General features: G+C 68.3%; 64 protein-coding genes and 2 tRNA genes (2 of these 66 running past the window's edge). 41 read left to right on the top strand and 25 right to left on the bottom strand.

Annotation, left to right across the window (positions count from 1 at the left end):
• The 6 genes in view from WH5701_RS01405 to WH5701_RS01380 are tightly spaced (at most 50 nt apart) and all read left to right on the top strand, a layout consistent with a single transcriptional unit that may run on beyond the window.
• Positions 1 to 424, top strand: the 3' portion of a protein-coding gene (locus WH5701_RS01405; RefSeq protein ID WP_232201756.1) for a hypothetical protein. The gene continues 353 nt to the left of window position 1, outside the view; 424 of the gene's 777 nt are visible here — the last part of the coding sequence; its start codon lies beyond the left edge, outside the window; its stop codon occupies positions 422 to 424.
• Positions 421 to 660 carry a hypothetical protein gene (locus WH5701_RS01400; protein WP_006170100.1) on the top strand — a complete coding sequence of 80 codons (240 nt, stop codon included), beginning with the start codon at positions 421 to 423 and terminating at the stop codon, positions 658 to 660. The genes WH5701_RS01405 and WH5701_RS01400 overlap by 4 nt, the downstream gene beginning before the upstream one ends.
• Positions 650 to 1,303 (top strand): hypothetical protein, encoded by a 654-nt coding sequence (locus WH5701_RS01395; RefSeq protein ID WP_006170099.1) that lies wholly within the window; start codon positions 650 to 652, stop codon positions 1,301 to 1,303. Before WH5701_RS01400 ends, WH5701_RS01395 begins: the two co-directional genes overlap by 11 nt.
• The gene (locus WH5701_RS01390; RefSeq protein WP_037979368.1) at positions 1,303 to 1,587 is read left to right on the top strand and encodes a hypothetical protein; all 285 of its coding nucleotides are present in this window, start codon (positions 1,303 to 1,305) and stop codon (positions 1,585 to 1,587) included. The genes WH5701_RS01395 and WH5701_RS01390 overlap by 1 nt, the downstream gene beginning before the upstream one ends.
• Positions 1,584 to 2,348 (top strand): BRO family protein, encoded by a 765-nt coding sequence (locus tag WH5701_RS01385; RefSeq protein ID WP_006170097.1) that lies wholly within the window; start codon positions 1,584 to 1,586, stop codon positions 2,346 to 2,348. Before WH5701_RS01390 ends, WH5701_RS01385 begins: the two co-directional genes overlap by 4 nt.
• Before the next feature lie 50 nt (positions 2,349 to 2,398).
• Entirely contained in the window at positions 2,399 to 2,605 is a 207-nt protein-coding gene (locus tag WH5701_RS01380; protein ID WP_006170096.1) for an AlpA family transcriptional regulator, read from the top strand.
• On the opposite strand, the gene WH5701_RS01375 is transcribed toward WH5701_RS01380, so the two are convergent.
• From WH5701_RS01375 to hisF, 8 genes are all read right to left on the bottom strand, one after another.
• Positions 2,578 to 3,909 (bottom strand): integrase arm-type DNA-binding domain-containing protein, encoded by a 1,332-nt coding sequence (locus WH5701_RS01375; protein WP_232201755.1) that lies wholly within the window; start codon positions 3,907 to 3,909, stop codon positions 2,578 to 2,580. The two genes, WH5701_RS01380 and WH5701_RS01375, sit on opposite strands and share 28 nt — an antisense overlap.
• A gap of 171 nt (positions 3,910 to 4,080) precedes the next feature.
• Positions 4,081 to 4,165: transfer RNA gene (locus WH5701_RS01370), tRNA-Ser, on the bottom strand.
• Positions 4,166 to 4,241: 76 nt separating this feature from the next.
• Complete coding sequence (locus WH5701_RS01365; protein WP_006170094.1) at positions 4,242 to 6,311, bottom strand: ComEC/Rec2 family competence protein; 2,070 nt, start codon at positions 6,309 to 6,311, stop codon at positions 4,242 to 4,244.
• A gap of 50 nt (positions 6,312 to 6,361) precedes the next feature.
• A complete protein-coding gene (locus WH5701_RS01360) occupies positions 6,362 to 6,541 on the bottom strand; it encodes a hypothetical protein (RefSeq protein WP_006170093.1) in 180 nt (59 codons plus the stop codon).
• Positions 6,538 to 7,416, bottom strand: a complete 879-nt coding sequence (gene glyQ, locus WH5701_RS01355; RefSeq protein WP_037979364.1) for a glycine--tRNA ligase subunit alpha — start codon at positions 7,414 to 7,416, stop codon at positions 6,538 to 6,540. The genes WH5701_RS01360 and glyQ overlap by 4 nt, the downstream gene beginning before the upstream one ends.
• Positions 7,417 to 7,490: 74 nt before the next feature.
• Entirely contained in the window at positions 7,491 to 8,204 is a 714-nt protein-coding gene (ubiE, locus tag WH5701_RS01350) for a bifunctional demethylmenaquinone methyltransferase/2-methoxy-6-polyprenyl-1,4-benzoquinol methylase UbiE (RefSeq protein WP_006170091.1), read from the bottom strand.
• A gap of 24 nt (positions 8,205 to 8,228) precedes the next feature.
• Entirely contained in the window at positions 8,229 to 8,573 is a 345-nt protein-coding gene (locus WH5701_RS01345) for a hypothetical protein (RefSeq protein WP_006170090.1), read from the bottom strand.
• Positions 8,574 to 8,616: 43 nt separating this feature from the next.
• Positions 8,617 to 9,450: an imidazole glycerol phosphate synthase subunit HisF gene (gene hisF / locus WH5701_RS01340; protein ID WP_006170089.1), complete on the bottom strand. Its 834-nt coding sequence runs from the start codon at positions 9,448 to 9,450 to the stop codon at positions 8,617 to 8,619.
• A 45-nt stretch (positions 9,451 to 9,495) separates the two neighbouring features.
• Between hisF and WH5701_RS01335 the strand changes: the two genes are divergently transcribed.
• From WH5701_RS01335 to WH5701_RS01325, 3 genes are read left to right on the top strand one after another with little or no spacing between them, the layout of a single operon-like run.
• The gene (locus WH5701_RS01335; protein ID WP_006170088.1) at positions 9,496 to 9,729 is read left to right on the top strand and encodes a DUF2862 domain-containing protein; all 234 of its coding nucleotides are present in this window, start codon (positions 9,496 to 9,498) and stop codon (positions 9,727 to 9,729) included.
• A gap of 1 nt (position 9,730) precedes the next feature.
• Positions 9,731 to 10,714 (top strand): chlorophyll synthase ChlG, encoded by a 984-nt coding sequence (gene chlG / locus WH5701_RS01330; RefSeq protein ID WP_006170087.1) that lies wholly within the window; start codon positions 9,731 to 9,733, stop codon positions 10,712 to 10,714.
• Positions 10,715 to 10,721: 7 nt separating this feature from the next.
• Positions 10,722 to 12,929: a transglycosylase domain-containing protein gene (locus WH5701_RS01325; RefSeq protein WP_006170086.1), complete on the top strand. Its 2,208-nt coding sequence runs from the start codon at positions 10,722 to 10,724 to the stop codon at positions 12,927 to 12,929.
• Positions 12,930 to 12,951: 22 nt separating this feature from the next.
• On the opposite strand, the gene WH5701_RS01320 is transcribed toward WH5701_RS01325, so the two are convergent.
• Together WH5701_RS01320 and WH5701_RS01315 are read right to left on the bottom strand one after the other, a co-directional pair.
• The gene (locus tag WH5701_RS01320; RefSeq protein ID WP_006170085.1) at positions 12,952 to 14,295 is read right to left on the bottom strand and encodes a 16S rRNA (cytosine(967)-C(5))-methyltransferase; all 1,344 of its coding nucleotides are present in this window, start codon (positions 14,293 to 14,295) and stop codon (positions 12,952 to 12,954) included.
• Positions 14,296 to 14,318: 23 nt separating this feature from the next.
• On the bottom strand, positions 14,319 to 14,657 hold the full coding sequence (locus WH5701_RS01315) for an MGMT family protein (protein ID WP_006170084.1): 339 nt from the start codon (positions 14,655 to 14,657) through the stop codon (positions 14,319 to 14,321).
• Positions 14,658 to 14,790: 133 nt separating this feature from the next.
• On the opposite strand from WH5701_RS01315, the gene WH5701_RS01310 reads away from it, so the two are divergent.
• Positions 14,791 to 15,927 (top strand): S1C family serine protease, encoded by a 1,137-nt coding sequence (locus WH5701_RS01310; RefSeq protein WP_006170082.1) that lies wholly within the window; start codon positions 14,791 to 14,793, stop codon positions 15,925 to 15,927.
• Positions 15,928 to 15,947: 20 nt separating this feature from the next.
• On the top strand, positions 15,948 to 16,637 hold the full coding sequence (gene trmH / locus WH5701_RS01305; RefSeq protein ID WP_006170081.1) for a tRNA (guanosine(18)-2'-O)-methyltransferase TrmH: 690 nt from the start codon (positions 15,948 to 15,950) through the stop codon (positions 16,635 to 16,637).
• A 25-nt stretch (positions 16,638 to 16,662) separates the two neighbouring features.
• Here trmH and WH5701_RS01300 read toward each other — a convergent pair whose 3' ends face one another.
• A complete protein-coding gene (locus WH5701_RS01300) occupies positions 16,663 to 16,923 on the bottom strand; it encodes a hypothetical protein (protein ID WP_006170080.1) in 261 nt (86 codons plus the stop codon).
• 340 nt (positions 16,924 to 17,263) lie between these two features.
• Between WH5701_RS01300 and WH5701_RS18665 the strand changes: the two genes are divergently transcribed.
• Positions 17,264 to 17,734, top strand: coding sequence for a prepilin-type N-terminal cleavage/methylation domain-containing protein (locus tag WH5701_RS18665; RefSeq protein WP_300974495.1), 471 nt, complete (start codon positions 17,264 to 17,266; stop codon positions 17,732 to 17,734).
• 54 nt (positions 17,735 to 17,788) lie between these two features.
• On the opposite strand, the gene WH5701_RS01290 is transcribed toward WH5701_RS18665, so the two are convergent.
• On the bottom strand, positions 17,789 to 18,607 hold the full coding sequence (locus WH5701_RS01290; RefSeq protein ID WP_037979979.1) for an ABC transporter permease: 819 nt from the start codon (positions 18,605 to 18,607) through the stop codon (positions 17,789 to 17,791).
• Positions 18,608 to 18,805: 198 nt separating this feature from the next.
• Between WH5701_RS01290 and WH5701_RS01285 the strand changes: the two genes are divergently transcribed.
• Positions 18,806 to 19,897, top strand: a complete 1,092-nt coding sequence (locus WH5701_RS01285) for an IS630 family transposase (RefSeq protein ID WP_037979344.1) — start codon at positions 18,806 to 18,808, stop codon at positions 19,895 to 19,897.
• Positions 19,898 to 20,380: 483 nt separating this feature from the next.
• Entirely contained in the window at positions 20,381 to 21,082 is a 702-nt protein-coding gene (locus tag WH5701_RS01275) for a response regulator transcription factor (protein ID WP_006170077.1), read from the top strand.
• Here WH5701_RS01275 and WH5701_RS01270 read toward each other — a convergent pair.
• From WH5701_RS01270 to WH5701_RS01245, 6 genes are all read right to left on the bottom strand, one after another.
• The gene (locus WH5701_RS01270; protein ID WP_198005111.1) at positions 21,057 to 22,376 is read right to left on the bottom strand and encodes a sensor histidine kinase KdpD; all 1,320 of its coding nucleotides are present in this window, start codon (positions 22,374 to 22,376) and stop codon (positions 21,057 to 21,059) included. The two genes, WH5701_RS01275 and WH5701_RS01270, sit on opposite strands and share 26 nt — an antisense overlap.
• 853 nt (positions 22,377 to 23,229) lie before the next feature.
• Positions 23,230 to 23,874: a prepilin-type cleavage/methylation domain-containing protein gene (locus WH5701_RS01265; RefSeq protein WP_156776487.1), complete on the bottom strand. Its 645-nt coding sequence runs from the start codon at positions 23,872 to 23,874 to the stop codon at positions 23,230 to 23,232.
• Positions 23,875 to 23,885: 11 nt separating this feature from the next.
• Positions 23,886 to 24,422 (bottom strand): GspH/FimT family protein, encoded by a 537-nt coding sequence (locus tag WH5701_RS01260; protein WP_006170074.1) that lies wholly within the window; start codon positions 24,420 to 24,422, stop codon positions 23,886 to 23,888.
• A complete protein-coding gene (locus WH5701_RS01255) occupies positions 24,419 to 24,811 on the bottom strand; it encodes a hypothetical protein (RefSeq protein WP_006170073.1) in 393 nt (130 codons plus the stop codon). Before WH5701_RS01255 ends, WH5701_RS01260 begins: the two co-directional genes overlap by 4 nt.
• Complete coding sequence (locus tag WH5701_RS15570) at positions 24,808 to 25,338, bottom strand: hypothetical protein (RefSeq protein ID WP_006170072.1); 531 nt, start codon at positions 25,336 to 25,338, stop codon at positions 24,808 to 24,810. The genes WH5701_RS01255 and WH5701_RS15570 overlap by 4 nt, the downstream gene beginning before the upstream one ends.
• A gap of 107 nt (positions 25,339 to 25,445) precedes the next feature.
• A complete protein-coding gene (locus tag WH5701_RS01245; protein WP_006170071.1) occupies positions 25,446 to 26,579 on the bottom strand; it encodes an ATP-binding protein in 1,134 nt (377 codons plus the stop codon).
• A 119-nt stretch (positions 26,580 to 26,698) separates the two neighbouring features.
• Between WH5701_RS01245 and WH5701_RS01240 the strand changes: the two genes are divergently transcribed.
• Positions 26,699 to 26,890 carry a type II toxin-antitoxin system VapB family antitoxin gene (locus tag WH5701_RS01240; protein ID WP_006170070.1) on the top strand — a complete coding sequence of 64 codons (192 nt, stop codon included), beginning with the start codon at positions 26,699 to 26,701 and terminating at the stop codon, positions 26,888 to 26,890.
• Here WH5701_RS01240 and WH5701_RS01235 read toward each other — a convergent pair whose 3' ends face one another.
• Entirely contained in the window at positions 26,891 to 27,280 is a 390-nt protein-coding gene (locus WH5701_RS01235; protein ID WP_037979359.1) for a nucleotidyltransferase domain-containing protein, read from the bottom strand.
• 14 nt (positions 27,281 to 27,294) lie between these two features.
• Positions 27,295 to 27,924: a Uma2 family endonuclease gene (locus tag WH5701_RS01230; RefSeq protein ID WP_006170068.1), complete on the bottom strand. Its 630-nt coding sequence runs from the start codon at positions 27,922 to 27,924 to the stop codon at positions 27,295 to 27,297.
• Positions 27,925 to 28,017: 93 nt separating this feature from the next.
• On the opposite strand from WH5701_RS01230, the gene WH5701_RS01225 reads away from it, so the two are divergent.
• Genes WH5701_RS01225 through WH5701_RS17885 form a run of 3 tightly spaced genes read left to right on the top strand, consistent with a single transcriptional unit; the run spans position 28,018 to position 28,512 of the window.
• Entirely contained in the window at positions 28,018 to 28,212 is a 195-nt protein-coding gene (locus tag WH5701_RS01225) for a type II toxin-antitoxin system VapB family antitoxin (RefSeq protein WP_006170067.1), read from the top strand.
• Between the two features lie 32 nt (positions 28,213 to 28,244).
• Positions 28,245 to 28,382, top strand: coding sequence for a hypothetical protein (locus WH5701_RS17370; protein ID WP_006170066.1), 138 nt, complete (start codon positions 28,245 to 28,247; stop codon positions 28,380 to 28,382).
• Positions 28,372 to 28,512: a hypothetical protein gene (locus WH5701_RS17885; RefSeq protein ID WP_198005110.1), complete on the top strand. Its 141-nt coding sequence runs from the start codon at positions 28,372 to 28,374 to the stop codon at positions 28,510 to 28,512. Before WH5701_RS17370 ends, WH5701_RS17885 begins: the two co-directional genes overlap by 11 nt.
• Here WH5701_RS17885 and lepA read toward each other — a convergent pair.
• Positions 28,484 to 30,292 carry a translation elongation factor 4 gene (lepA, locus tag WH5701_RS01220; RefSeq protein ID WP_006170064.1) on the bottom strand — a complete coding sequence of 603 codons (1,809 nt, stop codon included), beginning with the start codon at positions 30,290 to 30,292 and terminating at the stop codon, positions 28,484 to 28,486. The two genes, WH5701_RS17885 and lepA, sit on opposite strands and share 29 nt — an antisense overlap.
• 216 nt (positions 30,293 to 30,508) lie before the next feature.
• Between lepA and WH5701_RS01215 the strand changes: the two genes are divergently transcribed.
• From WH5701_RS01215 to WH5701_RS01180, 8 genes are all read left to right on the top strand, one after another.
• Positions 30,509 to 30,733: a type II toxin-antitoxin system Phd/YefM family antitoxin gene (locus WH5701_RS01215; RefSeq protein ID WP_037979971.1), complete on the top strand. Its 225-nt coding sequence runs from the start codon at positions 30,509 to 30,511 to the stop codon at positions 30,731 to 30,733.
• A 3-nt stretch (positions 30,734 to 30,736) separates the two neighbouring features.
• The gene (locus WH5701_RS01210) at positions 30,737 to 31,126 is read left to right on the top strand and encodes a type II toxin-antitoxin system VapC family toxin (RefSeq protein ID WP_006170062.1); all 390 of its coding nucleotides are present in this window, start codon (positions 30,737 to 30,739) and stop codon (positions 31,124 to 31,126) included.
• 62 nt (positions 31,127 to 31,188) lie between these two features.
• Positions 31,189 to 31,482 (top strand): NifU family protein, encoded by a 294-nt coding sequence (locus tag WH5701_RS01205; RefSeq protein ID WP_006170061.1) that lies wholly within the window; start codon positions 31,189 to 31,191, stop codon positions 31,480 to 31,482.
• A 65-nt stretch (positions 31,483 to 31,547) separates the two neighbouring features.
• On the top strand, positions 31,548 to 32,840 hold the full coding sequence (gene serS, locus WH5701_RS01200; RefSeq protein WP_006170060.1) for a serine--tRNA ligase: 1,293 nt from the start codon (positions 31,548 to 31,550) through the stop codon (positions 32,838 to 32,840).
• Between the two features lie 57 nt (positions 32,841 to 32,897).
• Positions 32,898 to 33,986: an RIP metalloprotease RseP gene (gene rseP, locus WH5701_RS01195; RefSeq protein ID WP_006170059.1), complete on the top strand. Its 1,089-nt coding sequence runs from the start codon at positions 32,898 to 32,900 to the stop codon at positions 33,984 to 33,986.
• A gap of 1 nt (position 33,987) precedes the next feature.
• Positions 33,988 to 34,674, top strand: a complete 687-nt coding sequence (gene nth, locus WH5701_RS01190; RefSeq protein WP_006170058.1) for an endonuclease III — start codon at positions 33,988 to 33,990, stop codon at positions 34,672 to 34,674.
• A gap of 34 nt (positions 34,675 to 34,708) precedes the next feature.
• A complete protein-coding gene (gene rpsN, locus WH5701_RS01185) occupies positions 34,709 to 35,011 on the top strand; it encodes a 30S ribosomal protein S14 (RefSeq protein WP_006170057.1) in 303 nt (100 codons plus the stop codon).
• 123 nt (positions 35,012 to 35,134) lie between these two features.
• Complete coding sequence (locus tag WH5701_RS01180; protein ID WP_037979357.1) at positions 35,135 to 37,258, top strand: polyribonucleotide nucleotidyltransferase; 2,124 nt, start codon at positions 35,135 to 35,137, stop codon at positions 37,256 to 37,258.
• Positions 37,259 to 37,400: 142 nt separating this feature from the next.
• Here WH5701_RS01180 and WH5701_RS01175 read toward each other — a convergent pair whose 3' ends face one another.
• Positions 37,401 to 38,336, bottom strand: coding sequence for a 3'(2'),5'-bisphosphate nucleotidase CysQ (locus WH5701_RS01175; protein ID WP_006170055.1), 936 nt, complete (start codon positions 38,334 to 38,336; stop codon positions 37,401 to 37,403).
• Here WH5701_RS01175 and rsmI point away from each other — a divergent pair.
• Both rsmI and WH5701_RS01165 read left to right on the top strand, forming a co-directional pair.
• The gene (gene rsmI, locus WH5701_RS01170) at positions 38,335 to 39,219 is read left to right on the top strand and encodes a 16S rRNA (cytidine(1402)-2'-O)-methyltransferase (RefSeq protein ID WP_006170054.1); all 885 of its coding nucleotides are present in this window, start codon (positions 38,335 to 38,337) and stop codon (positions 39,217 to 39,219) included. The genes WH5701_RS01175 and rsmI overlap by 2 nt on opposite strands.
• Before the next feature lie 64 nt (positions 39,220 to 39,283).
• Complete coding sequence (locus tag WH5701_RS01165) at positions 39,284 to 39,508, top strand: hypothetical protein (protein WP_006170053.1); 225 nt, start codon at positions 39,284 to 39,286, stop codon at positions 39,506 to 39,508.
• Here WH5701_RS01165 and WH5701_RS01160 read toward each other — a convergent pair.
• Positions 39,505 to 40,395 carry a helix-turn-helix domain-containing protein gene (locus WH5701_RS01160; protein ID WP_006170052.1) on the bottom strand — a complete coding sequence of 297 codons (891 nt, stop codon included), beginning with the start codon at positions 40,393 to 40,395 and terminating at the stop codon, positions 39,505 to 39,507. The two genes, WH5701_RS01165 and WH5701_RS01160, sit on opposite strands and share 4 nt — an antisense overlap.
• A gap of 40 nt (positions 40,396 to 40,435) precedes the next feature.
• Between WH5701_RS01160 and WH5701_RS01155 the strand changes: the two genes are divergently transcribed.
• Positions 40,436 to 40,509: transfer RNA gene (locus WH5701_RS01155), tRNA-Arg, on the top strand.
• A 143-nt stretch (positions 40,510 to 40,652) separates the two neighbouring features.
• Complete coding sequence (locus WH5701_RS16465) at positions 40,653 to 41,141, top strand: cupin domain-containing protein (protein ID WP_006170049.1); 489 nt, start codon at positions 40,653 to 40,655, stop codon at positions 41,139 to 41,141.
• Here WH5701_RS16465 and WH5701_RS01145 read toward each other — a convergent pair.
• Positions 41,056 to 41,934 carry an acyl-CoA desaturase gene (locus WH5701_RS01145; RefSeq protein WP_006170047.1) on the bottom strand — a complete coding sequence of 293 codons (879 nt, stop codon included), beginning with the start codon at positions 41,932 to 41,934 and terminating at the stop codon, positions 41,056 to 41,058. The two genes, WH5701_RS16465 and WH5701_RS01145, sit on opposite strands and share 86 nt — an antisense overlap.
• Before the next feature lie 67 nt (positions 41,935 to 42,001).
• Here WH5701_RS01145 and WH5701_RS01140 point away from each other — a divergent pair, with 67 nt between their 5' ends.
• The 7 genes from WH5701_RS01140 to hypA are packed head-to-tail and all read left to right on the top strand — an operon-like array spanning position 42,002 to position 47,635.
• Positions 42,002 to 42,508, top strand: coding sequence for an NAD(P)H-dependent oxidoreductase subunit E (locus WH5701_RS01140; RefSeq protein ID WP_006170046.1), 507 nt, complete (start codon positions 42,002 to 42,004; stop codon positions 42,506 to 42,508).
• Positions 42,505 to 44,091, top strand: a complete 1,587-nt coding sequence (locus WH5701_RS01135) for a NuoF family protein (RefSeq protein WP_006170043.1) — start codon at positions 42,505 to 42,507, stop codon at positions 44,089 to 44,091. The genes WH5701_RS01140 and WH5701_RS01135 overlap by 4 nt, the downstream gene beginning before the upstream one ends.
• On the top strand, positions 44,088 to 44,804 hold the full coding sequence (gene hoxU, locus WH5701_RS01130) for a bidirectional hydrogenase complex protein HoxU (RefSeq protein WP_006170042.1): 717 nt from the start codon (positions 44,088 to 44,090) through the stop codon (positions 44,802 to 44,804). The genes WH5701_RS01135 and hoxU overlap by 4 nt, the downstream gene beginning before the upstream one ends.
• On the top strand, positions 44,801 to 45,367 hold the full coding sequence (locus WH5701_RS01125; protein WP_006170041.1) for an oxidoreductase: 567 nt from the start codon (positions 44,801 to 44,803) through the stop codon (positions 45,365 to 45,367). Before hoxU ends, WH5701_RS01125 begins: the two co-directional genes overlap by 4 nt.
• 3 nt (positions 45,368 to 45,370) lie before the next feature.
• A complete protein-coding gene (locus tag WH5701_RS01120) occupies positions 45,371 to 46,834 on the top strand; it encodes a Ni/Fe hydrogenase subunit alpha (protein ID WP_006170040.1) in 1,464 nt (487 codons plus the stop codon).
• The gene (locus WH5701_RS17880) at positions 46,831 to 47,301 is read left to right on the top strand and encodes a hydrogenase maturation protease (RefSeq protein ID WP_050751361.1); all 471 of its coding nucleotides are present in this window, start codon (positions 46,831 to 46,833) and stop codon (positions 47,299 to 47,301) included. Before WH5701_RS01120 ends, WH5701_RS17880 begins: the two co-directional genes overlap by 4 nt.
• Positions 47,294 to 47,635, top strand: a complete 342-nt coding sequence (gene hypA, locus WH5701_RS01110; protein WP_006170038.1) for a hydrogenase maturation nickel metallochaperone HypA — start codon at positions 47,294 to 47,296, stop codon at positions 47,633 to 47,635. The genes WH5701_RS17880 and hypA overlap by 8 nt, the downstream gene beginning before the upstream one ends.
• Positions 47,636 to 47,663: 28 nt before the next feature.
• On the opposite strand, the gene WH5701_RS01105 is transcribed toward hypA, so the two are convergent.
• Positions 47,664 to 48,194, bottom strand: a complete 531-nt coding sequence (locus WH5701_RS01105) for a cytochrome b/b6 domain-containing protein (RefSeq protein WP_006170037.1) — start codon at positions 48,192 to 48,194, stop codon at positions 47,664 to 47,666.
• 157 nt (positions 48,195 to 48,351) lie between these two features.
• On the opposite strand from WH5701_RS01105, the gene hypB reads away from it, so the two are divergent.
• The 4 genes in view from hypB to nifJ are tightly spaced (at most 44 nt apart) and all read left to right on the top strand, a layout consistent with a single transcriptional unit that may run on beyond the window.
• The gene (hypB, locus tag WH5701_RS01100; RefSeq protein ID WP_006170036.1) at positions 48,352 to 49,038 is read left to right on the top strand and encodes a hydrogenase nickel incorporation protein HypB; all 687 of its coding nucleotides are present in this window, start codon (positions 48,352 to 48,354) and stop codon (positions 49,036 to 49,038) included.
• On the top strand, positions 49,035 to 51,431 hold the full coding sequence (gene hypF / locus WH5701_RS01095) for a carbamoyltransferase HypF (RefSeq protein ID WP_006170035.1): 2,397 nt from the start codon (positions 49,035 to 49,037) through the stop codon (positions 51,429 to 51,431). Before hypB ends, hypF begins: the two co-directional genes overlap by 4 nt.
• 44 nt (positions 51,432 to 51,475) lie before the next feature.
• Positions 51,476 to 51,685 carry a HypC/HybG/HupF family hydrogenase formation chaperone gene (locus tag WH5701_RS01090; protein WP_006170034.1) on the top strand — a complete coding sequence of 70 codons (210 nt, stop codon included), beginning with the start codon at positions 51,476 to 51,478 and terminating at the stop codon, positions 51,683 to 51,685.
• Positions 51,686 to 51,715: 30 nt separating this feature from the next.
• Positions 51,716 to 52,502 carry the start of a pyruvate:ferredoxin (flavodoxin) oxidoreductase gene (nifJ, locus tag WH5701_RS01085; protein ID WP_006170033.1) on the top strand. Its footprint extends 2,786 nt past the window's final position, so 787 of the gene's 3,573 nt are visible here — the first part of the coding sequence; its start codon is at positions 51,716 to 51,718; its stop codon lies off the right edge, out of view.

Here is a 52,502-nt window from a genome sequence, read left to right as displayed (position 1 = left end):
GCTGGCGGGCCTGCTGGGCATTCCCGTGGGCATTGCCCCTCGGACTATCGAGCCGATACAGCCGCGGCCGCAGCCGTCGGTGGCGGGCGCCGCGGGCGCGAGCGCTACAGGCGCCGGCCGTGCAGCCGTCGCCCCCGCTGCGGACGACCCTGGCAACGCAGGCGACGAATGGGATACCGGCGCTCCGGATATGCCCGAGGCCGGCGAGTCCGACCTGGAGCCCCTGACGGAAGAGGAGATCGCCACCCTCCACAAGTTCCTGGCCGCGATGCCTCAGGAGGCGCGCAAGCGGTTCACGATCGAGTTCCGCCACCACTTCCAGGTGCCCAGGGAGGTGCGGACGATCAAGGACCGCATCACCCAGCGGCGCCACAAGGACTTCATCGACGTGTTCGAACGTGAGCTGGCGGGGGGGACGCCATGAGCGTCTGCCGCCGCGCCTACGCCAGGCCCCAGCCGCGGTCGCAGCACGGCCGCCACTACCTGTGCGTCTGCGTGCACAGCGATGTCTACCGGCAGGTGCGGCAGCTGTCGGCCGAGCACCAGCTGAGCCTCTCCGGCGCCGCCCATCACCTGCTGCGGCTGGGGGCCGGCCTGGAGCCCCTGCTGCCCCTGTCCCCTTCCCCGTCCACCCAGAACAGCAAGTCCCATGGCGATTGAACTCAACGACGGCAGCCGCATCGCGGCGCCGGTGATCCGTCAGCAGCGCCTCGGTGAGGTGGCCTATCTGGCGATCGTGCGCCCCGAGCAGCGCGACCGATTGCGCAAGAACCTCACCACTGGCGCGATGGAGCCGATCCCCAACGGCACCGACCGCCAGGGCCGGCCCAAGGTGAAGCAGGAGATGGTCGTGCATGCGATCGCCATGCCGGGCACGACGATGGAGGCCCGCATCGGTAACGAAGGCGGTGTGCCGGCACCGGGGGATCGGGTGCGGCTGATCCTCAAGGCCAAGGGCTTTGGCGAGTGGATCGAGGCGCGCCGTCAGCACCGCCGCGGCCGGCTGACGGTGGGTGATGTGCTGGTGCTGGAGACCCGCTGGGCGCAGCAGTACGACCAGGACGGCAACCCCAAGGGCCCCAAGATCGAAGACCAGGCGGCTGCCGATGCGGTGCCGCGCAACGTCACGATCGGCTTCTACGGGCCGCTGAGCATCCGGGAAGGGAGCGATCCGGCCTGGATCGAGGCGGCGGAGCAGGCCTACCGCTCCGATGAAGCCGCTGCCCGCCAGCAGCAGGCTATCCCGCTGGCGGATGGGGAGGACTACGGCGATGAGTTCGCCGATGAGGAGGTGCCGTTCTGATGGCCCACCCCCAACACCCCGGCCGCACGCCGCGGCCTATGTCACAGCCACAGCTGCCGGCCTTCTGCCGCACGCGCCGGCCGATCACCACCACCGTGCGGCTGAGCAGCCTGCGGCAGCTGCAGTGGCTGCTGTGGCTGGTGCTGGCCCTGCAGTTGAGCACGGTGCTGCTGGTGCTGGCGGGCCCGGTGGCGGCACCACTGGCCGCACCCCCTGGGGGATTCACCCCTGCAGTATTCGCGTCGCGCCATGGCGCCCCTGTCCTCTCACCTTCCAAGCCATGAGCAACGCGTCCGCTCTGGTGCCTTATCTCTTCGAGGGGCATCGCATTCGGGTGAGCACCGATCAGCAGGGCGAGGCCTGGATCGTCGTCGCCGATGCCTGCGCCGCGCTGGCGGAAAGCCCGATGGTCTGGGCCGTAGCGATCCAGCGCGACGGGGAGCACTGCCTCCATTCAGAAGAGGGGCCCGGCGCCGGTGGTTTCACCCTGGCGATGATCAACGAGGCCGCGCTGCTGCGCCGGCTGCTGAACAGCGACAACCCCAGCGCGCCGCGGATGCGGCGCTGGCTCACCCATGAACTGCTGCCCGCCATCCAGCGCAGCCAGCAACGCACAGCGGCACAGGGAGCTAGGTCCATCGAGGCCATTCGCAGGCAGACCGCAGCAGAGGTGCTGCGCGGGGCAGACGAGATCATCCACCTCACCGGCGTCTCCCATGCCGAGGCCCTGCTCAGCGCCCTGGAGGAGATCCAGGCCAACAGCAGTCCCGCCGGCGCTGAGGTGCAGCAACGCTTCTCGCACCGCGCAGGGGTGGCCTGGCTGACGGCCGATCAGCTGGCAGAGCGGCTCGATCGCACGCTCCTCAGCACCAACCAAGGGCTGGCTGCCGCCGGCTTGCAGCAGCGCAACGAGGACGACGACTGGCAGCTCACAGAAGCCGGTCGCGACTGGGGCGTCACCCTGCCGCTCTGCAGTCGGGGAGAGCGCCGCCAGCAGATCCTCTGGGATCCGGCAGTGGTGGCGTTACTGCACCAGACCAACTGAAAGGCACCAGACCAATCCAAGACACGCACCTGAGACCCAGACCATCAGCCATGACATCCGCAACCGACCGACTGCTGCGGCTCCCGGAGGTGATCCACCGGGTCGGCCTTTCACGCACCACCATCTACAGCCTGATCGCCACAGGCGAGTTCCCCAGGCAGATCGTGATTGGCCCGCGGGCGGTGGCCTGGTCCCAGCAGGAGCTGGAGGCCTGGATCACCTCGAAGCGTCAGGCGGCCTGCAGCGCTGATGGTTGACCAGCCATCTCTGCGCTCAGCTCTGAGACCGGCGCCAGACCCGCAGCGACGGCCACCTGATCGAGCAGATCAGCCCAGCGCTGCAGCATGTCGGAGCGCTCCTCGAGGTATTCGGCCCAGTCGTAGGCGCGGCTGACGCTGTTGCCATCGGCATGGGCCAGCTGCTTTTCGGTGACCACCCTGGGGATCTTGAGCTGCTCGATGCAGTTCGTCTGCCCAAACCCCCTGAAACCATGGGGTGTCTGCCGCCCCTGGAAGCCCATGCGCCGCAGCAGCATCGAGAGGCAGCCATTGCTCATCACCCGCAGTTCTCCATTGCCTCGGTGGTTGGGGGTGTGAAAGACCAGATCGGTGTGGCCAGTGATCGGCCGCTGCAGGTCAAACAACAGCCGCGCCTGCGATGAGAGCGGCACGATGTGACGAACGCGGGTCTTCATGCGTTCAGAGGGAATGATCCACTGACGACCCTCGATATCAACTTCACTCCAACGGGCTTCCCTGAGTTCACTGGGTCGCACCAGGGTGAGCATCATCAGGCGCAGGGCGATGAGGCTGCTGCGCTCAGCCAGCCGCTGCCGCTCAAAGCGATCGATCACTTCCAGCAGCTCGGGAAGCTCCACCCAGCTGATGCGGTGGTAGTGGGTGACGCGGGTGGCGGCGATGACCTTGCGGGCTTTGACGGCTGGATTGTCCTGCCGAAGTTCGAGGTCAACGGCGTGCTCAATCACGCGACGGGTGACGTCGTTGCAGCGTCGGGCCTGTTCATGGGCACCCCTGGCGAGGATGGGTGCGAGCAGCCGGGTTTCAATGTCGCTGCGGGTGATCACCTCGATATCCAGTTGACCCAGTGCCGGGATCACGAAGTGATCAAGTTTCTCCCGCATATCCCTGCAGTAGCGGGGGCTCCAGCTGGCGCTGTGGTGCTCAAACCAAGCCTGGGCGATCTGGGTGAACGGTCGGCGACTGTTCTCCACCTGCTTGCGCTGCTGGCCCGGGGCCTGGGTGCGTGGGTCGATGCCGGTTTTGATCCAGGTGTTCAGCTCCAGGGCCTGCTTGCGGGCATCGGCAAGCCGCATGGCCGGGTAGGCGCCGATGGTGAAGGTGCGGCGTGCTCCCTGCCAGCGGTAGTCCTTTCGCCAGGTCTTGGAGCCGGAGCGCGCCACCCAGAGATAGAGGCCGTCACGGTCGTGGTGCTTGGTGCCCGGGCGGTCCGGGTCGGGCCGCAGGGCCTGGATCGCCTTGTCACTGAGCATGGCGGACAGCGCCGGAACGCTGGCGCGGGAGGGATGTCGGCGGTTCAGCAAGCAGGGTGACGGTATAGGCCCGGACCCGGCTGGCTATACCGTCAAAAATACCGTCATCCGCAGCGGCTGTAGCGGACTCTCGGCGGATCTGCCCGGACGACCCCAAAGGGCAGTTCGACTGCCCCGCAACGGTTTCAGGATTTCCGCGGATCCCTTCGGATCCTGTGAAAACGGAGAGGGTGGGATTCGAACCCACGGAAGGTTTCCCTTCAAACGATTTCGAGTCGTTCGCTTTCGACCACTCAGCCACCTCTCCAGGACCAACCTCCCGTGCCCGCAGACACCGGTGGATCAGCCAGGACTCACTCTACGGATTCATCTGCACGGGGCCATCAGCCGGCGGCTCCCTGCAGCGAGCCATTCGCCCCGCTGGCGCTCCAGCCCTGGGGCAACCCGGGGGCTGCGCCGCTGAGCCACACCCGCCGGGGGGCAGCGGCGCTCAGCTGCTGCTGTTGGCGCCGGCTGGGGCGGAAGCCCAGCCACACCCCAGCCACCGGTTCGCCGCCGGCTGGACCTTGATGGCTCCAGGCCTCGAGCGACTGGGGGTCGGGCAGCAGCCACCAGCGATGGCGGCCGATGCCGAGGGCCAGGGCCTGGCTGTCGCCGCTGAGGGGAGCGAGGCTGAGGCCGGGGCTCTCCAGCCGTTGTCCTGGCTGCAGGCTGCTCTGGCCGTCGCTGCTGGAGACCAGCAGGGAGGTCTGGGCGCTCCAGCAGGCCGGATCGTCTGGGGCGACCGGGTCGAGCAGGGTGATCCAGTCGTAGCGCTCCAGGCCCAGGCCGCCCGCGAGCTTGCGGGCATCAGAGCAGCTGAGGCCATCGGCCTGGCCACTGACCAGGGCGCCACGGCCCCGGTGGCGGGCCACCAGCAGATCGCCGCTCCAGCGATGCACCAGCAGCAGCGCATCGCCGCCGAGCAGGGCCAGGTGCAACACCAGCACGAGCGCCAGCCCGGCCGCGCCCAGCCGCCTCGGCCAGGCCCCCGCGCCCGGCAACAACCAGGGCAGCAGGGAGAGACCGAACAGCAGCACCAGCACCGGCAGGGGACGACCCAGCTGCCACTGGGCCATCGGCAGGGCCGCGATGGCGCGGGTGATCGCCAGCAGCAGGCCGCTCAGGGGCAGCAGCGGCCAGGCCAGCAGTGGCACCAGGGGCGGCAGCAGCACCGCCGAGAGGGCCATCGCCATGGCGCCGAGGGTGAGCGGGCTCAGCAGGGGCGCCACCAGCAGGTTGGCCGGCACGGCGTACAACGGCACGATGCCGAAGTGGTGCAACTGCAGCGGCAGGGTCCAGAGCGAGGCGGCCACGGGAACCGCCAGCCCCGCCGCCGCCCAGGCCGGCAGGCGCCCCGCCAGGGCCGTCTCCAGGGGGCGGGCGGTGAGGATCAGCCCGGCCGTGGCTGCCACCGAGAGCTGGAAGCCCACGTCCTGCATCCACCAGGGCTGCACCAGCAGCATCAGCAGCACGCTCAGCAGCAGCACCCCCAGCGGCCGGCTGCGGCCGCCGCTCTCCAGCACCGCAAAGGCCACCCCACCCATCAGCACCGCTCGCACCACCGAGGGCTGGGGGCCCGCCAGCAGCAGGAACAGCAGCATCGCCCCCAGGGCCAGGGCGCAGCGGGGGAGCCTCGGCAGCCGCCGCCCGAGGGCCATCACGGCGCCGAGCAGCACCGAGAGGTGGAAACCGGAGGCGGCCAGGGCGTGGGAGAGGCCGGCGGCGCGGAAGCTGGCGCCCACATCCGCCGGCAGAGGCACCACGGCGCTGCCGAGCACGAGGGCCGCCAGAATTCCGCCCCGGCGCTCGCCGCCCTGCTTGATCAAGGTGGCGGCCATGCGGCGGCGCAGGTCGGCGATCGGGCTGGCTGGCCGCGCCAGCACCTTCAGATCCGTGCTGGCCCCCAGGCGCAGCTGGCTCCAGATGCCGCGGCGGGCCAGGCGCTCCGCCGGACCGCTCAGCAGCGGATGGGGCCCTGAGGCCGGCCGCCGCAGGGTTCCATGGGCCTCCACCAGCCAGCCCTGGCGCAGGGGCGGGCAGGGCTCGAGCAGCAGTTCGGTGCGGCCACCGGCGGTGCGCAGGGGCACCGAGCAGCCACCCGAATCGCCGCGCTGGCGGGGATCGCTGCTGAGCTCGCCGCGCAGCACCAGCTCACGGCCGCCCTGGCCCTGCAGCCGTTGCACCGGATCCTGCGGGCCAGGCTGGGGCTGACGCCAGAGCGCCCAGAGCAACAGCGACGGGGCGATCACCAGCAGGGCCAGCGCCGGCAGCGGCCGTGCCCCCAGCCGCCGCGCCCGCCAATGGCCGGCAGCGCCCAGCAGGAGCAGCAGGGCCAGCCGGGGGGCCGCGGCCAGGGGCACGGTGCCCAGAGCCAGCCCCGCCAGGGCCAACGACACCACCAGAAAGGGCATGGGACCAACGCCAGCCCCGCAAGGGTTCCCCGCTCAGGCGCCCCTGGTCGTCAGCCGGGCAGGCTGAGCATCAGTTCACAGAGCTGGGGACTGGGCAACTCCTGACCCAGCAGCGGAGCCACCAGGGCCGCCAGCGGCCGCAACCGGCAGGGCCAGATCGCCCGCTCCGTCAGCCGGCCCGCCTGGAAGCTGCCGGCGATCAGCACCACCGCCAGCAGGCTGCGTTTCACCTGAGGGGCGCCGCCAGCAGGGGAAAGCCCAGGTCGCGGCGCTCCTGCAGCCAGGCCTCGGCCACCTGGCGCGCCAGGTGGCGGATGCGGCCGATGGTGGCGGTGCGCTCGGTCACCGAGATCACGCCGCGGGCCTCGAGCAGGTTGAAGGTGTGGCTGCACTTGAGCACGTAATCGAGGGCCGGAGCGGGCAGGCCCGCCGCCACCAGATCGGTGGCCTCCGCCTCATAGAGGGCGAACAACTGCTGCAGGCGTTCGGGGTTGGAGGCTTCGAAGTTGTAGGTGCACTGACCCTTCTCCGAGGCCAGCCAGAGATCGCCGTAGCTGCGCTGGCCGTTCCAGCTCAGGTCCCAGATGCTCTCCACATCCTGGAGATACATGGCCAGGCGCTCGAGGCCGTAGGTGATCTCGATCGACACAGGCCGGCAGTCGAGGCCGCCGCACTGCTGGAAGTAGGTGAACTGGGTGACCTCCATGCCATCGAGCCACACCTCCCAGCCCACGCCCCAGGCACCAAGGGTGGGCGACTCCCAGTTGTCCTCCACGAAGCGGATGTCGTGGTCGCGCTGGCGGATGCCGAGGGCTTCGAGCGAGGCCAGGTAGGTCTCCTGGATACCGTCCGGCGAGGGCTTGATCAGCACCTGGTACTGGAAATAGTGTTGGGCGCGGTTGGGATTGTCGCCGTAACGGCCGTCGGTGGGGCGGCGACAGGGTTCGGGGTAGGCCACGGCCCAGGGCTCGGGGCCGATCGCCCGCAGCACCGTGTGGGGACTCATCGTGCCGGCGCCCTTCTCGGTGTCGTAGGGCTGCAGCAGCAGGCAGCCCTGGTCGGCCCAGAAGCTGTTCAAGGTGGCGATGATGTCCTGGAAATGCATGGGGTAGGAGGAGTCGCCACCGTCGGCGGGCATTCTCCCGTGCGGCTGGACCGGCTGGCGGCGACCGGCAGGCCTCAGGCCACCAGCTGGAGCAGGCCCATCTGGCCGGCAGCGAGGGGGCGGTGGCGCGCTGAGCTGAAGCCCGCCCGGCGGGCCAGCTGCTCCTGCTCGGCGCCGCTGGGGAAGCGCTGCAGGCTGGCTTCGAGGTAGGCGTACTGATCAGGCAGATCGAACAGGCGGGCGGTGGGCACCACCAGCCGGCGCAGGTAAAGGCGCTGGAAGGCCGCCGCCGCCGCTCCGGCGGGGGTGGAGGGATCGGGGCGGTTGAAATCCAGCACCGCCGCCCGCCCGCCGGGGCGCAACAGCCGGCGCAGCTCCCTGAGCCCCTCGGCCGGATCGGCCAGGTTGCGCAGCCCGTAGGCCATCACCGCCCCATCGAACGACTGGGGGGGAAGCCCGGTGGCCAGGGCATCCCCCTGGCGCCACTGCAGCGGCAGCCAGGGCTGACGGGCGGCGCGGGCGGCGGCCACCTGCAGGGGAGCACTGGCGGCATCGAAGCCAAGCACCTGCCCGCCAGGTCGCACCTTGCCGGCCAGCACCAGGGCCAGATCACCGGTGCCGCAGCAGAGATCGATCAGGCGCTGGCCAGGCCTGGGGCGCAACCAGAGGGCCGCTTGGCGCTTCCAGAGGCGGTGCAGACCAAAGGAGAGCCAGTCGTTGAGCTGGTCGTAGCGGGGGGCGATGGCCTCGAAGAGCTCACGCACCGCCTGGGGATCACCGGGATTCAACGACGGGATGAGAGCGGGGGACGCTCAGGACGATCGCAGGTCGGGGCAACGGCTGGGATCGACCAGGCAATCCAGGGAGCCATCCCAGGGCAGGTTGACCGAATCGAGGCTGATCCCGGGCTCCTCGATGGGCTGGGGAAAGCCGATGGCACGGAAGGCGAGTCGGTTCGGGCCGGTGAGGGTGAGGACCATCACGGTGGCGAGCCCCACGGCAGCAGAGCAGACCATGCAACCGGCAAGCATCAGCGAGAATTCGCGACGGTCGTTGGCCGATTGCATCAGCTGCAGCGCCCAGGCCACCATGGCCACCACGACAACCACCATCAACAGGCCGATGGCGGTGGAGAGAGGCGGCTGCAGGGCCGGCAAGGCGGTTCAATGCGAAGGGGGAGCCTACGTGAAGGCTTCTAAATCAATGTAACGACAGTTTGCGGCTGGCCGCGAGGCCCTGGGCCACAGCGGCCAGGGCCAGCGACTCCGCCTCCAGCGGCCGCAACTCCAGACCCCGCGCCAGCAGATCCGCCTTGATCTCCTGCACCGTGAGCACGCCGTCGTGGAGCAGGGAGGCCAGCAACGCCGCTGAAGCCTTGCCCTCGACCAGGGCGGCGGCGATGTGATCAATGCTGCCTGCACCGCCGGAGGCGATCACCGGCACCTCCACCGCCTCGGCCACGGCGCGGGTGAGCTCCAGGTCGTAGCCGGCCTGGGTGCCGTCGCCATCCATCGAGGTGAGCAGGATCTCACCGGAGCCGAGGGCCACCACCCGCCGCGCCCAGGCCACCGCATCAAGACCGGTGTTCTGGCGCCCCCCTTTCACATACACATCCCAGCCGGAGCCATCGGCGCGGCGGCGAGCATCGATCGCGACCACGATGCACTGGCAGCCGAAGCGGCGGGCGCCCTCACCGATCAGCTCCGGCCGCGCCACGGCCGAGGAGTTGAGGCTCACCTTGTCGGCACCGGCCCGCAGGAGCTCGGTGATGCCCTCCACCGCGCTGATGCCGCCGCCCACGGTGAAGGGGATGGTGACGGCCTCGGCGGTGCGGCGCACCAGATCCACCAGGGTGCGGCGGCCCTGATGGCTGGCGGCGATGTCGAGGAAGACCAGCTCATCGGCGCCGGCGGCGTCGTAGCGGCAGGCGAGCTCGACGGGATCACCGGCATCGCGCAGCCCGACGAAATTGACGCCCTTGACCACCCGGCCATCGGCCACGTCGAGGCAGGGAATGATGCGCCGGGCCACCATGATCTCGCTGTTAAGGTTGCGCCACCCGATCCAGTCGCGCCGGTCATGTCCCAGGCTGCCACCTCAGATCCCTCGAGCGCCGTGAAGATCGGTTCAAAGGTTCGGATCACGCGGGTGCGTGACCAGATCCCCGCCGAGCTGGTCGAAACGCTGCAGAGCGACGCCACCGGCACCGTCCGCGATTTCAAGATGACCGACGGCAGCGGCATCGGCGTGGTGGTGGAGCTGGCCAACGGCAGCACAGGCTGGTTCTTCGACGACGAAATCGCCGCGGTCTGAATTGAGCGACGCTCCTGAACCCACCCCCAGCGGCGGCGGCGCCAGGCAGCTGCTTGGCATGAAAGGTGCCAGCGGCACCAGTTCCATCTGGAAGCTGCGACTGCAGCTGATGAAGCCTGTCACCTGGATCCCCCTGATCTGGGGTGTGATCTGCGGGGCGGCGGCTTCGGGCAACTTCCACTGGACCCTTCCCGAGCTGGGCGCGTCACTGGCTTGCATGGTGATGAGCGGCCCGTTACTGGCCGGCTACACCCAGACCATCAACGACTACTACGACCGCGAGATCGACGCGATCAACGAGCCTTACCGGCCGATCCCCTCGGGCGCCATCTCCCTGCCCCAGGTGAAGCTGCAGATCTGGGTGCTTCTGATCGCGGGGCTGGCCGTGGCCTGGGGGCTCGACCTCTGGGCCGGCCACAGCACGCCGGTGGTGTTGCTGCTGGCCCTGGGCGGCTCCTTCGTGAGCTTCATCTATTCGGCGCCGCCGCTGAAGCTCAAGCAGAACGGCTGGCTGGGCAACTACGCCCTCGGCGCCAGCTACATCGCCCTGCCCTGGTGGGCCGGCCAGGCCCTGTTCGGCCAGCTCACCTGGACCACGGCCCTGCTCACCCTGGCCTACAGCCTGGCGGGCCTGGGCATCGCGGTGGTGAACGATTTCAAGAGTGTGGAGGGCGACCGGGCCCTTGGGCTGCAAAGCCTGCCGGTGGTGTTCGGCATCAGGCGGGCCAGCTGGATCAGCGCCGGCATGATCGATCTGTTTCAGCTAGCGATGGTGGCGGTGCTGATCGCCATCGGCCAGAACTTCGCGGCGGTGCTGCTGGTGCTGCTGATCATTCCCCAGATCACCTTTCAGGACATCTGGCTGCTGCGCGATCCGGTGGCCTTTGATGTGAAGTATCAGGCGAGCGCCCAGCCATTCCTGGTGCTGGGGATGCTGGTCACGGCGCTGGCGATCGGTCACAGCAGCCTGACCTTGGTGATGTGAGGGAGCTGTGAGCAAACGCCGGCTGCGCTTGCTGCTGGTCGTGGCCTTCGCCGCAGCGGCTGGAGGCGCCACCGCGCTGGGGGTGAACACCCTGGTGAAGGCTGTGGACAGCCTGCTCCCCGATGCTCGCCGGATCAGCACCTTCAACCGTCCGGGCACGGTGACGATCCTCTCGGCCGACGGGGAGGTGCTGCAGAAGCTGGGCCCGGCCACACGCGACAAGGTGGCCAGCGGCCAGATGCCGGAGCTGGTGAAGGAGGCCTTCATCGCCGCCGAAGACCGCCGCTTCTACCAGCACGGAGGTGTTGACCCCACCGGCATCGCCCGGGCGATGGTGCGCAACCTCAGCCGGGGCTCGGTGGAGGAGGGGGCAAGCACGATCACCCAGCAGCTGGCGCGCACGGTGTTCCTCAGCCAGGACCGCACGCTGATCCGCAAGCTGAAGGAAGCGGCCCTGGCCGGAAAGCTGGAGAGGCAGCTGAGCAAGCAGCAGATTCTCGAGCAGTACCTCAACTACGTGTATCTGGGCTCCAGTGCCTACGGCGTGGCCGATGCCGCCTGGATCTACTTCTCCAAGACCCCAGACCAGCTGACCCTGCCCGAGGCAGCCCTGATCGCGGGGCTGCCGCCAGCCCCCTCGGTGTATTCACCGCTGGTGAACCCGGAGCTGGCTCTGCAGCGCCGCAGCGTGGTGCTGGAGCGGATGGCCCAGGCCGGTTTCATCGATGCCGGGGAGCTGGCTGACGCCAAGGCCTCAGAGCTGCAGCTGAAGCCCGCCCTGCCGAAGTACTGGAACAGCCGCGCGCCCTTCTTCACCGGCTGGGTGGCGCAGGAGCTGCCCAAGGTGCTGAGCGCGGAGCAGCTGGAGGTTGGGGGTCTGACGATCCGCAGCAGCCTGAATCTGGCCTGGCAGGAAGAGGGCCAGAAGGTGATCGACGCCAGCGCCTACGGCGGTATGGAGGGGGCCCTGGTGACCGTGGAGCCCGGCACCGGCCTGGTGCGGGCGATGGTGGGCGGCAAGGACTTCAACAAGAGCCAGTTCAACCGCGCCACCCAGGCCCTGCGTTCACCGGGCTCCACCTTCAAACTTTTTGTGTATCTCTCTGCCCTGAAGGCCGGCATGAAGCCGGAGGACACGGTGGTGGATGCCAAGCGCTGCTTCGCGGGGTACTGCCCCAAGAACTTCGGCGACCGCTACCTGGGGCGGGTGTCGCTGGCCACGGCGCTGCAGAACTCCCTCAACACCGTGGCGGTGAGCCTGCTCCAGCAGGTGGGCTTCGACAAGGTGATCGCCACGGCCCAGAGCCTGGGGATCACACGCGAGCTGGGGCGCTTCTACCCGATGGCCCTCGGCGCCTACGAGCAGACCGTGCTGGACATGACCACGGCCTATGCGGCGGTGATCAACCGCGGGGTGTTTGTGGCGGCCACGCCGTTCGAGGAGATCAACGGACCGAATGGTGAGCTGCTCTGGAGCCGGCGCGTGGATGGCGACAAGGGGCGGCGGGCGGTGGACAGCACCATCGCCGACGCCATGGTGTGGATGCTGCAGCGGGTGGTGAGCGGCGGCACCGGCGGTGCGGCCTCCCTGCCCGGCCGCCCCGTGGCGGGCAAGACGGGCACCTCGGAGGGGGCCCGCGACCTCTGGTTCATCGGCGGCATCCCCCAGCTCACCACCGGCATCTGGCTGGGCTACGACAACAACCGCAAGACCGGCAGCGACAGCGGTTCGGCTGCCGCGGCCTGGGGGCGCTACATGGCCGTGGTGGTGAAGGACCTGCCGGTGCGTCAGTTCCCGCCCAAGCCGGTGCTCACCGGCACCTTCAAGCCCACCAAAGCAGCCAAATCCACCTTCCAGCCCGGGCGGCCCAGCAACCTGCCCACCCCCGGCGAAGACCGCGACCGGCCGAAGCCGTCGCAGGCACCACCACCCAGCGAGCCCGGAAGCGACCTGCCTCCCCTGCCCGAACTGCCGGAGGCGCCGGCCCCGAGCCTCCCGCCCAGGGGATCCGGTGCCGGCCGCGACTCGGCTCCCGGCCCTGAGCCCACACCGGCCCGCCCAGCGCCGCGCCGTCCGGCCGCCCCCCAACCGGCACCTGTGGCCCCTCCGCCGGTGACCCCCTCCTTCCCTGTGGCCCCGCCCCCTGTGGCCCCGCCCCCTGTGGCCCCGCCGCCCGTGGCACCACCCCCGGTAGCGCCGCCACCCGCTCCCTGAAGTCGCGCCGCCCTCGCCAGGTTCAGCCGGGAGCTTGCAGCACCGCCGCATAGAACCCATCCCCGCCGTGGGGAGCCGGCCAGTGCTGCTGCTGCGAGAGCAGCCGCCAGCCGGAATGCTGCGCCAGGAAGCTGGCGATCAGGGCGCTGTTCTCACTGGGATGCACGGTGCAGGTGGCGTACACCAGCCGGCCGGCGGGGACCAGCAGCGGCAGCATCGCCTCCAGCAGGCTGCGCTGCAGGGCCACTAAGTCGCTGATGCTGGCCGGGGTGATCCGCCAGCGGGCATCAGGGTGGCGGGCCAGGGTGCCCAGGCCCGAGCAGGGGGCATCGAGCAGGATGCGATCAAAGGGCGGGCCGCCGATGGCGCCGGTGATGGCGGCATCAGCGGTGAGCGGCTCGATCGCGTTCAGCCCCAGGCGGCGGGCGTTGTCGCGCAGGCGGCGGAGGCGGCCCTCGGAGCGGTCCACCGCCACCACGGTGCCGGCATCGCCGATCAGCTCAGCCAGGTGGGTGCTCTTGCCGCCAGGGGCGGCGCAGGCATCGAGCAGCCGCTCCCCGGGCTGGGGATCGAGCAGGGGGGCGATCATCTGGGCCGTGCGGTCCTGCACGCTCCAGTGGCCTTCGTCGTAGCCGGGCAGGGCGCGCAGATCACCGCTACGGCCACCGAGGCTGAGGCCCCAGGGCAGATCCGGCAGGGGTTCGGCGCTCACGCCGGCGGCGGCGAGGGCCTCGATCACCCCCTCACGGCTGGCGCGCAGGTGGTTCACGCGCAGATCCAGGGCGGGAGGCTGATTGGCCGCCAGGGCAAAGGCCTCAGCCCCCTCAGGCGGCAGCCACTCCAGCAGCCCGGCGGCCAGCCAGGGGGGCAGGGAGCCGCGCAGGGCCAGGGAAGCGGCAGGATCACTGGGGAGCGGCAGGGGCTCCCAGGGGGCGGCGCCTGGGGCGAGGGGCTGCCGCCGGCGCAGGCAGGCCCGCAGCAAGCCATTCACCACCGGCGCCAGGCGGGCGAGGCAATCGCGCTTGGCGATCTCGACGGTGGTGCTCACCGCCGCCGAGGCCGGCACCCGGGCCGTGAACAGCAGCTGGTAGAGGCCGAGGTGCAGCAACCAGCGCAGCGGCGGCGGCTGGCGCTCGGCGCTCACCTTGCCGAGAGCATCGATCCAGCCATCGAGCAGGGCCCGCTGGCGGATGGCGCCGCAGGCCAGCTCGGTGGCCAGGCCGCGATCGGCGGGCGCCAGGGGAGAGCGGCGCAGCTCCCGCTCGAGGGCGAGGTCGGTGTAGGCGCCGGCCGCCACGGCCTGCAGCACCCGCCAGGCCACGCGCCGGGCCTCGAGGCCGATCGCGGCGGGGTCTGGAGCCGGCATGGCTGGGACGGCTGGGGTGGCGCTCAAACGGCGGGGGGCGGCGGTCTCCAGAGATAGCGCCGCAGGGGCAGACGGCCCTGCTCATCCACCGGAATGCCCTCGCCGATCAGCAGCTGCCGCTGCATCCAGTCGCTGCCTTCGCGGGAGGGGCTGAGGCTGATGCAGCCGCGGGCATTGACGATCCGGTGCCATGGCACCTCCGAGGGCAGGGGCAGGCGGCGCAGGGCCCAGCCCACCTGGCGGGCGCAACCGTAGGCACCGATCCACTCGGCGATCTGGCCATAGGTGGCGAGCCGGCCGGCGGGAACAAGCGTCACGGCGTCCCACACCCGCTGATCGAAGCCCGGAGTGCCATCAACCATGACAAGGGCTGACCGGAGGGAGCGGCGGGAAGATCCTGTCATCAGCGGCGGCGGAAAGCCGATCGAAACGGACCGATCACGGCCATAGAACGGAGTTCACCACTCGTTCGAGCCCCCCCGACGGGCCACCACGATGCAGAGCAACAGCAGGATCAGCCGCAGCGCCTGGGCGCTGAAGTTAGGGGCCACCGGCCTGGCCATCACGCTCTCGGGCTGCGGCCTGGTGCGCGCCAACGCCGAGGTGCCGGCGGCCAAGCCAGCGGCCGCGACGCTGCCCGCAGCCGCCGCCAAGGCGGAGGCCATTGAGCCCCGCTCCTGCGCCACAGGCCGCCAGAGCGCCGAGGAGGTGTTCCGCTCGGCCAGGGACGGGGTGGCGGTGGTGTCAACGGGCAGCGGCATGGGTAGCGCCTTCGTGGTGGCCCAGCAGAACGGCATGACTTACCTGGCCACCAACGCCCATGTGGTCGACGGCAGCGACGAGGTGCGGTTGAAGTGGGTGGATGGCAGCAGCGACCGGGCCCGGGTGGTGGCGCGCGGATCAAGCGAGGCTCCCACCAGCGACCTGGCACTGCTGGCGGTGGAGGGCCAGCGCGGCAAGGTGCTGCGCATGCGCGATCAGGCCTCGGCGGTGGGTCAGGAGGTGTTCGTGATCGGTGCCCCGAAGGGCCTGGAGTTCAGCCTCAGCCGTGGTGTGGTGAGCAGCCTGCGCGGCAATGAGCAGATCCTGCAGATCGATGCGGCGGTGAACCCGGGCAATTCCGGCGGACCGGTGCTGGATGCGGGCAACTGTGTGGCGGGCATCGCCACCTTCAAATTCGGCGACAGCGAGGGGCTGAATTTCGCGGTGTCGTCGAAGGTGGTGCGCGATTTCCTGGCGCAACTGCCCACGGGAAGCACAGCTGGCCAGCCTGCAGCGGAGCCTCCAGGCCAACGCCAGGCGAGGCGCCCACGCCAGCCTGAAATCGCCCGCGGCGACGACACGGTGTGCCTGTTCCGCGCCTCAGGCGGCGAGGAGGAGCAGATCCCGTGCCGCATCAACCGCGTGAGCGCCCGCAATGGCGGCACCCTGTACGACCTGGCCTGGGCTGATGGCTCCCGCAACGCCTACGCCTTCTTCCGCGATGGGCGGGTGGCGATCCGCGCCGAAGACGGCAGCGGCCAGGCCCAGGACGATCAGGGCACCTTCCGCCGCTTCGAGGAGGGCGTGGCGGTGCGCAGCAGCGGCGACAGCCTCGCCTTCATCCCCGGGCTGGATCCGGTGCTGAACTGAGCGCAGCCCGCACCGCGCCCATGCCCCTGCTGCCCCGCCGCTTCGAGCGGATCCGCGCCGTGCTCGACCGGCGCATGGCCGATCTCACGGTGGTGCTGGAGGCGGTGGACAAACCCCACAACCTTTCGGCGATCCTGCGCAGCTGCGATGCGGTGGGGGTGCTGGAGGCCCATGTGGTGAGCCTGAAGGGCCGGCCGCGCACGTTCAACAGCACCGCCCAGGGCAGCCAGAAGTGGGTGCCGCTCCGCCCCCACGAGCGGGTGGAGGAGGTGCTGGGCCAGCTGAAGCAGCAGGGCTTCCGGCTCTACGGCACCCAGCTGGGCACTGACGCCGTGGACTATCGCCAGTGCGACTTCACAGGCCCCACGGCCTTCCTGCTGGGGGCGGAGAAGTGGGGCCTGAGCGAAGCGGCGGCGGCGATGGTGGATCAGGCCCTGTTCATCCCCACCGGCGGCATGGTGCAGTCGCTGAATGTGTCAGTGGCGGCGGCGGTGCTGCTGTTCGAGGCGCTGCGGCAGCGACAGGCGGAGGGCCTGGTGCCCGAAGCGGGCGAAGGCCTGCCGGCTGGAGCACGCGAGGGCCTGCTGTTCGAGTGGGCCTACCCCCAGGTGGCCGACTGGTGCCGGCGCCAGGGGCGCCCCTACCCCGCGCTCACGGCTGACGGTGAGATCAGCGAGGAGCTGCCCCGCACCCTGAAGCTGCGCTGCTGAAGCGGCCGGCTCAACCAGCTGCGGCTCAGAGGAAGGGGATCAGCACGTCGTTGCGGCTGGGCAGCGGCGGCGCCGCCTGGCCGCTGTGGGCCCGGGGCAACCAGAGGGCCACGCCAACGCCGAGAATCTCGAGCGGCAGCGGCCGCGCCACCAGCAGCACAACCGCCAGGGCACCAAGGGCGATCAGGCGCTCGAGCAGGCCGATCACGTCGTCGCCGTTGGCGGTGCCCAGCAACCAGAGCAGAACAGAGGCGGCCAGGAGGCCAAGGGTGACCCAGATGGGCATTAGCGAACAACATTGACTTCTGTGATTCTGACGCCGGCCAAGGTCAGGAGTGAGCTGAGCGCTGAGGAGCCTCTCACAACAAAAAGAGTCAACTGCGAATCTGCTTTGCTTAGAAAACAATGAGTAACTGATTGGCTTTGTATTAGAAAAAGGTGAGATTCAGGTGAGATTCAGGTGAGATTTCCACTATTTTCCTTGTCATCGCGCCCCTGGCCACGCCAACGGCAAGGGCCAAACAGATTGCTACGAGCAGAGTTTGCCATCAAAACCGTGGACCTCAATGACTCATGAGGTGAGGGTTTCAGCCAAACGACGCACGCACGCCGAGAAGGGAACGCTGATGAGCGTCGACTTGAAAGCTCTGACCATGCGCACCCACATGAACCTCGCCATCATCCGTCAACTGAGGCAACGCCAAGCCAGTACCAACATCGTCACCAAGGGATTCACATTGGTGGAGCTGATGATCGTAGTTGCTGTTATCGGCATTCTCTCCGCTGTGGCACTCCCGCAATACCTGCAAGCCCGCAATGCAGCCCAAGCAGGAGCGGCCATTGGTGAAGCTCTTGGGCTGGCGAAGGAGTGTGCGACATTTGCCGCTTCGGACATTGGCGGTGCACCCAATCCACCTGCCGCTGTTGGGGTTGCCAATCCACAACCCTGTGATGCTTCTACCGGAGGCACCTATACAGCCAAGTGGACAGCAGGGCCGGTGGGTATTCGCTGTCTGGCTGGGACTTCAACCGCAGTAAACAGCACAGCAACCATCACAATAGACGGGAATGGGACAATTGCCTGTGCCTTGTCTTGACATGGATCAAGCCATCGCCGCCTTCCTACCTCACGGACATGACGTGAGGACTCATCACCCTCCGCGTCCCCCATCCCCCCCGCTCACCCACGTCTCCAGCCCTTCCCCCAGAAACGAGAGCCCCAGCACCAGCACGAACATCGCCAGGCCGGGGTAGAGGGCGGTCCACCAGATGCCGGTGGGCAGGGCGGTGAGGGCCTGCTGGAGGTCGCCGCCCCACTCGGGGATGGTTTCCGGCAGGCCGAGGCCGAGGAAACCCAGGCCACCCAGCACCAGCACCGCATCGGCCGAATTGAGCGTGAGCAGCACCGGCACCGAGGTGATCACGTTGCGGAACAGGTAACGGCGCAGGATCCAGAGCGGCCCAGCCCCCAGGGTGCGGGCGGCATCGATGTAGAGCTCGGCCTTCACTTGAGCCGTCTGGTTCCGCACCACCCGGAAATACTGGGGGATGTACACCACGCACAGGGCGGCGGCCGCATTGGGCAGGCCCCGGCCCAGCAGGAAGGCCAGCACAACCGAGAGGAGCAGCACCGGCAGGGTGTAGAGCGTGTCCATCAGCAGCACCAGCACCCGGTCGAACCAGCCGCCCAGGTAGCCGCTGAGCATGCCCAGGGGTACGCCGATCACCAGGGCCACCACCAGCGCCAGCAGCACCACCTGCAGCGCCACGCCGGCGCCTGAGAGGGTGCGAACGCACACGTCGCGTCCGAGCCGGTCGGTGCCGCACCAGTGCTGCAACGACGGAGTGGCGTAGATGGGATTGTCAAGACCGGCATTGGGATCCGCCAGCACCCCCAGATGGATCAGCAGCGGCGTGAGCAGGGCGATTAGCCCGTAAACCAGCACGATCACAAGCCCCCAGCGCGCCATCCGGCCGGAGAGGTCACGGGGCCTCCAGCGACGCAGCAGCCCGATAATCGGCGGGGTGGTCATCAGTGATTGGGCTGGGGCAGGGTCAGTCTGGGGCAGGAGTGAGGGCCTGCTGCCTGGTGTTGTTCAAGCAGGGACTAGTGTTCCGTCCCGGAAATAGCCGGTAGAATATGGAGTGTCTCCTCTGGGAGTAGTTCCATGCCTGTGGGTCGCCCCATGGCTCCGCTGGAGCTGTCGGCAGACGAGGTGAGTCAACTCAAGAGCCTCGCTGGATCGCGGACCTTGCCGCATTCGATCGTTCAGCGCGCCCAGATCGTTTTGGCCTGTGCTGCTGGTGAGACCAATACAGCCGTGGCAGAACGCTTCTGCGTCAGGGGCTCAACGGTGGGCAAGTGGCGCCAGCGCTACCTCGATCTGGGCATCGAGGGACTGCACGACGAGCTCAGGCCTGGCCGACCTCGCACCTACGAGGACGACAGGGTGGCCGAGGTGATCAACCGGGCCCTGCAGACCAAGCCAACCGATGGCAGCACCCACTGGAGTGCTCGGACTTTGGCTGCAGCGACTGGCATCTCCAAGACCACGGTTCACCGCTGGCTGCAGACCTTCTCGGTGCAGCCCCACCGGCAAAAGCACTTCAAGCTGTCGACGGATCCGTTCTTTGTCGAAAAGGTCCGCGACATCGTTGGCCTGTACCTGAACCCGCCCGACAAGGCGATGGTGCTCTGCGTCGACGAAAAGACACAGATCCAGGCTCTCGACCGCACCCAGCCGCTGCTGCCCATGGGCCTGGGCTACGTGGAAGGCGTCACCCACGACTACATCCGCCACGGCACCACCACCCTGTTCGCGGCTTTGGACGTGGGCACAGGAGAAGTGATCACCCAGTGCAAACCCCGCCACCGGCACCAGGAGTTCCTGGGGTTCCTCAGGCAGATCGAGAAGTCCGTCCCCGAGGATCTGGACGTGCACCTGATCGTGGACAACTACTGCACCCACAAGCACGTCAAGGTCCGTGCCTGGCTTGCCCAGCGGCCCCGCTTCCACGTGCACTACACCCCCACCTACGCCTCCTGGCTCAACCAGGTCGAGCGCTGGTTTGGGATCATCACGCAGCGGGCGATCCGACGCGGCAGCTTCTCCAGCGTCAAGGAGCTGATCGCCAAGATCGAGCAGTTCGTGGCCGCCTACAACAAGACCAAGGTACCGTTCAACTGGACGGCAACAGCGGATTCAATCCTGGAGAAGCTCCAGCGGCTTTGTGCACAAATCTCCGGGACAGGACACTAGCTGAACGGGACAAACCAGACCAGGTGCCCTCGCCAAGCGACGATCGGCACTGAGCAACGGACAGTCAAGAGCTTCTGTCAGGGCCACATTGGTGGCGTCATAAGCGCTGAGGTTGTGGCACAGCTGCCAGATACTCTTCACTTGGGGACCGCTTGCACTAAGCCAGATACCAGGGGCTTCACCGCCCTGCAGGCGGTGAAGAAGATTCTCAAGGCCTGGAGCTGCTGGGTGATACTCGTCTGCCGCGACGGCATGATCTGGCCGAACCAGCTGCTCTGTCTGGGATTGCACTGGCAGCAGATCTGCTTGAGCTTCAAACCTTCTCGGTGGAAGCCCGCCATGGGGAGGATCCCTGCCAATTGCCGGCCCCTCGCGCGTAATTCCTGCGCCTTATCGAAGAGCTGAGGTATGTATGCCAGGCTGCGATCGAGACAGCCAGATGAACCGTCCCCAACCATCCTGGCAACGATCGATAGGATTCCCATGGCCCACCAGCACCGGGTACTGATCGTTGACGACGACCCCGCGCTGCGCCGCTTCCTCGCCGGTGAACTGGCGGTTGAGGGCTATGCGGTGGAGATGGCGGGCACTGGCCAGCAGGCACTGATCCGCCTCCGCGAAGCCCCCTGGGACCTGGTGCTGCTCGACTGGATCCTCCCCGATTTCACTGGCGTGGAGGTGTGCCTGCGGCTGAGGGCCAGCGAGCTCAACACCCCGGTGCTGATGCTCACGGCCCGAGATGCGGTGGCCGAGCGGGTGGAAGCGCTTGATGCCGGGGCCGACGACTACCTCACCAAACCCTTCTCGATCGAGGAGCTGCTGGCTAGGGTCCGGGCACGGCTGCGCCGACAAGGATCCGCCAACGGCCAAGGGGAGGTGCTGAGCTTCGCCGACCTACGGGTGAACACCGCCAGCCATGAAGTGAGCCGCGGCGGAGAGGAGATCCAGCTCACTGTGCGTGAGTACGACCTGCTGCTGGCCCTGCTCAAAGAACCCCGCAGGGTGCAGGAGCGCCAGATGCTTCTGCACAACGTGTGGGGCGAACACTTCGTTGGCGACGCCAACCTGCTGGATGTCTACATCCGCTACTTGCGCAAGAAGATCGAACGCTACGGTTTACCTACCCTAATTCAGACCGTGCGCGGCGTGGGCTTCATCCTCAAAGAGGGGGAACCGAAGAACTGAGCTCTGCCCGCTCCAGCACCAGTTGGAAGTCGGCACCGCGGCCTGGAGTTGACTCCACCCGCACATCACCGCCCATACGCCGCATCAGCAGGCGCACCATCGCCAGGCCGATGCCGCTGCCGCTGGCACTGGCCTCAGAGGAACCACGCACAAAGCGCTCAAAGATGAGCTCCTGTTCCGCCAGAGGCACACCTTGGCCATGATCGCGCACATGCACTACTGCCTCTCTGGCGCTAACTGAGCAGAACAGTTCAATTACTGTGTCCTGAGGAGTGAATTTGAGGGCATTGTCCACCAAGTTGGTGAGGCACTGCTGCAGTCGCTCACCGTCGCCCAGACCCAGAGGTGGCGCGCCGTCCTGAGGCAAGCGAAGCCGCAGACGAGCGGAAGCCAAGGGCTCAAGCCTCTCAAAGGCCACGAGCAGGGCATCGTCGAGATCGAGGGGATCCCGGACCAGTTGAAGGCGACCGGCCTCCTCCCGGGCGATGTCGAGAAGTTCGCTTACCAACCGTCCCATGCGTTCAGCCTCCCTGGCGATGCACTCCATCTCTGTCTCTGTGCCTCCAGGCCCGCCGCGGGCTTGGTGCTTCAGGCTCTGGGCGTAACCCCTGATCAGCGTGATTGGTGTGCGCAGTTCGTGGGCCACTCCATCCACGAAGGTCTGCTGTCGCTCACGGGCAGCCGCCAGTCGATCAAGCAAGACATTGAAGGATGTCACGATAGGTTGAAGCTCCAGCGGTTGGTCACTGATCGACAAACGAATCTGCTCCAAGCTCTCGGTGTCAATCTGGCCCAGCTCGAGACAAAGCCGATCAAGTGGACGTAGCGTTCGCCAATACACCAGACGCTGAAAAGTGCTGGTGATGAGGGAGGCAACACATGCAACGGTCATCATCAGCAGCAGCACGACGCGCCGGTGCTCCACATCGGAGGTAATGTCTTCCACCACCCGCATCGCTGCTGGCCGGCCAGAGAAGCTGAGCCGCTGTCTGCTGCAGAGATAATGTCGGTCACCGGCGACAACCCTCATCAGGTGATCGCGTCCGACGCAACGGCGCTCCACGATGCCCACCAGCTGGTGAAACGACACCGCTAGCGGTACCGTGACATTTTTCATGGGTATACGGTAGGGTCGGCCATCCTCCAGCTCAAGCCACAGCAATCGACCAGGGGACACGATCCGATCCAGTTTGGACTGAAAGGCGGAAGGAGTGTCGCTGGGTGAGAGTTGCAGCAGTTGCTGGAGCACCAGATCAGAGGCCTGACGGTGACGCTGGGCGAGGGAGCGATCCAACAATTCCAGATGCGCCAGCACTACCAAGGCAAACCCTGCGAGCACAGCCAGCAAGCTGCTGGGAAGGAGGCGGCGATACAAAGATACGCGACCTGGCGCTGACTTCATCGGCCCTACAGACGCACGCATGGCCAATCCACTGAATCAATCATGTAGGCACCAACCATTTTCGCACCAAGCTGGACAACAAATCCCTGAGGGTCTGTCCTGAACACCACCCAGGTCAATACCAACAATCGCCCTGGGCCGGGCGCAGGACCAAGCGCAGCATTCTTCGAATCATGAGAACTCCATCATCTTGCGCCCCTCAGATGCGCCACGTCTGGCAAATCACAGGCCGGAATGGCTCCCCAAATCCTACCAACAAGCCCTCCTTCGGATCATTCCTGGCCATGTCCGGGCAATAGCGGCTGAGATCTAAATTGCTGATTGATCAGCCGGACAATCTCCAAGCAAAGCCTTGGCCATAGGCTTAGCCATTGACAGCAATAACCAAATCCAGTAGTCAACCTTTTAGCACATTCGGCTATGCTAATCTATTCCTGGGCGGAATACTGCTACTTCAGAAAGCGCTCTCCAGCCTCCCCAAAGCCGCCGACCTCCAGAATTCACGGCAATCAGAGCCAGCACAAGCAACGTTGCCATCTCCGCGCCATAGGCCAACATCTAGCACAAGAAACCTAGAATCAATCCCCGCTGTGCGACTCTTGAGAAATTATTTCTTTAGCGGGAATAAACAATCGAGAAATCCGTGATTGCCACAAAAGTTATCAGCGAAGGATCAACTATTGCGTCATTTTTGGATAACTTTTGTGCTGTTCTTCGAGCCATCGAATCCAAGCTCGTAGGAACTTTACCCAGCCCCAGCCACCGCCTCACTGCGCACCCGCTGCACCGGCCCGCCACCATCAGCGAAGCTCTGCTCCAGCCGCATCGCCACCAGCTGGCTGGCCGGATCCAGGCAGGCCGAAAAGGGCAACCCCATGGACCCATTCAGGGCCGTGGCACCCGGCAAGTGTCCGCAACCCGTCCAGCGGCTGGGGTCGATCGCCAGGCCATCCACCACCACCCGGCTCAGCGAAGCGCTGCTGGGGTCGATGCGCCCCTCCAGCCCATAGGCCGGCCCGCAACGCATCAGCACCTGGCCCCGCCAGATGCCGCTCGGCGGTGCCCCCACGGAATAGCTGATCAGCGTGCCCTGGCGCTTCAGCTGCAGCACCACCTGCCGGCCGGCCACCCCGCAGCTCACCGGCAGCGGCGCCGCCTCGTTCACCACCTCCGCGGCCCCCTCCAGATCCGTGCGGATCAGCGCCAGGGCCCGCCGTTGGTGGTTGCGTTCCCGCACCAGCCGCGAGAACTGCTGCGCGTTGCGCCCCTCCCCCAGCAGCGCCTCCACCACCACGCCACACAGCATCAGCCCCAGCGCCATCGCCAGCAGCAGCTCCACCAGCCCGAAGCCGGCGCTGGCCTGGTGTTTCGTCGTCTGAATCCTCGGCATCATCAGCGGTCTCACAGGCTTGAATCCGGGCTGCAGGCGCTGCTGTCGGGCCGGCCGCCGGGCGCGCCGCCGTAGCGGCCCACCCGCACCACCCCCAGGGGCAGGGCCATCACCAGGCAGCGGCGCAGTTCGGTGCCCTCACTGCTGAGCACAACCGTGCCGCCATCCAGCACCAGGCCGTTGCTGCTGAAACGCAGGGTGTCGGGCAGGTTGTGGCTCAGCTCGATCGTGCCGTTCTCCACCCCCTCACCCAGGGGCATCGCGGCCTGCTCGCAGCCGGCCAGCGACCCGCTCTGCGGCTCCTGCCATCCGCCCGGCGCCAGGCTGAGGCCGCAGGGTCGTCCCTGCCGTTCCGCCGCCGAGCGGCCCCGCTCGATCCCCAGCACCAGCCGCCGGGTGGCCACCTCCAGCCGCTGCCGCGCCATCGATTCGCCGCCGGCCTGGATCGCCAGCCCCGCCAGCAGCAGCAGCACCGTCACGCCCACCAGCAGCTCCGTGAGCGAAAAGCCCTGAGCGGGGCCCCTGCTTGCGGTGAATCGCCTGGTCATGGCCGGCACAGGCCATGGGCCGCGGGAGCGAACAGCCGCTTCCGCTCCAGGTCTTCCGCACGGGCCGTGATCCACAGAGCCCCGGCGCCTTCCGTCTCGGCGGCCTCCGCGCTCACCGAGACCCCCTCCGGCAGGGGAGCGGGAGCCGCGCTCAGCTGCAGGCCCGTCCACGCCGCCGCGGCGCCGCAGCTCATCGGCGCTGTCACCCCGGCGGCCGACACACGCAGCGCCCGCTCCCGCTGCAGCAGCGCCAGGTCGAGCTGGCCCAGCAGCTCCTGCCGCCGCTCGGCGCGATGGTTCCAGACCATGGCCGATCCCCACAGCTGCGCGGAGCCGTTCGCCGCCAGGGCGACCACCACCGACGACACCATCACCTCCACCAGCGTCATCGCCCCAGCCCCCGCAGACCCGCCACGTGCAGGGCTTGCGGGGCCTCCCCGGCCAGCTCCAGCGCGTACAACCGCTGCACGGCCCCGTCGCTCAGCTCCAGCCGCAGTTCACCCGGATGGCCCGCCGCTCCCGGCAGCCCCGGAGTCCACGACACCAGCCGGTAGTCGCTCTCGCCCACCCGTCCGCTCAGCAGGGGCCCAGGATCCAGCCCCGCCCCGCAGCCGGGCACCGGCGCGATCCAGGCACTGGAGGCCAGGGGCAGCAGGCAGGCGTGCGTACCGCTCAGGCGGCTCGCCACCTGCTCCGCCGCCGAGGCCAGGGCGTCCTCCAGCCGCCGCTGCTCCAGCTCCGCCGCCGCCAGCCGGCTGCCCTGCAGCGCCACCGTCTGCACCGACAGCGAACTCAGCATCAGCACCAGCGACACTCCGAAGGCCAGCGGCAGCAGAAAGCCCTGCTCAGCCTCCGGCGCTCGCCTGCGCCAGGTCCCCTGGGCCCGACAGCGTCGAGCCTTCCATGGAACCGCCATCGGCGGACTCCTCAATCAACCACCCCCCAAGCGTTCCCAGCCGGGGCGCGCTGCCGCACCCGGTTCAGTACAGGTGGGGCGATGGCTTCAACAAACGTTGCACGGGCTCAGAGCAGCGACTGATTCGGCGTCAGCCTCCGCAGAAAGGAGTCGCACGGCAGACAGAGGATCCCGTCGATCCTTAGCACCTCTGCTCCCAGATACAGCAGGGCAACACTGGCTTCTGGATAGTCGGCCTGGAACGCCCGCAAACCATGAAGATCGCAGGCGCCCACCTGGCGGCTGCGTTTCACCTCCAGGGCCACGAAGGTGCGGGGGCCGTAGATCACGAAGTCCACCTCCCGACCCGCCCGCGTGCGCCAGAAGAACAAGCGATCTCCTTCCCTTCGGTAGGCCAGCCAGGCGCGCAGGTGCTGGGCCACGAGCTCCTCCAGGGCCAACCCTTCGATCTCCTCGGCGCCATCCAATGGACCGGCAGGCCGCAACGAGCGAAACACGCCGGCGTCAAAAAAGAAGAACTTCTCATGGGCCACCAGCTGCCGCTTGGCGCGCCGGCTGAACACCGGCACACGGAAGGCCAGCAGCAGATCCTCGAGGATGCCCAGATAGCCCTCCACCGTTTTGCGGCTCACCTGACACTCGCGCGCCACTTCAGAGAGATTGAGCAGGGAGCCATGCGAAAAGCTGATCGCTTCCAGGAACCGGGCGAAGGCGCCCACGTCCCGCACCATCGCCTCCGCCTGCACCTCCTCGCGCAGGTAGAGGGAGGCATAGGAGCGGAGCGTTTCTCCCGGCTCGGCGGCCTCCCAGACCAACGGCACCAGCCCGATTCGCAGTGCCTCCTCCAGACGGAAGTCGTCACCCAGCTCCGCCGCCATGAACGGATGCAGGGAAGCCTCCACCAACCGACCCGCCAGCAGGTTCCAGCTGCCGCGCCGTAATTGGCGGGCGCTGGATCCAGTGAGCACAAAGCGCAGCTGGGGCCGCTGCTCCACCAGGGCATGCACCACATCCAGCAGCGCAGGCACCTTCTGGACCTCATCGATCACCACGGTGGTGCGGCCGGGCTCCGCCGCCAGCCGCTCACGCAAGCGTTCGGGCCTTGCCTGATGCAGCCGCTGCGCCTCCGGATCGAGCAGATCGAGCCAGAGCGCCTCCGCCTGGGTCTGGCGCAACCAGGTCGACTTGCCAGTCCCGCGCGGCCCGAACAGAAAGAAGCTGCCCGCTGGCGCCTTGAACAATCGCCCTACCGCCGCCAAAAACGCAGCCGTTCTGGAGTTTGCGTCGCCATTTTGCATTCTTTTGGCCTTCTGCTCAGGCCTTGGCGCCGCAGGCGGGGCTCAGCGGCTCAAAATTGGGCATGCGCATCACTCTCAATCTCGACGACGAGCTCCTCAGTCAGGCTCAGCAGCTCAGTGGCATCAACGAGCGCACCCAGCTGGTCCGCGAAGCGCTCAAAGCCCTCGTGCAACGCGAAAGCGCCCGCCGGCTTGCCGCCCTCGGTGGTTCCGAGCCCAAGCTCGAATCCATTCCCCGTCGCCTGGCCTACTGATTACTGATTAAGCGTCGCCGCCGGCGGCGATGGAGCGATCAGCCAGCGCAGGTCGCGCGCAAGCGTTGCCGCCAGCTTCGGGTTCCATTGGGGGAGGCTCTCCCACTCCCGGCGGCTGTAGACGAGCAGGTCGGTGGCCAGCGGAAGATCGGCCGTGTCCCAGGGCCGCAGGCGTTCCCAGATCGGCAGCTCGCACTGCCGCAGCACCAGCAGCAGATCCAGGTCGCTGCCCACACCGGCATCGCCGCGGCCGTAGGAGCCGAACACACCCACAGCCTCCAGCTCCGGATGGGCCGCCGCCTGGCGCTCGGCCCACCGGCCCGCCGCCTCAAGCACGCTCTCGGAACTGGGCCAGCGCAGCACGGACCCACTTAATGATCGCTGTGGCATGGAACAGGCCCTGCTCAAACGTCCCAGATCGGCGCCAGCTCCAGCACCAGGCCCGCGAACAGCTCCCCAGCATCCAGCTCCTTGGCGTCGTCGAGGCGCTCAGGGGCGGTAGCCCCTGAGCGCCAGATCTCCACGGCCCTCTCCTCGGGCAGCAACAACCAGCCCAGCTGCGCCCCATTGGCCTGGTAGCCGTCCATCTTCTGGCGGAGCGCACTGGCGCCACGGGGCCCTCCTTCGTCGGACGCGCAGACCAGTTCCACCACCAGATCGAGGCAGAGGGGCGCAAAGCCACGGCGCTGCTCGGGGGTGAGAGCCTGCCAGCGATCCAGACGCACCAGCGAGGCATCGGGGCTCAGCACCGAGCCATCAGGCAGGCGAAATCCAGTGGAGCTATCGAACGCTTTCATGGGCAGGCCACTCCGGCGAAGCGCCCACCAGAGCAACGCCCCAAGGACCTGGTTGCGGGCGCCGGTTTCGCTGCCGGTGGGGGTCATGGCCATGAGGCGGCCATCGGCCATCAGTTCGAGCACCGCATCTGGATTGGCCTGGCACACCAGCTCGAACTGATCGGGGCTGAGCCGCAAATCCCAGGGCAGCTGCAGCGGCTGCAGGGCCGGAGACGGGAGTGGCTGGGCCAGCGTCATGAAGCTTCCCCCTGCTGAACCCCACCGTAACGAAATCGCTCGGCCCGGGCTGTCAGGGCTTGAGTCGCACGTCGCGACAGCAGACTCGTTGCTATGCGCACCACCCTCACCCTCGACGACGATCTGCTCGCTCAGGCCGGAACCCTCAGCGGCATCAAGGAGCGCACCCAGCTGATCCGCGAGGCCCTCAAGGCTCTGATCGAGCGGGAACGCTCACGCCGGCTGGTCATCATGGGCGGCTCCGAGACCCAGATCGGACCACCCCCGCGCCACCGCCAGCTCTACTGATTCAGCCCTAGCGAGACAGCTTGTCGCTATCAATGACTGATAGCAATCCCAGAGGCGCCAAGGCGCAGCTCCTGATTCGCCAGCTGGCTCGCCTGCGGGCCACCACACCGGCAGCGGGCCGCAGCCTTGACGTGGCAGCCCTGATTCGCGAGGACCGGGATGGCCGCTGATTCAGGCCCTCGGGTGGACGACTGCCTCTACGTGGCCCTGCCCGAACAGGAGCGGGCCATCCTGATCACGGCGGACAGCGGCTACGGATTGAGCGGCGGCTCTACTGATTCAGCTTCAGCACCGCCATGAAGGCTTCCTGGGGCACATCCACCTTGCCCATCGCCTTCATACGCTTCTTGCCCTTCGCCTGCTTCTTCAGCAGCTTCTTCTTGCGGGAGATGTCACCGCCATAGCACTTGGCGAGCACATCCTTGCGGATGGCGCTGATGCTCTCGCTGGCGATGATGCGGCTGCCGATCGAGGCCTGGATCGGAATCTTGAACTGCTGCCTGGGGATCAGTTCCTTCAGCTTCTCCACCAGGCCCTTGCCCACGTTGTAGGCCTTGTCGCGGTGCACGATCGTGGTGAGTGGATCGGCCTTCTCGCTGTTGATCAACACATCGAGGCGCACCAGTTCGTTCTTGCGGTAGCCGATCAGGCTGTACTCCATCGAGGCATAGCCCTTGGTGCGACTCTTCATCTGATCGAAGAAATCCGTTACCACCTCCGCCAGCGGCATCTCGTAGTGCAGCGTCACCCGATCGGTGGTGATGAACTTCATGTCGATGAACTCACCACGCCGCTCCTGGCACAGCTCCATCAGGGCACCGTTGTAGGTATTGGGGGTGTAGATCTCCAGTTTCACATAGGGTTCTTCGATCGATTCCCGCTTCTGCGGATCAGGAAGCGTGGCGGGGTTGTCCACCATCTGCGTGCTGCCGTCGATCATGTTCACCCGGTAGATCACCGAGGGGGCCGTCACGATCAGATCGAGGTCGTACTCCCGCTCCAGCCGCTCCTGCACGATTTCCATGTGCAGCAGCCCCAGGAAGCCGCAGCGGAAGCCGAAGCCCATGGCGCTGCTGGTTTCCGGTTCGTACTTCAGCGCTGCATCGGAGAGCTTGAGCTTGTCAAGCGCCTCACGCAGATCGGGGTACTGATCGGCATCGGTGGGGAACAGGCCGCAGAACACCATCGGCTTGGCCTCGGTGTAGCCCGGCAACGGCTCGCTCACCGGATCGGCCACCAGGGTGATCGTGTCGCCCACCCGCGCATCGGCCACCGCCTTGATCGAGGCGGAGAGATAGCCCACCTCACCGGCATGGAGGCTCTCCACCTGGCGCTGGTCGGGCGCCATCACCCCCACTTCATCGAGTTCGTAGCTGGTCTTGCTGGCCATCAGCAGCACCTTGTCTTTCTTCGCCACCTGGCCGCTGATCACCCGGAAGTACACGATCACGCCCCGGTAGGGGTCGTAGTAGGAGTCGAAGATCAGCGCACGCAGCTGTTCGTTCACGCGGTCGGGCGGTGCCGGCACCCGCTCCACGATCGCTTCGAGGATCTCGGGAATACCCAGGCCCGTCTTGGCGGAGCAATCGATCGCCTTGGAGGTGTCGAGCCCGATGATCGCCTCGATCTCCTCCTTGATCCGCTCGGGATCAGCACCGGGCAGATCGATCTTGTTGAGCACCGGAATGATCTCCAGATCATTCTCCAGCGCCAGATACACATTCGCCAGCGTCTGTGCCTCCACCCCCTGGCTGGCATCCACAACCAGCAGGGCGCCTTCACAAGCCTGCAGGCTGCGGCTCACCTCATAGGAGAAATCCACATGGCCCGGGGTGTCGATCAGGTTGAGGATGTAGGTCTCCCCATCGGCCGCGGTGTACTCCATCCGCGCGGCCTGGAGCTTGATCGTGATCCCCCGCTCCCGCTCCAGCTCCATGTTGTCGAGGAACTGGGCCTGCATGTCGCGGGCCGCCACCGTTCCCGTGTCCTGCAGCAACCGGTCGGCCAGGGTCGACTTGCCGTGGTCGATGTGGGCAATGATGCAGAAATTGCGGATCCGCTGAACGGGAACGTCGGTCATGCGCGTCGTAGGCCCGACAACCCCTGAAGGCCGCCGAAAGATCGGCTGATCCTAGGCAGGCATTTCGGATCAAACTAGACTAAGTCTTGGTTCAGTCCGGCTGCCATGGGATCGCCCATCCCCAAGACCCGTTCTGAGCCAGCCAACTCAGAGCCAGCCAACTCAGAGCCAGCCAACTCAGAGCCAGCCGATTCAGAGCCGGCCTGCAGCCAACAGGTGAATGTGCACCAGGCCAAGAGCCAGCTGTCGCGCCTGCTTCACGACGTGGAGGCCGGCCGGGAGGTGGTGATCGCCCGTTCCGGTGTGCCGATCGCCCGGCTTGTTCCCTGGCGCCCCCCCAGCCAGGGGGTGGCACCACCCGGCGCCCTGGCCGGTGAGATCACACTGACCGACGATTTCGACCACCCCCTCGAGGAGCTGTTCGACAGCCTCGCGACTTGAGCGATGGCGCGGCTGTTGCTCGACACCCATCTGGTCCTGTGGTGGCTCGCCGATGACCCGCGCCTTCCAGCCGCTGCGGTTCCTCTGGTGAGGGATCCGGCCAACACGGTGTTCGTCAGCCAGGCCTCGCTCTGGGAGATCGCCATCAAGCAGGGGCTCGGGCGTCTCTCGGTGGATCTGGTCCGTCTGGAGCAGGCGATTCCCCAGCAGGGCTTTCGCTGGCTGGCCCTGCGCAACACCCATCTGCTGGCCGTGGCCGAGCTGGAGGCCGTCGTCGGTCACCGCGATCCATTTGATCGGCTGCTGATCGCCCAGAGCCGTCGGGAACCGCTGCTGCTGTTGAGCGTCGACCGCCAGCTGGCCGCCTATGGGCCCACCGTGCAGATCGTGTGAGTGGGAACCCAGCCAGGATCCGCCAGTGGCTTCCTAAGGTCATCTCAACGATCCCCAGAGCCATGAGCACTGAAACCGCCACCCCAGACACCAGCGCCAGCGTCGAGGCCCCGATCAGCGACCCCCGCGCCCTCACGGTCGAGAACGTCGAGCGGGTGCTCGATGAGCTCCGTCCCTACCTGATGGCCGATGGCGGCAACGTCGAGATCGTCGAGATCGACGGCCCCACCGTGAAGGTGCGTCTGCAGGGCGCCTGCGGCAGCTGCCCCAGCAGCACCATGACCCTGAAGATGGGCATCGAGCGCAAGCTGCGCGAGGCGATCCCCGAAGTGAACGAAGTGGTGCAGGTGCTCTGAGGCCCTTCCACGAGGCCTGCTCCAGCACCAGTCCGTAGGCTGCACGCGCCTTCGCCTCTGGAGCCGTGCTGGATCAGCGCCTGCTGCGCGACAACCCCGAGCTGATCGTCGAGCAGCTCGGGCGGCGGGGCATGACACTCGATCTCACGGCCCTGCAGCTGATCGCCCGCCAGGAGCGTGATCTTGAGCAGCAACGCAGTGATCTGCAGGCCGAAGGCAACCGCATCGGCCGCCAGGTGGGCGAGCTGATCCGCGGCGGCGAAGCGCCCCACAGCCCCGAGGTGCAGGCCCTGCGCGATCGGGGCAACACCATCAAGCAACAGGTGGCGGTGCTCGAGGAGGAGGAGAAATCCCTCGAAACCCGTCTGCGCGAGCAGCTGCTCGCCTTCCCCAACCTGCCCTCCCCCCACTGCCCCGATGGGGCCGGCGAAGCCGAGAACGTGGAGCGGCGGCGCTGGGGCACACCCCGCATGCCGGTGGCCGGTGAGCCGTCCCTCGAGGAGCACTGGCAGATCGCCGAGCGCCTCGGCCTGATCGACAGCGAACGCTCGGTGCGCATCGCCCAGAGCCGCTTCGTCACCCTGATCGGCCAGGGCGCCCGGCTGGAGCGGGCCCTGATCAGCTTCATGCTCGATCAGCACGCCAGCCGCGGTTACCGTGAGATGCTGCCGCCGATCCTGGTCAACAGCGCCAGCCTCACCGCCTCCGGCCAGCTGCCCAAGTTCGCCGAGGAAAGCTTCAGCTGCGCCGACGACGACCTCTGGCTCACCCCCACCGCCGAGGTGCCGCTCACCTCGTTTCACCGCGACGAGATTCTTGCGGCCGAGCAGCTGCCGCTCAAGTACGCCGCCTACACCCCCTGCTTCCGCCGCGAGGCCGGCTCCTACGGCCGCGACACCCGCGGCCTGATCCGCCTGCACCAGTTCAACAAAGTGGAGCTGTACTGGTTCTGCCATCCGGATGAATCGGAAGCAGCCCATGCCCAGCTCACCGCCGACGCCGAGGCGATCCTGCAGTCCCTCGAGCTGCCCTACCGGGTGCTCGATCTCTGTTGCGGTGATCTGGGCTTTTCGGCCGCCCGCACGTTCGATCTCGAGGTGTGGCTGCCCGGAGCCGGCGCCTACCGCGAAATTTCCAGCTGCAGCACCTGCGGCGAGTTCCAGGCGCGGCGCGCCTCGATCCGCTTCAAGGACGGCAAGAAAACCCGCCTGCTGCACACCCTCAACGGCAGTGGTCTGGCGGTGGGGCGCACCATGGCCGCCCTGCTCGAAACCGGCCAGCAGGCCGACGGAAGCGTGCGCCTGCCGGAGGTCCTGGTGCCCTACATGGGCTGCGATCGCCTGGTGCCGGAAGCCTGAAGGGAACGCCCCAGGCCTGAAACCCCCAGAATGAGTGTCTTGCGCAACAAAGCCTGAATGGGCGTTCTCACGGCACTGGCGATCCTGGCGGGCCTGATCGTGGTGCACGAAGCCGGCCATTTCCTCGCCGCCACCTGGCAGGGCATCCGCGTCAGCGGCTTCTCGATCGGGTTCGGCCCGGCCCTGCTGCAGCGCCAGCGCCGGGGCGTGCAGTTCGCCCTGCGGGCCATCCCCCTGGGCGGCTATGTCGCCTTCCCCGACGACGAGGAGGACAGCGAGATCCCCAGCGATGATCCCGACCTGCTGCGCAACCGCCCCCTGCCCCAGCGGGCCCTGGTGATCGCCGCCGGCGTCATCGCCAACCTGCTGCTGGCCTGGGCCGTGCTCTTCGGTCAGGGGCTGATGGTGGGTGTGCCCGCCGGCTTCAGCGCCACGCCGGGCGTCCTGGTGGCGGCAGTGCAGCAGGGCCAGCCCGCCGCCGCCTCCGGCCTGATGGCCGGCGATCGCATCCTCAGCATCGGCGGTGTGCCCGTGGGTGGTGGCTCCAAGGCCGTGGTCGATCTGGTGGCCGACATCCAGGGAGCCCCGGAGCGGACGCTGCAGATCCAGGCCGAGCGCGCCGGTGAAACCCTCAGCCTGCGGCTCACCCCCGCCGATCGCGATGGCATCGGCCGCATCGGCGCCCAGCTCCAGCCCAACGGCAGTGAGGTGTTCCGACCCGCCAAGGGGCCGCTTGAGCTTTTCGGCCAGACCAACCGTGTCTTCGTACAGCTGATCCGCCGCACCGTTGATGGCTTCGTGGCCCTGGTCACCCACTTCGGTGAAACCGCTCCCCAGGTGTCGGGGCCGGTGAAGATCGTCGAGATGGGCGCCAGCCTGGCCCGCCAGGGCGGCGGCAGCCTGTTCGTGTTCGCCGCGCTGATCTCGATCAACCTGGCGGTGCTCAACGCCCTGCCCCTGCCGCTGCTCGATGGCGGTCAGTTCGCCTTGCTGCTGCTCGAGGGCCTGCGGGGCCGGCCCCTGCCCGACCGCCTGCAGATGGCCTTCATGCAGTCGGGCTTCCTGCTGCTGGTGGGCCTGAGCGTGGTGCTGATCGTCAAGGACACCAGCCAGCTCTCGGCGGTGCAGCAGCTGCTCGGCCGCTGAGGTGCCCCGCTTTGCCACGGCCCGAGCGCGGGCGCCACTGATCCTGGAGCGCCTGGCCCTCCACTACCCCCACGCCACCTGCTCACTTGATTGGCGCACCCCCTGGGAGCTGCTGGTGGCCACCATGCTCTCGGCCCAGTGCACCGACGAACGGGTCAATCTGGTCACCCCGGCTCTGTTCGAGCGCTTCCCCGATGCGGACGCCGCCGCCGCGGTGAGCTCCAGCGAGGTGGAGCCCTACGTGAAGTCCACCGGCTTCTTCCGCAACAAGGCCAGGAACATCGTGGCGGCCTCGCAGCTGTTGATCGAGCGCCACGACGGCGCGGTGCCGGCCTCGATGGAGGAACTGCTGGAGCTGCCGGGGGTGGCGCGCAAGACGGCCAACGTGGTGCTGGCCCATGCCTTCGGCATCAACGCCGGCGTCACGGTCGACACCCACGTGCGCCGGCTGAGCAACCGGCTCGGGCTCACCCGCCAGAGCGACCCGCGCCGGATCGAGCCCGACCTGATGAAGCTCCTGCCGCAGCCGGAATGGGAGAACTTCTCGATCCGGCTGATCTTCCATGGCCGCGCCGTCTGCAACGCGCGCAAGCCCCTCTGCGCCGGCTGCCCCCTCGCTGATCTCTGCCCCAGCCATCCTGACCACGGCCCGAGTGGCCGCCGGGAAGGGCGTCAGGCCACGCGCTAGGCTCAACCCCCACTGAACGAATTGCAGCAGCCGCATGGCGAAGAAGTCGATGATTGCGCGCGACGTGAAGCGCAAGAAAATTGTGGAGCGCTTCGCCGTCAAGCGCGCCGCGCTCAAGGCTTCCTTCGAAGCGGCCGCTGATCCCATGGAGCGCCTGGAGATCCACCGCAAGATCCAGAACCTTCCCCGTAACAGCGCCCCCAACCGTGTGCGCAACCGCTGCTGGGCCACCGGCAAGCCCCGCGGCTACTACCGCGATTTCGGTCTCTGCCGCAACCAGTTGCGCGAGCGCGCCCACAAGGGTCTGCTGCCCGGCGTCGTCAAGTCGAGCTGGTAAGCCACTCCGGCGCTAACGATCAGAAGCGCGAGGGTGGCCAGGTGCCACCCTTTTTTGCGCCGCCAGGCCCCGGCAGGCCCGAATGCGAGAATGGTGCGTGATAAAAAACGGACATAAGACGACGTGCCAGGACAGATTCAGACGGTCTCCTTCGATGGTCGGGAGATCCGGCTGACCACAGGTTTGTATGCCCCCCAAGCCGGGGGTTCAGTGCTGGTCGAATGCGGGGACACCGCCGTGCTGGTCACGGCCACCCGCTCCAAGGGACGCGAAGGGATCGACTTTCTCCCGCTCACCTGTGATTACGAGGAGCGCCTCTACGCCGCCGGCCGCATCCCGGGCAGCTTCTTCCGCCGCGAAGGCCGCCCGCCCGAGCGCGCCATCCTCACCACCCGCCTGATCGACCGGCCCCTGCGGCCCCTGTTCCCCTCCTGGCTGCGCGACGACCTGCAGGTGGTGGCCACCTGCCTGTCGCTGGATGAGCGGGTGCCGCCCGATGTGCTGGCGGTCACCGGCGCCTCGATCGCCACCCTGCTGGCGAAGATCCCCTTCAGCGGCCCGATGGCAGCCGTGCGCGTCGGCCTGCTCGGCGACGACTTCGTGCTCAACCCCAGCTACCGCGAGATCGAGCGCAGCGAGCTGGATCTGGTGGTGGCCGGCACCCCCACCGGTGTGGTGATGGTGGAAGCGGGCGCCAACCAGCTGCCCGAACAGGACGTGATCGAAGCGATCGACTTCGGCTACGAAGCCGTGGGCGAACTGATCAAGGCCCAGCAGAAGCTTCTCGCCGACCTCGGCATCGAACAGGTGTTCCCCGAACCCCAGGTTCAGGACCCTGCCCTGCCGGCCTTCCTGGAGCAGGAATGCGGCGCCGGCATCGGTGAGGTGCTCAAGCAGTTCAGCCTCACCAAGGCCGAGCGCGACGCCCAGCTTGATGTCATCAAGGCCGACGTGGCCCAGAAGATCGCCGGCCTCTCCGACGACGATCCGATCCGCGTGGCCGCCGCCGGCAAGGCCCTCGGCAACACCTACAAGGGCATCACCAAGAAGCTGATGCGCGCCCAGATCCTCAGCGAGGGCAAACGGGTCGATGGCCGCAACCTCGATGAGGTGCGCCCGATCAGCGCCGCCGTGGGTGTGCTGCCCAAGCGGGTGCATGGCTCCGGCCTGTTCCAGCGCGGGCTCACCCAGGTGCTGTCCACCGCCACCCTCGGCACCCCCAGCGATGCCCAGGAGATGGACGATCTCAACCCCATGGGTGAGAAGACCTACCTGCACCACTACAACTTCCCGCCCTATTCGGTCGGTGAAACCCGGCCGATGCGCTCCCCCGGCCGCCGCGAGGTGGGCCACGGCGCCCTGGCCGAGCGGGCGATCGTGCCCGTGCTTCCCCCCAAGGAGAGCTTCCCCTACGTGCTGCGGGTGGTCTCGGAGTGCCTCAGCTCCAACGGCTCCACCTCGATGGGCTCGGTGTGCGGCAGCACCCTGGCCCTGATGGATGCCGGCGTGCCGCTCAAGGCGCCCGTGAGCGGCGCCGCCATGGGCCTGATCAAGGAGGGCGATGAGGTGCGCATCCTCACCGACATCCAGGGCATCGAGGATTTCCTCGGCGACATGGACTTCAAGGTGGCCGGCACCGAGAAGGGCATCACCGCCCTGCAGATGGACATGAAGATCAGCGGTCTGGCGGTGAGCACCATCGCCGAGGCCGTCAACCAGGCCCGCCCTGCCCGGCTGCACATCCTCGAGAAGATGCTCGAGGCGATCGGCAAGCCCCGCAATGTGCTCTCCCCCCATGCCCCGCGCCTGCTCAGCTTCCGCATCGACCCGGAACTGATCGGCACCGTGATCGGCCCCGGCGGCCGCACGATCAAGGGCATCACCGAGCGCACCAACACCAAGATCGACATCGAAGACGGCGGCATCGTCACGATCGCCAGCCACGACGGCGCCGCCGCTGAGGAAGCTCAGCGGATCATCGAAGGTCTCACCCGCCGCGTCAGCGAAGGGGAGATGTTCAACGGCTCCGTCACCCGGATCATTCCGATCGGCGCCTTCGTGGAGATTCTCCCCGGCAAGGAGGGCATGATCCACATCTCCCAGCTCTCGGAAGCACGCGTGGAGAAGGTGGAAGATGTCATCAAAGTGGGCGACGCCGTGACCGTGCGGGTGCGCGAAATCGACAACCGCGGCCGCATCAACCTCACCCTGCGGGGCGTGGCCCAGGAGACGGTGCCTGTGGCCTGATCAAGCCTGTGACCTGATGAAGTCTCTGATCAGCCGGGCCTGATCAAACGTCAAACCTCAGTGCTCTTGATCACTGACAAGCTCTCAGCCGCTTTCACCCCTGGTGAGGCGGTTTTTTGCTGGATCTCAGCCAGCCCCCTGATCAGAGCTCGAAACCCGGATCGATTCGCGCCATGGCGGCGGCGGCCCGCTCACACAGTTCGGCATGGGCCAGACCATGGCTGGCGATCAGGCAACCGGCCTGCAATCCGTCACCCTTGTTGTAGTGAAGAGGGCGGCCATCGGCGTGGCTGAAGGCCCCGCCCGCCGCCCGCAGCACCGCTTCCGGCGCCGCCATGTCCCAGTCCTTCGGGGCGCTGCGGCCTGAAAGTGAGAGGTAAAGGTCGGTTTCGCCGCGTAGGATCGTGGCCACCTTGCAACCCACGCTGCCCACCGCCAGCGAGGAGCCCAGCTCCAGCGCCTGCACCAGCTGCTCCAGGCGCTGATCCCGGTGGTTACGGCTGGCCACCAGCACCAGCTCTCCCGGCTCACGGCGTTCACTGAGCTGGGGCGCGAAGTGCTCGCCGGCCGGATTCTCCCGCCAGGCGCCACCGATCAACTCCTCAGCCGCCGCGCCCACCAGACCGAACCAGAGCTCCTCCTTCTCAGGCAGCAGCACCACCCCGAGCACCGGCTGGCCCTGATGCACCAGCGCCAGATGCACCGCATATTCGCCGGTGCCCTGGAGGAAATCCTTGGTGCCATCCAGGGGATCGAGGATCCAGAGCCAGTCGGCCTCGAGGGGCACGCCGGCGCTGAGTTGCTCCTTGGCGGTCTCCTCGCTCAGCAGGGTCCAGGGGGCATCGGGAAAAGCCTGAGCGAGGCCCTCGAGCAGGTGCTGGTTCACCGCCAGATCAGCCGCCGTCACTGGCCCCTCGCCGCCTTCATCGACGCTCAGGGCCGCGCCATAGCCAAAGGGGGGCTGCTCGCCGCGGGCGTAGGCCCGCAGAATCGACCCCGACTCCCAGCACAGGCGCCGCAAGAGCACCAGCAGCTCCTCGAGATCGAGGCCGGCGGGCAGGCAGGGGGCAGCCATCATGGTCACGGCCAGGGTCGGACAGAGCCGCATTGTGGAGCAAGCCAGCGAACCCGCCTCAGGGGTGCTGTACCTGGTGGGAACACCGATCGGCAACCTCGGGGATCTCTCCCCCCGGGCCCGGCGGGTCCTGGAGGGGGTGGATCGCATCGCCTGCGAAGACACCCGCCATAGCGGCCAGCTGCTGGCCGGCCTGGGCATCCGCAGCCGTCTGCTCAGCTTTCACCAGCACAACCAGACCGCCCGCATCCCTGAGCTGCTCGCAGCCCTGACCGCGGGCGAAAGCCTGGCGGTGATCAGCGATGCGGGCCTGCCGGGCATCTCCGATCCCGGCGAGGCACTGGTGGCGGCCGCCCGCGCCGGCGGCCATGCGGTGATCTGCGTGCCCGGCCCCTGCGCGGTGACCACGGCCCTGGTGAGCAGCGGCCTGCCCAGTGGCCGCTTCTGCTTCGAGGGGTTCCTGCCGGCCAAGGCCAGCCAGCGCCGCCAGCGGCTCCAGGAGCTGGCGGCGGAGGAGCGCACGCTGGTGCTGTTCGAGGCGCCCCATCGGCTGATCGAGCTGCTCGACGACCTGCTCGTCACCCTGGGCGACCGGCCTATGCAGGTGGCGCGGGAGCTGACCAAACGCCATGAACAGCAGATCGGGCCCAGCGTGGGCGCCGCCCTGGAGCACTTCCGGCGGGTGCCGCCCCGTGGGGAGTGCACCCTGGTGATCGGCGGTGCCACGCCGGAGCAACCAGCGCTGCGCAGTGACGCCGAGCTGACCGAAGAGCTGCGCGGGAAGGTGGCTTCAGGCCTGAGCGCCAGTGATGCGGCCCGCCAGCTTGCCGCTGAGACCGGCCTCTCCCGCCGCAGCCTCTACGCCCTGCTGCACCAACCGGAGTGAGCGCCGCCAGCGCTGGATGGACCATGCTGAGGGTCAAGCTGCTCCACTCCCCTCCGTCTTGGCCATGCTGCTGCGCCTGCGCCTGTTGCTCACCAGCCTCGGCGGCGGTCTGCTGCTGCTGCTGATCCTCTGCCTCGGCGCCCAGAACCTGGAGGAGCGCCCGAGCCTGCGGCTGGGCATCGGCCGCAGCGCGCCCCTGCCCAGCGGCTTCCTGGTGGGGCTGGCGCTGGCGGCAGGGGTGATCAGCGGCGGCAGCGCCACCGCCCTGCTCCTGCCCCGCCGGGATTAACCGCCGGGGAGAGCGTAGAGCGCTCCTTCCAGCACCACCCGTGTGATGCCCTGCCCCACCAGATAGGTGGCCGTGCGCTGAATCACCTGGCTGTCGGGCATCTTGATCACCCGCTGGGTGCGGCCGCACTGACGCTTGGCCTGGCGCGGATTGGCGAACACCACCAGGGCCTGGCGCGCCTGCTCGTCGTCGGGGAGGGCGCCGAGCTCGGGGAAATCACTGAGGGGACGAGCCTGCAGCTCGACCGTCTTGTCCACCAGCATGTACAAGCTGGCGGGCAGGGGCGCGCTCTCCAGCGGCTGACAGACCACGGCCGAGCCCTCCTGAAGCCCCGAACCGAGGTTGGCGCCCGCCACCACCGGCACCATGGTGAAGACATTGCCTTCGGCATCGGTGTCATCCCCGTCGCCGTCGTCGCTCTCGCCGTCGTCGCCGTCCTCGCCCTCGGCGTCCTCACCGAAGTCATCGGCGTCGTCGATCGCCAGCACACCGGGGCCGGAGCCGTCGTCGTCGGGGTCGTTGTCGAGGACGTTCAACGGGTCGAGGTCGTCGTCCGCATTCCCGTTGGCGGCAGGCGCCTGGAAGGCCGGCTCAAGCATGGGCGCGACCTCCGGACTAGGCGCGACCTCCGGACTGGGCACGGCCTCCGGACTGGGCGCGGCTTCCGGCATGGTCGTCTCCAGGGGCGCCTCCAACTGGCCCACGGGGCGGCCACGCTCCTTCTTGAGCTGCTCGTAGAGCTCGGGGTCGAGGGCGCCTTTCACCACCCGGGTCACGGTGTTGGGGCTGCAGCCGAAGCCATCGGCGAGGGCGGCGCTGGATGCTCCAGCCCGCCATCGCTGCACCAGCTCCTGTTTCTGGGCGTCACTGAGCCGGGAGGCCGCCATCGAGCAAGTTGCGCAGCGGCCCAATCTAGGCTGATGCGGTGGGCCGTTAGCTCAGCTGGATAGAGCATGCGACTTCTAATCGCACGGTCGCTGGTTCGAATCCAGCACGGCCCGTTCCCCCATTCCCCAGCCTCTGGCGCGCCAGAAGCCTCACCAGCATTCCCTGACCTAACGGCGATTCGGTAGTAGCAGCGCCGACCGAAGCAGCGATTTGTCAACAATCTTGACAAATCCATTGAACCCGAGAGGACCGCCCCATGGCCCTCACACGACGCGTCGAACTGGTGCCGCTGGAGCGGACCTCCTCAGGCAATGCCCTCTTCAGCCAGGCCCAGCCCAGCGACGAAACCCTGATCGCCGATCTCGCCCCCCATCAGCCCGTCTCACTCTTCTGTCACCGCCGCCAGACCGATCAACTGATCCTGCTGCGCGGCTCCCTCGAGCTGGTGGTGCTGGAGGGCGGCAGGCTCGTGCTCATTCCCCTGCGGGAAGACGAACCGATGCTGGTGCGCATCCCCCCTGGCGTCCCCCACGGGGCGGTCAACAGCAGCCGCCATTACGCCACGGTGGTGAATGCAGTGCTGCGCCACGGCCCACCCGACCCGCGCGACTACAAGCCGCGGCCACTTCCCCACGGCCTGCAGGCGCAGTGGCGGGACCTCATGGGCGAGCCCGTGCCAGCAGGTCATCAGGTGCCGGCAAGCGCAGGCGATCGGCCCAGCCACAGCGCTCCAGGACGCGGATGAAGGCATAGGTGGGATCGGGCAGCCGCTGCACGCGGCCGCCGCTCACCCCATAGCCCTGCCGAACAGACCACTGGAAGGCGTGATGCAGGTTGTGCCAGCCCTCCCCGAGCGTGATCAGAGCCACCCAGGCGTTGTTGCGGCTCATGTCGTCGGTGATGAAGGGCTGATCACCGGCGAGGTGGGCCAGGGAATTCACCGTGGCCACCCCGTGGAAGAGCACTGTTGTGCTCAGGCAGAACGCCGCCAGCCACTCCAAGCCACCGAATGCATACGACAGGCCACCCAGAGCGAGCAGGGGCAGGAAATGCAGCCTGTCGATCAGGCGCAGCACCGGGTCGGCCTCGACATCGGCGGGCAGCCGCTCCGGGAAGAAGGAGGGCTGCAGCAGCCAGCCCACCTGCGAGCGCCAGAACCCTCGCAGTCCTGACTGGGGCTGCAGGGGCGAATGGGGATCCTGGTCCGTGTCCACATGGCGGTGATGGGCCAGGTGATGGGCCTTCCACCAGCTCGGCCCCATCTGCCCGGCGGAGGCCCCCACCAGGGCCCCGATCCAGACCACCAGCTTGGGCGCTCTGTAGCTGCCATGGGTGATCAGGCGGTGATAGATCGCCGTGGTGGCCAGCATCCGGACCACATAGAGGGCCAGGGCCCAGCTCGCCGCCTCCAGGCTCAGCCCAGTGGCCAGCAGCAGCAGGCAACCGAGGTGAGACAGGACGATGAAGACCGGTCCAAGGAAGTACAGGAAACGGGTGAGACCGGTAGTCAGAGGAAACCTCTGTGAAGAGATCTTCACGTTAGGTGGGCAGGGTGGGGAGCAACAGCGCTCCTCCCTAGCCTGAACTCCAGGGGGAAGGCTTCCCATGGCCTACACCAAAGGTCCCGGCAACAGGTCCATCGAAGCGGCACCTGAAGCGTCCTTCGCGGCCCTGGAGCCCCTGCTGCTGCGCTCCCAGGGACGGGCCGATGCCCTGATCGAGGTGCTTCATGGCGCCCAGAAGCTCTACAGCTACCTGAGCGATGACTTGCTCCGCCACGTGGCGACGCGCCTGCAGCTCCCACTCAGCCGGGTCAAGGGAACCGCCAGCTTCTATCACCTCTTCCGTTTCCAGCCGCCGGCCCGCCACCGCTGCGTGGTCTGCACCGGCACCGCCTGCCAGATCCAGGGAGCCCCGGCCCTGATCGCCGCCATGGAGGAGGGACTGGGGCTGAAGCTGGGCGCCAGGCGAGGGGATGGCTGGGCAAGCCTCTCGGAGGTGCGCTGTCTCGGCACCTGCAGCGACGCGCCCCTGGTGCTGATCGACGGCACCGTCGGCCGCCAGCAGACCCCCGCCGGCCTGCGCCGCTGGCTGAAGGAGCTGGAGCCATGAACGGCTTGCGCTGCTGCGCCTCGGCCGGCTGCCTGGCCAGGGGCTCCGGCGCCTTGATGGGGGCCCTCGAAACGGCCATCTCCAGAGGTGAACTGGGCGATCGGATCCAGCTGCGACCGGTGGGCTGCCTGGGCCCCTGCAGCCAGGGGCCCCTGCTGGCCCTCGATCCCGATGGCGATCTCTATGCCGGTGTGGACCCGCAGGACGCCGAAACCCTGGTGGCCGCCCTGGCCCGGCGGCAGCATCAGGACTGCGACTCCGCTCAGGCGCCCCCCCTGAAGTGGACCCCCGCCAGGGGCGAGCGCCTGGATCTCAGCGAGCCGTTTTTCCAGCGTCAGCGGCGGATCGTGCTGGAGCACTGCGGCCTGATCGATCCCACCGACCTGGAGCAGGCGATCGCCGTGGGGGCCTACGGCCAGCTGGAGCGGGTGCTACGGGGCTGGAGCCCGGAGCAGGTGGTGACGGAACTGCAGCGCAGCGGCCTGCGCGGCCGTGGCGGCGCAGGCTATCCCACCGGTCTGAAATGGGCCACCGTGGCCCGCATGCCCGGGGCCCGGAAGGTGGTGGTCTGCAACGCCGATGAGGGCGATCCCGGAGCCTTCATGGACCGCGCCGTTCTGGAGGGAGATCCCCATCGGGTGCTGGAAGGCATGGCGATCGCCGCCTATGCGGTGGGGGCCGACCACGGATTCATCTACATCCGCGCCGAATACGAGCTGGCGATCGAGCGGCTGCGCCTGGCGATCGAGCAGGCCGTGGTCCGGGGCCGGCTTGGGGCGGCGCTGTTCGGCACGGGTTTCGGCTTCACGCTGGAGCTGCGGGTGGGGGCCGGCGCCTATGTCTGCGGCGAGGAAACGGCACTGATCGCCTCGATCGAGGGCAAACGCGGCACGCCGCGCCCCAGGCCCCCCTATCCCGCTGAGCGCGGCGTGGGCGGCAGACCCACCCTGATCAATAACGTCGAGACCTTCGCCAACGTGGCGCCGATCCTGCGGGAAGGCGCCGACTGGTTCGCCGCCATCGGCACCGCCGGCAGCAGCGGCACCAAGGTGTTCAGCCTCACCGGCCACGTTCGCCGCGGCGGCCTGGTGGAAGTGCCGATGGGCACCAGCCTGGCCACGGTCGTTCTGGAGATGGGCGAGGGCAGCCCGCAGGGCTCCGCGGTCAAAGCCGTGCAGACCGGCGGACCGTCCGGGGGCTGCGTGCCAGCCGATCGGCTCGACACCCCACTCGACTACGAAAGCCTCCAGGCCCTGGGCACGATCATGGGCTCCGGCGGCATGGTGGTGCTCGACCAGGGCACCGACATGGTGGCTCTGGCCGCCTATTTCATGGCCTTCTGCCGTGAGGAGTCGTGCGGCAAGTGCGTGCCCTGCCGCGCCGGCACCGTGCAGCTGCATGGGCTGCTGGAGAAGATCCTGGCTGGCCAGGCCAGCCAGGCCGACCTCGATCAGCTCGAAACGCTCGGAGCGATGGTGATGGACACCAGCCTCTGCGGCCTGGGCCAGAGCGCCCCCAAGCCGATGCTGAGCACCCTGCGTTACTTCCGCGGCGACTACCTCGCCCGGCTGGAGGCACCATGAGCGTGCGCACCCTGCGCATCGACGGCCGCGATGTGGCTAGCGCCGACGGCGCCACGGTGCTGGAGGCCGCGCGCGATGCCGGTGTGGCCATCCCCACCCTCTGCCACCTGGTGGGGCTCTCGCCCGTGGCCGCCTGCCGGCTCTGCCTGGTGGAGATCGAGGGCAGCACCAGGCTTCAGCCGGCCTGCATCACCCCGGTGAGCGAGGGCATGGTGGTGCACACCGCCACGCCCCGCCTCCGGGAGATCCGGCGGACCGTGATCGAGCTGCTGTTCACCGAGGGCAACCATCTCTGCGCGGTCTGCGTGGCCAACGGCCATTGCGAGCTGCAGGACCGCGCCGTGGAGGTGGGCATGGACCACGCCCGCCTGCCCTACCGCTTCCCTGATCGCCCCGTCGACCTCTCCCACCCGCGCTTCGGGCTCGACCACAACCGCTGCATCCTCTGCACCCGCTGCGTGCGCGTCTGCGACGAAGTGGAGGGCGCCCACGTCTGGGACGTGGCCTGGCGGGGGGAGCACTGCCGGATCATCGCCGGACTGGATCAGCCCTGGGGCGCCGTCGACGCCTGCACCGACTGCGGCAAGTGCGTGATGGTCTGCCCCACCGGCGCCCTGTTCCACAAGGGCGACAGTGAGGGGGAGAAACACGAGGATCCCAGCCGGCTGGCGGCCCTGCAGCGGGCCCGCCACGCCCGCCAGGAGGCCCCATGAGCCAGCCCGCGAAGCTGCCGAAGCTGCGTCTGGCCACGGTCTGGCTGGCGGGTTGCTCCGGCTGCCACATGTCGTTCCTGGATCTCGACGAGTGGCTGATCGAACTGGCACCCCGCATCGAAATGGTCTTCTCGCCGATCGCCTCCGACACCAAGACCTACCCCGAGGCCGTGGATGTGGCCCTGGTGGAGGGGGGCGTGGGCAACAGCGACAACCTGGCCCTGATCCACCAGGTGCGCCAGCGCACCCGCCTGCTGGTGTCCTTCGGCGACTGCGCCATCACCGCCAACGTGCCGGGCCTGCGCAACCCGCTCGCAGGCCCCGCCGCCGTGCTGGATCGCTCCTACCTGGAGCTGGCCGACGGCAGCGCCCAGTGGCCCCACGCTCCGGGCCTGGTCCCCGACCTGTTGGAGCGGGTGCTGCCGGTGCATGAGCTGGTGCCGGTGGACCTGTTTCTGCCGGGTTGCCCCCCGCCAGCCGAACGCATCCGCGCCGTTCTCGATGCCCTGCTGCGCGGCGAGCAGCCGCTGATGGAGGGTCCGGAGATGATCCGTTTCGGCTGAACCATGACCCGCACGATCCTGATCGATCCGGTCACCCGCATCGAAGGCCACGCCAAGATCTCCATCCAGCTCGATGCCGGCGGCGATGTGACCGGCGCCCACTTTCACGTGGGGGAATTTCGCGGCTTCGAGGCTTTCTGCGTCGGGCGCCCCTTCAGCGAGATGGCCGCGATCACGGCGCGGATCTGCGGCATCTGCCCGGTGAGCCACCTGCTGGCCGCCGCCAAGACCGGCGACCAGCTGCTGGTGGTCACGATTCCGCCGGCGGCCGAGCGGCTGCGGAGGCTGATGAACCTGGCCCAGATCATCCAATCGCACGCGCTCTCCTTCTTTCACCTCAGCAGCCCCGATTTCCTGCTCGGCTGGGACAGCGATCCGGCTCAGCGCAATGTGTTCGGGCTGATCGCCGCCGATCCCGAGCTGGCCCGTGGCGGCATCCGTCTGCGCCAGTTCGGCCAGGCGGTGATCGAGCGGCTGGGTGGGCGCAAGATCCATCCGGCCTGGGCGGTGCCCGGAGGCGTGCGCAGTCCGCTGCAGCCACCCGACCGCGACTGGATCCGCTCGCGCCTGAGCGAGGCCGTCGCCACCACCCGCGGCGCCCTCGAGCTGTTCAAACGCCTGCTGGATGGGCCGCTGGCCGCGGAGGCCGCTGTGTTCGGCGACTTTCCCTCCCTGTTCATCGGGCTGGTGGGGCCGGATGGCCGGTGGGAGCACTACGGCGGCCGCCTGCGCCTGATCGACAGCACGGGCGCCCTGGTGACGGCCGAGCTGCCGGCCGATGGTCTCAGCGCCGAGCAGCTGGGCGGCCTCCTGGCCGAAGCGGTGGACCCCTCCACCTACCTGAAGTTCCCCTATTACAAACCGCTGGGCCCTGAAGCGGGCAGCTACCGGGTGGGACCGCTGGCCCGCCTCAACGTCTGCGAGCGCATCGGCCACGAGCAGGCCGACCGGGAGCTGCTGGAGCTGCGCCAGCGCGGCGGCCGGGTGGTCACCAGCTCCTTCCTCTATCACCTGGCCCGGTTGATCGAGATCCTCGCCGCCCTGGAGGCGATCGAGGCGCTGCTTGATGATCCCGCCCTGTGCGACACCCACGTGCGCGCCCACGCCGGGGTGAATGCCCGCGAGGCGGTGGGCGTGAGCGAAGCACCCCGCGGCACCCTCTTTCACCACTACCGCGTCGACTCAGACGGACTGATCGAGGCTGTGAATCTGATCATCGCCACCGGCCAGAACAACCGGGCGATGAACCGCACGATCACCCAGATCGCCCGCCAATACATCCAGGCAGGCCCGGCCGATGCCGGCGTGCCGGAGATCGCCGAGGGTCTGCTCAACCGGGTGGAGGCAGGCATTCGCTGCTTCGATCCCTGCCTCTCGTGCTCCACCCACGCCGCTGGCCAGATGCCGTTGCATGTGCAGCTGCTCGGCCCCGACGGGGAGCTGCTGCGCGAGCGGTGGCGGGAGTGAGCGCAGATACGTGGCAGCGGCGCCACGATCTGCTGATCGGCTGGGGCAATGGCCTCCGCCAGGACGACGGCGTCGGCCTCCTGATCGCTGAGCGGGTGGAGGGCTGGAGCCGACCGGGGCTCGAGGTGCTGGCGATCCCCCAGCTCACCCCCGAGCTGGCATCACGCTTGGCGGAAGCGGCACGGGTCCTGTTCGTGGACGCAGCCCTGGCGGCGGCCTGTCCTGACCCCGGCTGGACCCTGGAGCGGCTGCCGGGGTGGTCTCCAGGCCCCCAACCCCTGAGCCACCACGCCAGCCCCAGCGCCCTGCTGCAGCTGGCCGGCCGCCTCTACGGCCGCACCCCGCCCGCCTGGCAGCTGCTGGTGCGCGCCCACAGCTGCGAGCTGGGCACGGAGCTCACGGCCGCCACCGCCGCCCTGCTGCCCGCTGCCCTGGCGGCCGTGGGGCGCTGGTGCGGCGATGCATGAGCTGGCGCTGATGGAGGAGGTACAGCGAATCGCCCTGGAGGCGGCGGCGGCCGAGGGAGCCCGGCGGATTCATTGCCTGCGGCTTCGGCTGGGACGGCTCTGCGGGGTGGACCCCGACGCGCTCCGCTTCGCTTTTGAGGTGGTGATGGCCGAGGAGGTGGCCCTCGGTGCCCGGCTGGAGCTGGAGGTGGTGCCCACCCTCTGCCGCTGCGGGCCCTGCGGAGCGCCTTTCGAGCCCGAGGATGTGATCCTGGCCTGCCCGCACTGCGGGGCCCTGGCGGCGGAGGTGCTGGCGGGGCGGGAGCTGGAGCTGATCGGGCTGGAGGTGTCCTGAGCGGAAGCCCCGGGGATCAGTCCATAGATCAGCGCCCCCCGCTGAACGGGCGCTTCAACTGCCCCAGCCAGTGGCGAGGTTGGTCGCCGGGCTGCTGGCGCAGGCTGAACATCGAGCGCGCCAGGGGGAGGCCGCCTGTGCCCAGCACCGACACCAGGTGGCCGAGCACCGCGGCGCTGATCACCAGCCAGGCCAGCAGGTGCAGGCCGTACACCAGGTGGTGGAGTTGGCCCTGCCGCAGCCAGTCTTCCTGCATCAGCTTGCCGCTGCCGACCGCCAGAGCCAGGGCCAGCAGGGCAGCGGCGTTGGCTGGGCGCCGCAGGCGGCGGGCGCCGAGGGTGAGGCTGTAGAGGGCGAACAGCAGCGCCAGGGGCCAGAGCGCCACGCCGACGCTGCCGTGGAGATCGATCCAGTCGCCGCCCAGCTCGAACGGCAGACGGCCCCAGCGGCCGTCGTAGCGGCTGTACACCAACAGACCACTGCCCCAGCAGGCCAGCACCAGCAGGGCCGTGGTGCCGTGCAGGCTGCGCAGCAACGAGGGTTGGTAAGGCCGGGCCATGGCAGCGGGATGGACAACGGGGCGGCCCCATCCAGGGGCGTGTCGCTCCTAGCAGGACCGAGAACTGAGGAGTGAGAACTGACGCTGCGGATCATTCAGCGATCCGGTCACGGGCGTCCTTGATCTCCAGACTGAGCACAACGCCCCCGGCCCCGCCATGTGCTCCCACTGCTCCTGCGGTCAGCCCAGCCGCACCCTCCAGCTGCGCCACAACCTGCTGGAGCGCAACGACAGCAACGCCGAGCGCAACCGGGAGCGGTTCGCCGCCGCCGGCCTGCTGGTGCTGAACGTGCTCTCGGGGCCGGGCGCCGGCAAGACCGCCCTGCTCGAGCGCCTCGCCCGCCAGTGGGTCCATGGCCCGGTGGGGGTGATCGTGGGTGATCTGGCCACTGACAACGACGCCCGCCGCCTTAGGGCCGCCGGCGCCCGCGCCATTCAGATCCAGACCGGTGACCTCTGCCATCTCGAAGCCTCCCTGGTGAATCGAGCCTTCGATCAGCTCGACACAGGCGAGATGGAGCTGCTGCTGATCGAGAACGTGGGCAATCTGGTCTGCCCCACCGCCTTCGATCTGGGCGAGCGGCAGCGGCTGGCGCTGCTCTCGGTGACGGAAGGGGAGGACAAGCCACTCAAGTACCCGGCCCTGTTCCAGTCGGCCGATGTGGTGGTGATCAACAAAGTTGACCTGGCTGAAGCCGTGGGCTTCGATCGCTCCCAGGCACTCGCGAACATTGCCGGGGTGGCGCCCCAGGCGAGGATTTTCGAGCTCTCGGCCCGCACCGGCGCCGGCATGGAGCCGCTGCTGCACTGGCTGAGCCACCAGCGCCAGGGAGCGCCGGTGTGATCAGCCGCCTGCAGCTGGAGATCGAGGGTCTGGTGCAGGGGGTGGGCTTCCGGCCGCTGGTGGCGCGGCTGGCGCGGGAGCTGGGCCTCTCGGGCCAGGTGTTCAACACCGGTGCCGGGGTGCTGCTGGAGCTGCAGGGGCCCGCTGAAGCGATCGCCACCCTGCTGCAACGGCTGCGACAGCAGCTCCCGGCCCACAGCCGTATCGATCGGATCCGCCGCCACCGGCGCCCCCTGGTGGAGGGAGAAGCCGGGTTCGAGATCCAGGCGGCGCCCATGGAGTCCCCTGGAGGCAAGCGCGAGGACACCTCCGTGCGCTGGGCCCTGATCCAGCCGGATCTGGCCCCCTGCCCGGCCTGCCGCGCCGAGCTCCATGACCCCGACAACCGCCGCTGCGGCTACGCCTTGATCAGCTGCGTCCACTGCGGTCCCCGCTACAGCCTGATGGGGGCGTTGCCCTTCGATCGGGCCCACACCAGCCTGGCGGCGTTTGCGCTCTGCCCCGCCTGCCAGGCCGAGTACGACGATCCGAGCGATCGCCGCTGCCATGCCCAGACGATCGCCTGCCCCCGCTGCGGACCGCGCCTGAGCTGGTGGGACACCGGCGGCCAGCGGCTCAGCGACCCCCGCCGCCCCCATCCTTCGGGACCCAGTCCCTGCCTTCAGGCGGCCGCGGCCGCCCTGAAGGCGAACCGGACCGTGGCCCTCAAGGGGGTCGGTGGCTTCCAGCTGCTGGTGCGGGCCCGCTGCCAGGCGGCAGTGACCGAGCTGCGGCGGCGCAAGGGCCGCCCTGAGAAACCCCTCGCGGTGATGGCCCCAGACCTGGCCTGGGTGCGGCGCCACTGCCACCTGAACCGGCCCGAAGCCCAGCTGCTCGGCTCCCCGGCGGCGCCGATCGTGCTGCTGCGCCGCCGCGGGGAGGCCGGAGTGTGCGACGCCGTGGCCCCCGGCAACCCCTGGCTGGGAGTGATGCTGCCCTCCAGTCCCCTGCACCTGTTGCTGCTGGAGCTGCTGGGAGAGCCGTTGGTGGCCACCAGCGGCAACCGCTCGGGGGAACCGCTCAGTCACGACGAGACCAAAGCCCTGCAAGAGCTGGCCGGCCTGGCCGATGGCTTCCTGGTGCACGACCGGCCCATCATCAACCCGGTGGATGATTCCATCGCCCAGGTGGTCTGCGGCGAGCCGATGCTGCTGCGCCATGCCCGCGGCTACGCGCCCACCGCCGTGGATCTGCCCTGCGGGGGTGAGCCTGGAGTGGATCCTCAGACGCAGGCCCCCACCGGCGAGGTGGCGATGGGTGGGCAGCTCAAGAGCGCCCTGGCCCTTGGTTGGGGCCGGCGCGCACTGCTGGGTCCCCACCTCGGCGATCTCGACAGCGCCGCAGGCGAAGCCCACCTCCGCCGCAGCCTCGATGCCGCTCTGGCACGCCACGGCCTGCATCCCGCCGGCTACGCCGTCGATCAGCACCGCAGTTACCGCTCTCATCGGATCGGCCTCGAGCTGGCGGCGGCCCATGGCTGCCCAGTGCCGTTGGGGGTGCAGCACCACCATGCCCACCTGCTGGCCTGCCTGGCGGAGCATGGCCTCGCCCCGCCCCAGGTGGGGGTGGCCTGGGACGGGGCCGGTCAGGGAAGTGACGGCACCCTCTGGGGTGGGGAAGTGCTGCGGCTCGAGCAGTCCGGCTTCAGGGCCGAGGCACGCCTGCGGCCCTTCCCCCTGCCCGGGGCGGAGCGGGCGATGCGGGAACCTCGGCGGGCAGCCCTGGGACTGCTCTTCGCCGCCAGGGGATCGGAAGGGCTGGATCGGGCCACCGGCACGCTCTCTATGGCGGCATTCAGCGCCGAGGAGCGGCAGGTGCTCTCGCGGATGCTGCAGCAGGGGCTGCAGAGCCCGTGGTGCTCCAGCGTGGGTCGCCTGTTCGACGCGGTGGCCTCCCTGCTGGGCCTGCAGCAGCGCTGCAGCTTCGAAGGCCAGGCGGCGCTGAAGCTGGAAGCGGCGGCCAGCCATGCCGGCACCGCCGGCCGGAGGCGCTACGCGCTGGTGCTGCGCACCCACACAGAACCGGGCAGCGGAAGCGAGCCCTGGTTGCTCGACTGGCACCCCCTGCTGCAGGACCTGATCAAAGATCAGCGCAGGGGAGTGGCACCGGAGGCCATCGCCCTGGCCTTCCACCAGGCCCTGGCCGACGCGCTGGTGGCCCTGGCGGTGCAACTGGACCTGGAGCGGCTGCTGCTGGGTGGCGGCTGCTTTCAGAACCGGTTGTTGCTCGCCCTAGCGGTGAAGGGCCTGCGGCGCGCTGGCATCGAGCCGCTCTGGCCCCGGCGGATTCCCTGCAACGACGGCGGCCTCGCCCTGGGTCAGCTGATGGCGGTCAGCCTCGGCCGCTCTGGCTAGAACCGGGGAAGGCCCGCGGGGGCCACGCCCTGACGGAGGGTCCGATGTGTCTGGCCATAGCGGGGGAGCTGATCCGGATCGAGGATCGCCGACCAGCGGATCGTCCCGAGGAGGACCCCGCCCTGTGGCGCATGGGCCTGGTGGAGTTCTCGGGCGTACGCCGCGAGGTGAGCCTGGCCTGTGTGCCCGAGGCGGTTGTGGGCGACCAGCTGCTGGTGCACGTGGGCTTCGCCCTGAGCATCGTCCAACCCTGAGGAGGTGATCGTCATGGCGGAGCCGAACAGATGACCCGGGCAACCCTCGATGGCAACGAAGCGGTGGCCCGCGTCGCCTACCGGCTGAACGAGGTGATGGCGATCTATCCGATCACGCCGGCCTCGCCGATGGGGGAATGGGCCGATGGCTGGGCCGCCGAGGGTCGGCCAAACCTCTGGGGAACGGTGCCCCGGGTGGTGGAGATGCAGAGCGAGGGCGGGGCCGCGGGTGTGTTGCACGGCGCCTTGCAGGCCGGTGCACTCACCACCACCTTCACCGCCTCCCAGGGGTTGCTGCTGATGCTGCCCAACCTCTACAAGATCGCCGGGGAGCTCACCGCCACAGTGGTTCACGTGGCGTCCCGCGCCCTCGCGGGCCAGGCCCTCTCGATCTTCGGTGACCACAGCGACGTGATGGCCGTGCGCGGCACGGGCTGCGCCCTGCTCTGTTCGTCCTCGGTGCAGGAGACCGGTGATTTCGCCGCCATCGCCAGCCTGGCCAGCCTGCGCAGCCGCCTGCCCGTGGTGCACTTCTTCGACGGCTTCCGCACCTCCCACGAACTGCAGACCGTGGAGCTGATCGAGGACGACCTGTTGCGCGCGCTGATCCCCGAAGAGCTGATCACCGCCCACCGCGGGCGCGGGCTCAGCCCCGATCACCCGGTGATCCGCGGCACCAGCCAGAACCCCGACGTGGCCTTCCAGGCCCGTGAGGCCGCCAATCCGTTCCACGACGCCGCACCCGGCCTGGTGCAGGAGGCGATGGACGCCTTCGCCGCCCTGAGCGGACGCGCCTATGAGCTCTTCGAGTACCACG

Origin of the sequence: Synechococcus sp. WH 5701, assembly GCF_000153045.1 — a bacterium.
GTDB lineage: Bacteria > Cyanobacteriota > Cyanobacteriia > PCC-6307 > Cyanobiaceae > Regnicoccus_A > Regnicoccus_A antarcticus.
The sequence above is the reverse complement of the archived record's forward strand: the minus strand, read 5'-3'. Positions and strand labels throughout refer to the sequence as shown.

Excerpts from the sequence above, each read along its gene's own strand:
- hoxU (WP_006170042.1), top strand. The coding sequence starts at position 44,088 with ATGAGCGTGCGCACCCTGCGCATCGACGGCCGCGATGTGGCTAGCGCC.
- hypB (WP_006170036.1), top strand. The coding sequence starts at position 48,352 with ATGTGCTCCCACTGCTCCTGCGGTCAGCCCAGCCGCACCCTCCAGCTG.
- WH5701_RS01335 (WP_006170088.1), top strand. The coding sequence starts at position 9,496 with ATGTCCCAGGCTGCCACCTCAGATCCCTCGAGCGCCGTGAAGATCGGT.
- WH5701_RS01395 (WP_006170099.1), top strand. The coding sequence starts at position 650 with ATGGCGATTGAACTCAACGACGGCAGCCGCATCGCGGCGCCGGTGATC.
- WH5701_RS15570 (WP_006170072.1), bottom strand. The coding sequence starts at position 25,338 with ATGGCGGTTCCATGGAAGGCTCGACGCTGTCGGGCCCAGGGGACCTGG.
- WH5701_RS01310 (WP_006170082.1), top strand. The coding sequence starts at position 14,791 with ATGCAGAGCAACAGCAGGATCAGCCGCAGCGCCTGGGCGCTGAAGTTA.
- hypA (WP_006170038.1), top strand. The coding sequence starts at position 47,294 with ATGCATGAGCTGGCGCTGATGGAGGAGGTACAGCGAATCGCCCTGGAG.
- WH5701_RS17885 (WP_198005110.1), top strand. The coding sequence starts at position 28,372 with ATGGCCGCTGATTCAGGCCCTCGGGTGGACGACTGCCTCTACGTGGCC.
- rsmI (WP_006170054.1), top strand. The coding sequence starts at position 38,335 with ATGGTCACGGCCAGGGTCGGACAGAGCCGCATTGTGGAGCAAGCCAGC.
- WH5701_RS18665 (WP_300974495.1), top strand. The coding sequence starts at position 17,264 with ATGAGCGTCGACTTGAAAGCTCTGACCATGCGCACCCACATGAACCTC.
- WH5701_RS01315 (WP_006170084.1), bottom strand. The coding sequence starts at position 14,657 with ATGGTTGATGGCACTCCGGGCTTCGATCAGCGGGTGTGGGACGCCGTG.
- WH5701_RS01285 (WP_037979344.1), top strand. The coding sequence starts at position 18,806 with ATGCCTGTGGGTCGCCCCATGGCTCCGCTGGAGCTGTCGGCAGACGAG.
- WH5701_RS01235 (WP_037979359.1), bottom strand. The coding sequence starts at position 27,280 with ATGCCACAGCGATCATTAAGTGGGTCCGTGCTGCGCTGGCCCAGTTCC.
- WH5701_RS01385 (WP_006170097.1), top strand. The coding sequence starts at position 1,584 with ATGAGCAACGCGTCCGCTCTGGTGCCTTATCTCTTCGAGGGGCATCGC.
- WH5701_RS01175 (WP_006170055.1), bottom strand. The coding sequence starts at position 38,336 with ATGATGGCTGCCCCCTGCCTGCCCGCCGGCCTCGATCTCGAGGAGCTG.
- WH5701_RS01210 (WP_006170062.1), top strand. The coding sequence starts at position 30,737 with ATGGCGCGGCTGTTGCTCGACACCCATCTGGTCCTGTGGTGGCTCGCC.
- WH5701_RS01275 (WP_006170077.1), top strand. The coding sequence starts at position 20,381 with ATGGCCCACCAGCACCGGGTACTGATCGTTGACGACGACCCCGCGCTG.
- WH5701_RS17370 (WP_006170066.1), top strand. The coding sequence starts at position 28,245 with ATGACTGATAGCAATCCCAGAGGCGCCAAGGCGCAGCTCCTGATTCGC.
- WH5701_RS01320 (WP_006170085.1), bottom strand. The coding sequence starts at position 14,295 with ATGCCGGCTCCAGACCCCGCCGCGATCGGCCTCGAGGCCCGGCGCGTG.
- WH5701_RS01165 (WP_006170053.1), top strand. The coding sequence starts at position 39,284 with ATGCTGCTGCGCCTGCGCCTGTTGCTCACCAGCCTCGGCGGCGGTCTG.
- WH5701_RS01135 (WP_006170043.1), top strand. The coding sequence starts at position 42,505 with ATGAACGGCTTGCGCTGCTGCGCCTCGGCCGGCTGCCTGGCCAGGGGC.
- WH5701_RS01365 (WP_006170094.1), bottom strand. The coding sequence starts at position 6,311 with ATGCCCTTTCTGGTGGTGTCGTTGGCCCTGGCGGGGCTGGCTCTGGGC.
- WH5701_RS01380 (WP_006170096.1), top strand. The coding sequence starts at position 2,399 with ATGACATCCGCAACCGACCGACTGCTGCGGCTCCCGGAGGTGATCCAC.
- WH5701_RS01300 (WP_006170080.1), bottom strand. The coding sequence starts at position 16,923 with ATGCCCATCTGGGTCACCCTTGGCCTCCTGGCCGCCTCTGTTCTGCTC.
- WH5701_RS01125 (WP_006170041.1), top strand. The coding sequence starts at position 44,801 with ATGAGCCAGCCCGCGAAGCTGCCGAAGCTGCGTCTGGCCACGGTCTGG.
- WH5701_RS01160 (WP_006170052.1), bottom strand. The coding sequence starts at position 40,395 with ATGGCGGCCTCCCGGCTCAGTGACGCCCAGAAACAGGAGCTGGTGCAG.
- glyQ (WP_037979364.1), bottom strand. The coding sequence starts at position 7,416 with ATGCATTTCCAGGACATCATCGCCACCTTGAACAGCTTCTGGGCCGAC.
- WH5701_RS01205 (WP_006170061.1), top strand. The coding sequence starts at position 31,189 with ATGAGCACTGAAACCGCCACCCCAGACACCAGCGCCAGCGTCGAGGCC.
- WH5701_RS01120 (WP_006170040.1), top strand. The coding sequence starts at position 45,371 with ATGACCCGCACGATCCTGATCGATCCGGTCACCCGCATCGAAGGCCAC.
- WH5701_RS01255 (WP_006170073.1), bottom strand. The coding sequence starts at position 24,811 with ATGACGCTGGTGGAGGTGATGGTGTCGTCGGTGGTGGTCGCCCTGGCG.
- WH5701_RS01390 (WP_037979368.1), top strand. The coding sequence starts at position 1,303 with ATGGCCCACCCCCAACACCCCGGCCGCACGCCGCGGCCTATGTCACAG.
- rpsN (WP_006170057.1), top strand. The coding sequence starts at position 34,709 with ATGGCGAAGAAGTCGATGATTGCGCGCGACGTGAAGCGCAAGAAAATT.
- WH5701_RS01400 (WP_006170100.1), top strand. The coding sequence starts at position 421 with ATGAGCGTCTGCCGCCGCGCCTACGCCAGGCCCCAGCCGCGGTCGCAG.
- WH5701_RS16465 (WP_006170049.1), top strand. The coding sequence starts at position 40,653 with ATGGCCCTCACACGACGCGTCGAACTGGTGCCGCTGGAGCGGACCTCC.
- WH5701_RS01260 (WP_006170074.1), bottom strand. The coding sequence starts at position 24,422 with ATGACCAGGCGATTCACCGCAAGCAGGGGCCCCGCTCAGGGCTTTTCG.
- rseP (WP_006170059.1), top strand. The coding sequence starts at position 32,898 with ATGGGCGTTCTCACGGCACTGGCGATCCTGGCGGGCCTGATCGTGGTG.
- hisF (WP_006170089.1), bottom strand. The coding sequence starts at position 9,450 with ATGGTGGCCCGGCGCATCATTCCCTGCCTCGACGTGGCCGATGGCCGG.
- WH5701_RS01105 (WP_006170037.1), bottom strand. The coding sequence starts at position 48,194 with ATGGCCCGGCCTTACCAACCCTCGTTGCTGCGCAGCCTGCACGGCACC.
- WH5701_RS01090 (WP_006170034.1), top strand. The coding sequence starts at position 51,476 with ATGTGTCTGGCCATAGCGGGGGAGCTGATCCGGATCGAGGATCGCCGA.
- WH5701_RS01265 (WP_156776487.1), bottom strand. The coding sequence starts at position 23,874 with ATGCCGAGGATTCAGACGACGAAACACCAGGCCAGCGCCGGCTTCGGG.
- trmH (WP_006170081.1), top strand. The coding sequence starts at position 15,948 with ATGCCCCTGCTGCCCCGCCGCTTCGAGCGGATCCGCGCCGTGCTCGAC.
- WH5701_RS01225 (WP_006170067.1), top strand. The coding sequence starts at position 28,018 with ATGCGCACCACCCTCACCCTCGACGACGATCTGCTCGCTCAGGCCGGA.
- WH5701_RS01140 (WP_006170046.1), top strand. The coding sequence starts at position 42,002 with ATGGCCTACACCAAAGGTCCCGGCAACAGGTCCATCGAAGCGGCACCT.
- WH5701_RS01240 (WP_006170070.1), top strand. The coding sequence starts at position 26,699 with ATGCGCATCACTCTCAATCTCGACGACGAGCTCCTCAGTCAGGCTCAG.
- WH5701_RS01230 (WP_006170068.1), bottom strand. The coding sequence starts at position 27,924 with ATGACGCTGGCCCAGCCACTCCCGTCTCCGGCCCTGCAGCCGCTGCAG.
- WH5701_RS01290 (WP_037979979.1), bottom strand. The coding sequence starts at position 18,607 with ATGGCGCGCTGGGGGCTTGTGATCGTGCTGGTTTACGGGCTAATCGCC.
- lepA (WP_006170064.1), bottom strand. The coding sequence starts at position 30,292 with ATGACCGACGTTCCCGTTCAGCGGATCCGCAATTTCTGCATCATTGCC.